Origin of the sequence: Belliella kenyensis (genome assembly GCF_022549675.1) — a bacterium.
Lineage (GTDB): Bacteria > Bacteroidota > Bacteroidia > Cytophagales > Cyclobacteriaceae > Belliella > Belliella kenyensis.
The window spans coordinates 1-57,671 of sequence record NZ_JAKZGR010000013.1; the positions used below are offsets into that span (position 1 = coordinate 1).

Annotated in this window: 49 protein-coding genes; 25 read left to right on the forward strand and 24 right to left on the reverse strand. The window is 36.2% G+C overall.

The window, feature by feature from the left end; translation table 11 throughout:
* A partial coding sequence (locus MM214_RS13820) for a hypothetical protein (RefSeq protein ID WP_241296228.1) occupies positions 1-733 on the forward strand: 733 nt, incomplete at its 5' end.
* 645 nt (positions 734-1,378) lie between these two features.
* On the opposite strand, the gene MM214_RS13825 is transcribed toward MM214_RS13820, so the two are convergent.
* Positions 1,379-2,965 carry a glycoside hydrolase family 99-like domain-containing protein gene (locus tag MM214_RS13825; protein WP_241296229.1) on the reverse strand — a complete coding sequence of 529 codons (1,587 nt, stop codon included), beginning with the start codon at positions 2,963-2,965 and terminating at the stop codon, positions 1,379-1,381.
* Between the two features lie 409 nt (positions 2,966-3,374).
* Between MM214_RS13825 and pfkA the strand changes: the two genes are divergently transcribed.
* Positions 3,375-4,349, forward strand: a complete 975-nt coding sequence (gene pfkA, locus MM214_RS13830; RefSeq protein ID WP_241296230.1) for a 6-phosphofructokinase — start codon at positions 3,375-3,377, stop codon at positions 4,347-4,349.
* A gap of 5 nt (positions 4,350-4,354) precedes the next feature.
* Positions 4,355-4,711 (forward strand): hypothetical protein, encoded by a 357-nt coding sequence (locus MM214_RS13835; RefSeq protein WP_241296231.1) that lies wholly within the window; start codon positions 4,355-4,357, stop codon positions 4,709-4,711.
* Here MM214_RS13835 and miaA read toward each other — a convergent pair.
* Positions 4,696-5,613: a tRNA (adenosine(37)-N6)-dimethylallyltransferase MiaA gene (gene miaA / locus MM214_RS13840; RefSeq protein ID WP_376856782.1), complete on the reverse strand. Its 918-nt coding sequence runs from the start codon at positions 5,611-5,613 to the stop codon at positions 4,696-4,698. The two genes, MM214_RS13835 and miaA, sit on opposite strands and share 16 nt — an antisense overlap.
* Positions 5,614-5,660: 47 nt before the next feature.
* Between miaA and MM214_RS13845 the strand changes: the two genes are divergently transcribed.
* The 5 genes from MM214_RS13845 to MM214_RS13865 are packed head-to-tail and all read left to right on the forward strand — an operon-like array spanning position 5,661 to position 9,411.
* Positions 5,661-6,425, forward strand: coding sequence for a response regulator (locus MM214_RS13845; protein ID WP_241296232.1), 765 nt, complete (start codon positions 5,661-5,663; stop codon positions 6,423-6,425).
* Positions 6,412-6,789, forward strand: a complete 378-nt coding sequence (locus MM214_RS13850; protein ID WP_241296233.1) for a response regulator — start codon at positions 6,412-6,414, stop codon at positions 6,787-6,789. The genes MM214_RS13845 and MM214_RS13850 overlap by 14 nt, the downstream gene beginning before the upstream one ends.
* Positions 6,790-6,806: 17 nt before the next feature.
* Positions 6,807-7,085 carry a hypothetical protein gene (locus tag MM214_RS13855; RefSeq protein ID WP_241296234.1) on the forward strand — a complete coding sequence of 93 codons (279 nt, stop codon included), beginning with the start codon at positions 6,807-6,809 and terminating at the stop codon, positions 7,083-7,085.
* A complete protein-coding gene (locus tag MM214_RS13860; RefSeq protein ID WP_241296235.1) occupies positions 7,082-7,849 on the forward strand; it encodes an MBL fold metallo-hydrolase in 768 nt (255 codons plus the stop codon). Before MM214_RS13855 ends, MM214_RS13860 begins: the two co-directional genes overlap by 4 nt.
* On the forward strand, positions 7,849-9,411 hold the full coding sequence (locus tag MM214_RS13865; protein ID WP_241296236.1) for an NFACT RNA binding domain-containing protein: 1,563 nt from the start codon (positions 7,849-7,851) through the stop codon (positions 9,409-9,411). The genes MM214_RS13860 and MM214_RS13865 overlap by 1 nt, the downstream gene beginning before the upstream one ends.
* A 191-nt stretch (positions 9,412-9,602) precedes the next feature.
* Here the strand turns inward: MM214_RS13865 and pyk are convergent, their stop codons facing one another.
* Positions 9,603-11,033: a pyruvate kinase gene (pyk, locus tag MM214_RS13870; RefSeq protein ID WP_241296237.1), complete on the reverse strand. Its 1,431-nt coding sequence runs from the start codon at positions 11,031-11,033 to the stop codon at positions 9,603-9,605.
* 14 nt (positions 11,034-11,047) lie between these two features.
* Entirely contained in the window at positions 11,048-11,476 is a 429-nt protein-coding gene (locus MM214_RS13875) for an IPExxxVDY family protein (RefSeq protein ID WP_241296238.1), read from the reverse strand.
* 149 nt (positions 11,477-11,625) lie between these two features.
* On the opposite strand from MM214_RS13875, the gene MM214_RS13880 reads away from it, so the two are divergent.
* The 5 genes from MM214_RS13880 to MM214_RS13900 all read left to right on the forward strand — a co-directional run bounded on the left by MM214_RS13880 (position 11,626) and on the right by MM214_RS13900 (position 16,951).
* Positions 11,626-11,862, forward strand: a complete 237-nt coding sequence (locus MM214_RS13880) for an acyl carrier protein (RefSeq protein ID WP_008629501.1) — start codon at positions 11,626-11,628, stop codon at positions 11,860-11,862.
* A 21-nt stretch (positions 11,863-11,883) separates the two neighbouring features.
* Positions 11,884-13,137, forward strand: coding sequence for a beta-ketoacyl-ACP synthase II (gene fabF, locus MM214_RS13885; protein WP_241296239.1), 1,254 nt, complete (start codon positions 11,884-11,886; stop codon positions 13,135-13,137).
* A 2-nt stretch (positions 13,138-13,139) separates the two neighbouring features.
* Entirely contained in the window at positions 13,140-13,880 is a 741-nt protein-coding gene (gene rnc, locus MM214_RS13890; RefSeq protein ID WP_241296240.1) for a ribonuclease III, read from the forward strand.
* 43 nt (positions 13,881-13,923) lie between these two features.
* Positions 13,924-15,774, forward strand: coding sequence for an NAD(+) synthase (gene nadE / locus MM214_RS13895; protein ID WP_241296241.1), 1,851 nt, complete (start codon positions 13,924-13,926; stop codon positions 15,772-15,774).
* 70 nt (positions 15,775-15,844) lie between these two features.
* Positions 15,845-16,951, forward strand: a complete 1,107-nt coding sequence (locus MM214_RS13900) for a prolipoprotein diacylglyceryl transferase (protein ID WP_241296242.1) — start codon at positions 15,845-15,847, stop codon at positions 16,949-16,951.
* Here the strand turns inward: MM214_RS13900 and yidD are convergent, their stop codons facing one another.
* Positions 16,952-17,233, reverse strand: a complete 282-nt coding sequence (yidD, locus tag MM214_RS13905) for a membrane protein insertion efficiency factor YidD (protein WP_394802926.1) — start codon at positions 17,231-17,233, stop codon at positions 16,952-16,954.
* Between the two features lie 114 nt (positions 17,234-17,347).
* Here yidD and MM214_RS13910 point away from each other — a divergent pair, with 114 nt between their 5' ends.
* From MM214_RS13910 to MM214_RS13945, 8 genes are all read left to right on the forward strand, one after another.
* Entirely contained in the window at positions 17,348-18,799 is a 1,452-nt protein-coding gene (locus tag MM214_RS13910; protein WP_241296244.1) for a BamA/TamA family outer membrane protein, read from the forward strand.
* A 262-nt stretch (positions 18,800-19,061) separates the two neighbouring features.
* Complete coding sequence (locus MM214_RS13915) at positions 19,062-19,883, forward strand: PorV/PorQ family protein (protein WP_241296245.1); 822 nt, start codon at positions 19,062-19,064, stop codon at positions 19,881-19,883.
* Positions 19,880-21,979, forward strand: a complete 2,100-nt coding sequence (locus MM214_RS13920) for a ComEA family DNA-binding protein (RefSeq protein WP_241296246.1) — start codon at positions 19,880-19,882, stop codon at positions 21,977-21,979. The genes MM214_RS13915 and MM214_RS13920 overlap by 4 nt, the downstream gene beginning before the upstream one ends.
* Before the next feature lie 68 nt (positions 21,980-22,047).
* Complete coding sequence (locus tag MM214_RS13925; RefSeq protein WP_241296247.1) at positions 22,048-24,489, forward strand: zinc-dependent metalloprotease; 2,442 nt, start codon at positions 22,048-22,050, stop codon at positions 24,487-24,489.
* Between the two features lie 244 nt (positions 24,490-24,733).
* On the forward strand, positions 24,734-27,142 hold the full coding sequence (locus tag MM214_RS13930; RefSeq protein ID WP_241296248.1) for an outer membrane beta-barrel protein: 2,409 nt from the start codon (positions 24,734-24,736) through the stop codon (positions 27,140-27,142).
* Positions 27,143-27,488: 346 nt separating this feature from the next.
* On the forward strand, positions 27,489-28,673 hold the full coding sequence (locus tag MM214_RS13935) for an ATP-binding protein (RefSeq protein WP_241296249.1): 1,185 nt from the start codon (positions 27,489-27,491) through the stop codon (positions 28,671-28,673).
* 475 nt (positions 28,674-29,148) lie between these two features.
* Positions 29,149-30,525 carry a dGTP triphosphohydrolase gene (gene dgt, locus MM214_RS13940; RefSeq protein ID WP_241296250.1) on the forward strand — a complete coding sequence of 459 codons (1,377 nt, stop codon included), beginning with the start codon at positions 29,149-29,151 and terminating at the stop codon, positions 30,523-30,525.
* On the forward strand, positions 30,525-31,334 hold the full coding sequence (locus MM214_RS13945; RefSeq protein ID WP_241296251.1) for a hypothetical protein: 810 nt from the start codon (positions 30,525-30,527) through the stop codon (positions 31,332-31,334). The genes dgt and MM214_RS13945 overlap by 1 nt, the downstream gene beginning before the upstream one ends.
* A gap of 91 nt (positions 31,335-31,425) precedes the next feature.
* Here the strand turns inward: MM214_RS13945 and MM214_RS13950 are convergent, their stop codons facing one another.
* The 15 genes from MM214_RS13950 to MM214_RS14020 form a co-directional block, all read right to left on the reverse strand.
* On the reverse strand, positions 31,426-32,154 hold the full coding sequence (locus MM214_RS13950; RefSeq protein WP_241296252.1) for a DUF5131 family protein: 729 nt from the start codon (positions 32,152-32,154) through the stop codon (positions 31,426-31,428).
* A 2-nt stretch (positions 32,155-32,156) separates the two neighbouring features.
* Positions 32,157-32,996 (reverse strand): three-Cys-motif partner protein TcmP, encoded by an 840-nt coding sequence (tcmP, locus tag MM214_RS13955; protein WP_241296253.1) that lies wholly within the window; start codon positions 32,994-32,996, stop codon positions 32,157-32,159.
* 689 nt (positions 32,997-33,685) lie between these two features.
* On the reverse strand, positions 33,686-34,351 hold the full coding sequence (locus MM214_RS13960) for a hypothetical protein (protein WP_241296254.1): 666 nt from the start codon (positions 34,349-34,351) through the stop codon (positions 33,686-33,688).
* 87 nt (positions 34,352-34,438) lie between these two features.
* Positions 34,439-35,305 carry a LytTR family DNA-binding domain-containing protein gene (locus MM214_RS13965; RefSeq protein ID WP_241296255.1) on the reverse strand — a complete coding sequence of 289 codons (867 nt, stop codon included), beginning with the start codon at positions 35,303-35,305 and terminating at the stop codon, positions 34,439-34,441.
* An 11-nt stretch (positions 35,306-35,316) separates the two neighbouring features.
* The gene (gene hisIE, locus MM214_RS13970) at positions 35,317-35,925 is read right to left on the reverse strand and encodes a bifunctional phosphoribosyl-AMP cyclohydrolase/phosphoribosyl-ATP diphosphatase HisIE (protein ID WP_241296256.1); all 609 of its coding nucleotides are present in this window, start codon (positions 35,923-35,925) and stop codon (positions 35,317-35,319) included.
* A gap of 98 nt (positions 35,926-36,023) precedes the next feature.
* The gene (locus tag MM214_RS13975) at positions 36,024-36,371 is read right to left on the reverse strand and encodes a hypothetical protein (RefSeq protein ID WP_241296257.1); all 348 of its coding nucleotides are present in this window, start codon (positions 36,369-36,371) and stop codon (positions 36,024-36,026) included.
* 7 nt (positions 36,372-36,378) lie between these two features.
* Positions 36,379-37,134 (reverse strand): imidazole glycerol phosphate synthase subunit HisF, encoded by a 756-nt coding sequence (gene hisF / locus MM214_RS13980; RefSeq protein WP_241296258.1) that lies wholly within the window; start codon positions 37,132-37,134, stop codon positions 36,379-36,381.
* Between the two features lie 241 nt (positions 37,135-37,375).
* Entirely contained in the window at positions 37,376-38,089 is a 714-nt protein-coding gene (gene hisA, locus MM214_RS13985) for a 1-(5-phosphoribosyl)-5-[(5-phosphoribosylamino)methylideneamino]imidazole-4-carboxamide isomerase (protein WP_241296259.1), read from the reverse strand.
* A gap of 139 nt (positions 38,090-38,228) precedes the next feature.
* Positions 38,229-38,822 carry an imidazole glycerol phosphate synthase subunit HisH gene (gene hisH, locus MM214_RS13990; protein WP_241296260.1) on the reverse strand — a complete coding sequence of 198 codons (594 nt, stop codon included), beginning with the start codon at positions 38,820-38,822 and terminating at the stop codon, positions 38,229-38,231.
* Between the two features lie 167 nt (positions 38,823-38,989).
* Positions 38,990-40,345: a M24 family metallopeptidase gene (locus tag MM214_RS13995; protein WP_241296261.1), complete on the reverse strand. Its 1,356-nt coding sequence runs from the start codon at positions 40,343-40,345 to the stop codon at positions 38,990-38,992.
* 6 nt (positions 40,346-40,351) lie between these two features.
* A complete protein-coding gene (locus tag MM214_RS14000) occupies positions 40,352-40,900 on the reverse strand; it encodes an acyl-CoA thioesterase (RefSeq protein WP_241296262.1) in 549 nt (182 codons plus the stop codon).
* A gap of 107 nt (positions 40,901-41,007) precedes the next feature.
* Positions 41,008-42,372: an MATE family efflux transporter gene (locus MM214_RS14005; protein ID WP_241296263.1), complete on the reverse strand. Its 1,365-nt coding sequence runs from the start codon at positions 42,370-42,372 to the stop codon at positions 41,008-41,010.
* Positions 42,373-42,401: 29 nt separating this feature from the next.
* Positions 42,402-42,941, reverse strand: a complete 540-nt coding sequence (locus tag MM214_RS14010) for an NUDIX domain-containing protein (RefSeq protein ID WP_241296264.1) — start codon at positions 42,939-42,941, stop codon at positions 42,402-42,404.
* Positions 42,942-43,005: 64 nt separating this feature from the next.
* Positions 43,006-43,488 (reverse strand): Lrp/AsnC family transcriptional regulator, encoded by a 483-nt coding sequence (locus MM214_RS14015; RefSeq protein WP_076502638.1) that lies wholly within the window; start codon positions 43,486-43,488, stop codon positions 43,006-43,008.
* Between the two features lie 212 nt (positions 43,489-43,700).
* Complete coding sequence (locus MM214_RS14020; protein WP_376856783.1) at positions 43,701-44,855, reverse strand: tol-pal system protein YbgF; 1,155 nt, start codon at positions 44,853-44,855, stop codon at positions 43,701-43,703.
* Positions 44,856-44,980: 125 nt separating this feature from the next.
* Here MM214_RS14020 and MM214_RS14025 point away from each other — a divergent pair, with 125 nt between their 5' ends.
* Positions 44,981-45,628, forward strand: coding sequence for a sulfate ABC transporter permease (locus tag MM214_RS14025; RefSeq protein WP_241296266.1), 648 nt, complete (start codon positions 44,981-44,983; stop codon positions 45,626-45,628).
* 182 nt (positions 45,629-45,810) lie between these two features.
* Positions 45,811-47,838 carry a M3 family metallopeptidase gene (locus tag MM214_RS14030; protein WP_241296267.1) on the forward strand — a complete coding sequence of 676 codons (2,028 nt, stop codon included), beginning with the start codon at positions 45,811-45,813 and terminating at the stop codon, positions 47,836-47,838.
* Between the two features lie 284 nt (positions 47,839-48,122).
* On the opposite strand, the gene MM214_RS14035 is transcribed toward MM214_RS14030, so the two are convergent.
* Positions 48,123-49,127 carry a cation diffusion facilitator family transporter gene (locus MM214_RS14035; RefSeq protein WP_241296268.1) on the reverse strand — a complete coding sequence of 335 codons (1,005 nt, stop codon included), beginning with the start codon at positions 49,125-49,127 and terminating at the stop codon, positions 48,123-48,125.
* A gap of 106 nt (positions 49,128-49,233) precedes the next feature.
* Between MM214_RS14035 and MM214_RS14040 the strand changes: the two genes are divergently transcribed.
* Together MM214_RS14040 and MM214_RS14045 are read left to right on the forward strand one after the other, a co-directional pair.
* Positions 49,234-50,319 carry an AI-2E family transporter gene (locus MM214_RS14040; RefSeq protein WP_241296269.1) on the forward strand — a complete coding sequence of 362 codons (1,086 nt, stop codon included), beginning with the start codon at positions 49,234-49,236 and terminating at the stop codon, positions 50,317-50,319.
* Positions 50,300-51,244 (forward strand): tetratricopeptide repeat protein, encoded by a 945-nt coding sequence (locus MM214_RS14045; RefSeq protein ID WP_241296270.1) that lies wholly within the window; start codon positions 50,300-50,302, stop codon positions 51,242-51,244. The genes MM214_RS14040 and MM214_RS14045 overlap by 20 nt, the downstream gene beginning before the upstream one ends.
* On the opposite strand, the gene MM214_RS14050 is transcribed toward MM214_RS14045, so the two are convergent.
* The 3 genes from MM214_RS14050 to MM214_RS14060 form a co-directional block, all read right to left on the reverse strand.
* Positions 51,239-53,437, reverse strand: a complete 2,199-nt coding sequence (locus MM214_RS14050) for an ATP-binding protein (protein WP_241296271.1) — start codon at positions 53,435-53,437, stop codon at positions 51,239-51,241. The genes MM214_RS14045 and MM214_RS14050 overlap by 6 nt on opposite strands.
* 616 nt (positions 53,438-54,053) lie before the next feature.
* Positions 54,054-55,280, reverse strand: coding sequence for a porin (locus tag MM214_RS14055; RefSeq protein ID WP_241296272.1), 1,227 nt, complete (start codon positions 55,278-55,280; stop codon positions 54,054-54,056).
* A 99-nt stretch (positions 55,281-55,379) separates the two neighbouring features.
* Positions 55,380-57,641, reverse strand: coding sequence for an aconitate hydratase (locus MM214_RS14060; RefSeq protein ID WP_241296273.1), 2,262 nt, complete (start codon positions 57,639-57,641; stop codon positions 55,380-55,382).
* Between the last annotated feature and the right edge of the window lie 30 nt (positions 57,642-57,671).

Below are 57,671 nucleotides of genomic sequence, written 5' to 3' on the forward strand. Positions count from 1 at the left end.
TATCATTTTGCTTTTGCTTTTCAGTTTTGAAAGTTTTGGACAGCTATCTTATGAGTACAAGAAGTTTTCCAGAAACCAAAAGTTCTATATTAGCTCTAAACCCTATTCTAATCAAGAGTATGATACCTTAGGACGAACACAGATTTTTGATTCAAATGATAATTTAAAATGGGAAGTGGAAAGATATTTTGCGGGAGAAACGGCATTCTTAAGTGAAAATGGTCAAAAACTCGTGTTTATAGAGCCTTTTTCTGATGGAAACAAATATCCTCTAAGGATTTATTCCCAAAATGGGATTTTAAAAGCATACAGAACAGAAGAACTTGTGGATCCTTTGGAAGGGTCATGCAAGTACAATTGGGTATATAGCACTTTCTATTTAGGAAAACCAAATTATGATTCAGCAACCAATATTCTGCTTTTCGATGAATACCTGCCTAACAAAGTTGAGAAGCTTATGGAGTCAAATAATATTTATTTGACAGGTGAAAGATTAAATATTGTGACATGTGAAAATAAGATACTCTTTATCAACCTGAAAGATGGAACCATTGCTAATATGAAGAATGATGCATATTCCTACTTCGCCAATACTAAAGTCAATAATGAAAAAGTGAAATTCAAAAAATATCCCACAAAATTTAAACTTGAGTTTGGCATTCCCGAACTCAGAAACGGAGAACCGCTGGAAATAGCTCTTGCCAATAACATTACAAAATTCCAATTTATCTAACTTCCGATATAAATTGATATTGGATACTTATGGATATTGAGCATTAACAACTTGTTGAGCCAATGAATTGAAGTTACTGACAAAAAAGTGTATAATCAGAAAAAAAATATAGAAGTACATGTTTTAAGAAGGCTTCATGAGAAAGAATAATATCAAATTAAAATCCTTTGTGCTCGCAGTATTATATTTTACAATAACTAATATTTACTTTTTTAAGAGCACCCATAATCCAATCAGTGGAAGTTTATTACAGCAATCAATTGAGAAAATCGGCACTTTGCCTCCAATTATAATTTGGGGCGTTGGGTTACGCTATGGCCTTGTCTGGATGATTTTTTCTGCTATCATAATTTTCTTAATAATCTGGTCAATAACTACAGGACTGATTTATACATATTATTTGATTAAAAATAAGATTAACAAAAAAAGCCGACCGCACAACATTTAGCCCACTAGCCAAAAACCCTTGTTACCGATTCCTATTGGTAATCTCTGATTGATGAAAAAACCGCTATAACCATACTACAGGCTTGAAATTTCATGGTTTATTACGACCTATTACTTTTATTAAATTACGATTAAGACCTTACTGATTTTGTTTATCGGAATTTGTAGTACGTATTTGATTTCAAATCAATTTTATCACTACCGCTTAAAAACCTCTCGGATTGCTTCCAAATAGTCAAATTGATGACCCTCCGAAGGTTCGATGTGATTTCCTTCTAAGTACTCATTCCAGCAACATATCATAACTGTATTGCCATTTGTAGCTTTATTTTTTTCAGCTACTATCCTAGCCTCTTCTAGCTTTGCTTTGAAAGTTGACTTTGTACTGTGCACTTTATCTTTTCCAGGCTCACTCGGGAATCCTGACTGTTGAGGCCATGTACCGCCCATTGGTCTGCTATCCCATCCCATGGCCACTGGAGGATGATATTCAAAGTCAGGATCATTTTTAAACTCCTCCGTCCATTTTTCCCAATGACTTCGGTAGTTTCTCCTCATGTCATCATAACTCCAATTGGCTTTATTTTCAAAAGTATGGTATACATATGCTGTCATGCCTTCAAATCCCATTCCCTTTAACCTTTTTGCATAATCTTGAAAAAGCATTTTACCAGTATATTGTCCTCCTTTCCAAGGCTCTCTAGGGTTATGAGCTACCCATTTTGTGGGCATAGCATAAGGCAATTCTGCTTGCGTCATCGCACCTGAAGTGGATGCAATAAATTTGATCCCTGGAAACCCAGCCTTTCTAGCTAATGCTTTCGATCTATCTAGCAATTCCTTCATGGAAATACCATAATAAGCTGCTGTAGCTTCCGTATCATGAGGAAAATAAAAATACACAATTGGTCGTCCTGATGCATCTTTCAAATAATCTTTCCTTTTGAAATATTTATCAATCCATAACATAGTAATCTTGTCATGAACTTGTAAATAAGTGGATTTATCAGCTCTCTCTCCAGGAACATTCCTTTTAGTAGCTATACTCTCAGGAGAACCGACGTCTAACCAATGTAACCATTTGGCAGCATCATCATCACACCAATTGATAGCCCACTTCATTTGCTTACCTTCTGGAAGTCTTTCGTTTTCTTTTAGTAATACCGTCAGTTGGTCTTCCCATTGCTCAATTCCAGGTACTGCTACCCTTTTATAATTAGAATGGTCTACTTTCCAACCCTTGGGATAATATGTATTTGCTTGTGGGGCAAAGCCTAAATGGTAGTAATAATGTCTTCCAAAAAACCAATTGTACGCAAAGAAATCGATCCCATAGTTTTTCATGTATTCCAATTGCTTTCTAGCAACCTTCGGATCGTCTCTCTTGAAAAATCCCCCCAAACTGCTATGCGGTTTTCTTTCGAGAAAAGGACCTTCATAAGGATATCTGTTATTGTACACTCTTCCCCTAGGCCCCCATCTTGAAGTACTATTCGTAAAGCCACAATCCTCAGGCTTATAAAGACAAGGCCAAAAGCTATCGATATCCTTGGAAGGATCTGAAGAAGCATTCCAAGAAGGCATAAAGTACACTCCAACTAGAGTTTTATCTAAAGTAGAAATTTTTCTCGCTGTCAGGTTTTGGATATCAATATCTTCTGATGGATTGATCTCTATATCAGGATTTATACCAGAGTCATCCTGTGCTACTGGCTTCACATCACATCCTTCTGATAACCCTCCTACAAAAACTAAAATGTATAAAAATGTCAATAACTGATTCATAATAGATTAAATATTAGGTTGCAAAGCTAGAAAAATTGAAATTAATATAAAAGTCTCGAGACAAGGAGATAAAACATAGAAACAAAAGATTAAGAAAATCATATACATTTATTCGTATTTCAACCAGAATTCTTCTCTTTGTAATAATAAAAAACTACTCCTGATTCAATCGCTTCCAGTTACTTGAGCAGAACAGTTTGAATACCCATTTATTTCTTGATCTCACATAAGTCCAATTTACCAACTGATATCTTTTCAGATTTTCTTAAAACCATAAATTGGAACACGGCTCAAAAAACTTGATTCTCAATTTCCACTCATCTCCCTAGAATCAATTATTATTTTTTCTAAATATTAAAAAAGCCATCCTTTTAGTAGTATTTTTGGAATTCAAAAACCTATTAATACAATGAAAAAAATTGCAGTTTTCACTTCTGGAGGAGATGCCCCTGGGATGAATGCATGTATTAGAGCCGTAGTTCGTACAGCGATATATCACGGAATCGAGGTATATGGTGTTACCTATGGGTATGATGGTCTGATCAATGGAAACATCAAAAGGATGCAATCAAGTTCGGTAAGTAACATCGTTCAAAGAGGTGGTACAATCCTCAAGTCGGCTAGAAGTGAGGATTTCAGAACAAAAGAAGGAAGGCAAAAAGCTTACGAACAATTAAAATCACTAGGAATCGAAGGCCTTGTAGCCATCGGAGGAGATGGGACCTTTACTGGAGCCAAGTTGTTCTTTGAAGAATTCGGAATCCCAACCATAGGTTGTCCTGGTACAATTGACAACGACATCTATGGAACAGACTATACAATCGGATTCGATACAGCTGTAAATACTGCCTTAGAAGCAATAGACAAGATTAGAGATACCGCAGCAGCACACGATAGAATTTTCTTTATCGAAGTCATGGGAAGAGACAGCGGATATATAGCTGTAGAGTGTGGAATAGGTGGCGGAGCTGAATTTGTGATGGTTCCTGAGACAGAGACAGACTTGAAGAAAGTAGTAAAATCTCTGAAAAACCTAAGAAAATCTAGGACATCAAGCATCATAGTAGTAGCGGAGGGAGATGAAGAGGGCAATGCAGAACTCATCATGGAAAAAGTCAAAGTAAAGATCAATGATGAAGATAAAGAGTTCAAAGTGACCACCCTTGGACATATTCAGAGAGGTGGAAATCCGACAGCAAGAGATAGAGTATTGGCTTCAAGATGTGGTATGGCAGCTGTCGAAGGTCTGATGAACGGTCAGTCTAACTGCATGGCAGGCGTGGTAAATGGTGACGTTGCTTACACACCATTCGCAGATTGTATTGGAAAAACGAAGCCTCTAAAAGGGGATCATTTAAGGTTAATTGAAATTTTAAGTATATAAATAAAATGGGGTTTATTCCAGTTATATTGACGATGTCAGGTGCTATCATGCTTTTTATCATGGTAGTAAAGCAGTCAATCACTCAGAAGCGGAACAATGTAGAATTACTTATACGACAAGTAGCTCAAGATTGGAATGCCTTGACCAATCAAGAATTAAAGTTCCCTACTTCTCTTGATAACCTAAGCCTTTTGATAAAGAAAAATAAATCCCAACTGCAAAATGATCAATTGCTGAAATATGACAAGACCATAAAATCTAATTTATTTCAAGCAAAACTTTTGCGAGTGCAGCATAACAAACTGATTTCAACAAGACCTTATAGCTTTGTAGCCAAATTATTTGGCTACAAAGCTATTTGATTGGCTACAAAAGAACTTACTTCTTCAAATTGACTAGGGTCAAACCAAGTGATTTCTTCGTCTCTATTGAACCAAGTCATTTGACGCTTGGCATATCTTCTTGAATTCCTTTTCAAAAGCCTTATTGCCTCTTCTCTATCATAATCCCCTTCCAAATATCGAAAGATTTCAGAATAACCTACAGTATGTAAGGCATTTAAGTGTTTGAATGGAAAAAGGCTAGAAGCTTCTTCGAATAAGCCTTGCTGAATCATGTCATCCATTCTTTGATCGATTCTATCATAGAGCTCTTCTCTATCCCTCCTCAATCCAATCTTAATGATATCAAATGGTCTTTTTACTTTTTTCTTTGACCTAAAACTACTGTAGGGCTTACCCGTACCCTCATAAACTTCGATTGCACGCATGAGTCTTTGAGGATTATTTAGATCTACAGCATCATAGTATATAGGATCTATTTTTTTTAGATTTTCTTGTAGTACCCCAATGCCTTCATTTTCAAAAAGCTGAATCAAAGAAGCTCGTATCGATGGATCTATTTCAGGGATATCATCAAAACCTTTGCAAATCGCATCTACATAAAGTCCAGATCCTCCTGTCATTATCATTAAATTTTTACTTTGAAATTTTTCATTCAACAGATCAAGCACTTCATTTTCAAACATTTTGGCATCATAATCATCAAAAATAGAAAGGCTATCTATAAAATAATGTTTGACTTGATTCAATTCACTTTCAGTTGGCTTGGCAGTACCCAAATTCATTTCTTTGAAAAATTGTCTACTATCACATGAAATAATTTCTGTTTCAAATTTTTTAGCTAACTTTAAACACAAATTAGTTTTACCTACAGCCGTAGGCCCTACGATCACCAGTAAGAATTTTCCAGTACCCTTAATCATCATTTTCAAAGCATCTGTTTAAGTTGCGAATTTACCGATATTTATAGATGAAACATAAAAAGGTATTAATAGTAGAAGATAATGCGCTCAACAGAAAGCTATTTGAACACATCATGGGTCAAGAATATGATGTACAATTTGCAAAAAATGGATTAGAGGCCATAGAATCTTTGAGAAACAATCATTTTGATCTTATACTTTTGGACATTCAGATGCCTATAATGGATGGTATTAGTACTTTGTCCATTATCAAAAGCGAGCAATTGACTACCTCTCCTATTATAGCAACTTCAGCATTTGCCAACCAAGCAGACAAAGATTACTTTACCTCTACAGGTTTCAGTGATTTCATAGCAAAGCCTATCAAGCCACGCTCATTTTTAGAAGTAATCTCAAATTATCTTAATAGAGACGACACAAATTCACGTGATAGAGTAGCCAAAGAATTAGATCAATACGAGATCTTAGATTTAAAAGTCATTGATCAATTGCTCAAATACAATTCCATCGAGAATATTCAATTGGTATACAATGAATTTTTTGAAGAAACGAATTCCCTATTGGAAGAAATTGAAATATTAATAAAAAATGAAGATTTCCCACTCATAGGTGATAAATTACACATCATAAAGGGGAATTCAGGAACTTTAGGTGCAAAAAAAATCTTTAATTGTTCCAAACAGTTTGAAAACGATATAAAAAATAGCATTTTTGATCATGCTTTGGAAGACTACCATCTTTTGAAGGAACAATTCGAGTCATTTAAACTACACGTAAACAACCATAACATTTTGACCCATGGCGGAAAATAAAAAAGTACTTGTCGCAGAAGACAGTTCTGTCATTATTAATTTGACAAAAAATGTTTTGATGTTTGAGAAGTACGTCATTACAGCAGTAAAAAACGGTAAACAAGTGCTAGAGAAGTTGGCCAAGGAAGATTTTGACCTTATTTTGATGGATATCAACATGCCAATCATGGATGGTATAGAATGCACCAAATCCATCCGATCTCTAAGTGACAAAAAAAAGGCCTCTATTCCTGTGATTGCTATCACAGGTAATTACAAAAATTACACTTTGGATGATTTCAAAAAAGCAGGTCTAAACGACTACATCCAAAAGCCTTTGGACTATGATAAGCTTTTGGCAACAGTAAAAAAACACTTATCCTAAAGAAAAAACGATAAGCTATGGCAGTCAAATATACAAAAAGCTATCTCGATAGACTTGAGAACTTATTTGCTTCCTCTGCTTTCATCTTAAGATACGAGAAAGGAAATTTCAAATCAGGCTATTGTATACTCAAAGACAATAAAGTTGTCATTGTAAATAAGTATTATACCCTAGAAGGAAAGATCAACACTTTGATTGATATCATTAAAGAAATTGGTTTCAAACCACAAGATTTTTCAGATAAAAAGAATCAAGATTTCTTAAGTGAACTTCAACAAACCACTTTAGCGCTTTGAAAGTTACGTTTTTGGGAACGGGGACTTCTCAAGGAGTCCCCGTCATAGGTTGTCATTGCCCTGTCTGTAGTTCTTTGGACTTCAGGGATAAGAGGCTTAGGTGTGCTATTCATATCCAATCTGAAGACACTAGTATAGTGATCGATACTGGACCAGATTTTCGAACTCAAATGCTCAGAGAAAGGATTAAAAGTCTCGATGCAGTAATTTTTACACATGAACATAAAGATCACACGGCTGGTCTGGATGACATCCGACCATATAATTTTATGCAAAATCTTGACATGCCTATCTATGCAACTGATCAAGTACTGGATCAAATCAAAAGAGAATTTTCTTATATTTTTGAAGAAGTCAAATACCCTGGTGTACCGCAAGTACAAGCGGTGTCCATATCCAAAAATCATCCTTTCCTGATCAATGACCTCAAAATACAACCCATAGAAGTCATGCATTACAGGCTGCCAGTGTTAGGATTTAGGATTGGAGACTTTACTTATATTACAGACGCCAAGACAATAGAATCCGAGGAGCTTGAAAAAATAAAAGGCACAAAAACATTGGTGATCAATGCACTTCAAAAATCTCACCACATATCTCATTTCACCTTGGATGAAGCGATACAGCTGATCGAAACTTTACAGCCCCAGCGAGCGTTTCTTACACACATCAGCCATAAGCTTGGAACTCACGAAGAAGTAGAAAAAAAACTACCTGATCATATCAAATTGGCTTATGATGGTCTGAAAATTAACGTTTCCTAATGCATCTAAATTACCACTTCTTAAAATTCCTTTGCCCTGCTCTTCAAAGTAAGTTGAAGGGATTTGAAATTTTCACATGCTTTTCTCAAAATAAGGACGAATTGGTCATCGGGTGTAAAGATTCTGACCAAGAATATTTTATAAGAGCCAATTTCCTCCCAAGTATTTCATGTCTATCTTTTCCTGATGAATTCAAAAGAGGAAAGAAAAATACGGTATCTTTATTTCCTGAATTGATTGGCCAATCCATCACGAAGTTTGAGCTAATTCCTTTTGAAAGAGCTTTCACGATCTTACTATCTTCTGGTGACACATTACTTTTCAAGCTTCATGGGGCTCGTTGTAATATGCTATATTTTCCTAGCGGACACACTACACCTTCCAAACTTTCACGAAATGAGCTTCGTGATGACTTTCAAATCACAATTGACTCCCTATCAAAAAATCTCGATCTGAGCTTCGAAAACTTTGAATCACTTGAGGGTAATGCATCCAAATTTATCCCAACTTTAGGTAAAGTACCCCGAGAGTGGCTAAGGTCTAAGGGATATATCGAGGCCAATTTAGAGGAAAAGTGGGCTTTGATTCAGACACTATTAGACATGTTGGAGTCTCCTCTCTTTTCAATTGTGAAGCATCTTGAAGGACATTATCTCACCCTACTTCCAGAAGAAAACCCTATTTATACTTCAGCAGACCCAATAGACGCATGCAATGAGCTTTTCAGATACTTAGTGGTCATTCAAGCCTTTGAGAAAGAAAAAAATCATTGGATAAAATACTTTGAAGACATCAACAAAAAATCAAAAGCATACATACAAAAGACTGAAGAGAAGCTTTTGACTCTTGAGAATGATGCATCTCCTGCACAAATTGCAGATGTAATAATGGCAAATTTGCATCAAATACCAAAAGGGTCAGAAACTATAGAGTTGTTTAATTTTTATACCCAGAAGAACGAAAACATCAAGCTAAAAAGGGGAATCAGTCCTCAAAAAACAGCTGAAAATCTCTATCGTAAATCAAAAAATAGAAAAATAGAACTTGACCAGCTTTATCAAAATCTAAGTGACAAGGAAGCTTTGCTAGAAGACGTGCAACTTAAATTGATGAAAATCAAAGAAATAACAAATTTCAAAGCTCTAAAATCTTTCCTCAAAGATCACAACCTGATCAGTCAACAAAAAGAAAAACTAGAACAGTCTCCATTTAAGCGTTTCGAAATTGAGGGGTTTGAAGTCTTGGTAGGAAAGTCCGCAAAATCAAATGATGAGATGCTTAGATACTTTGCATGGAAAGAAGATTTGTGGCTTCATGCCAAAGATGTATCCGGCTCACATGTGATTGTGAAATTTAAGTCGGGACTGAATTTCCCTAAATCAGTCCTTGAGAGAGCTGCTGAACTTGCAGCCTATTATTCCAAAAATAAAAATGAATCTTTAGCTCCAGTGATATATACCCCTGTGAAGTACGTAAGAAAAGTCAAGGGATCAGCACCAGGTGCTGTAATGGTAGATAGAGAGCAAGTAATCATGGTAAGTCCTTCTGGACCAAGAGATTGAAATCAACCTAAAGACTCGATAGTTTGCAAATTAAAAAAACACTCTAGTATACTCGTGTAAGGCCATAATATGAGCAATTGAGCAAGCGCAGTTTAGAAGATTAGCTAGTTAAGCTTTCAGAGAGGTATTATAAAAAGAACAAAGGTCATTGAAACTAATCAATGACCTTTGTTCTTATTAATTGATAAATATTATTCAACTACATGTACTTTCATCATGTTTGTTTTTCCCTTTACACTCAAAGGCATACTAGCTGTATTGATAATGACATCACCAGTTTTCACATGACCATCATCTTTCAATTGATCTTGAATATCATTGAAAGTAGCATCAGTCGACACATTGCTTTCATAATAGTAAGCCCTGACTCCCCAGACCAAACTTAATTGAGTAAGCAATGGCTTGTTTCTTGTAAAAATAAAAGTATTCGCTTTTGGCCTATGAGAAGCAATTCTAAATGCAGTAAAGCCAGAAGAAGTGATTCCCACTATTGCCTTGGCATTCACATTTCTAGAGATTCTAGAGGCCATCAAAATCAGATTGTTGGACAAAAAAGTCTTATCATCTTCAGGAATTTTATAAAGATTGTGATAGACATCTGAATTTTCTTCAATATAACCAATGATAGAACTCATGGCCTTCACGGCATTGACGGGGAAGTTACCTGAAGCCGTCTCAGCCGATAACATCACCGCATCAGCTCCATCCAAGACAGCAGTTGCGACGTCATTAGTTTCTGCACGAGTAGGGCGAGGGTTGACTATCATACTTTCGAGCATTTGAGTAGCTATAATGACTGGCTTACATGCAAGTTTACATTTTTCAACCATTTTCTTTTGCCAAAGAGGAACCATTTGCATTGGAACTTCTACACCAAGATCCCCTCTAGCTACCATGATAGCATCCGTAGCCTCGATGATGGAGTCTATATTTTCAAGAGCCTCTGGTTTTTCGATTTTAGCTACTATTTTGCAGTGCTTACCTGCCTTTTCGATTCTATTTCTAAGATCATATATATCTTCTGCTGATCTTACAAAAGACAAAGCGATCCAATCTACGTCATTTTCCAATCCAAAAGCCAAATCTTCAATATCCTTTTCAGTAAGCGAAGGGGCAGAGACTTTGGTATTGGGAAGATTGATGCCTTTTCTTGATTTCAAGATACCTCCATGGATTACTGTGCAGTTCACATTCTTTCCATCTGTACTGTTGACTACAAGTTCTAGGTTTCCATCATCTATTAGAATCCTATCACCTGTGACCACGTCATTGGGAAGGTTTTGGTAGACAGTGCTCACCAATTTTGACGTTCCTACTACTGGATCATTCGTGATGGTGATGAGATCACCAGGGTTGATCTCCACTCCATTGTTTTCTACTTCACCTACTCTGATTTTTGGTCCTTGAAGGTCTTGAAGTATTCCTAGAGAAAGGTTATGATCTTTATTGATCTTTCTGATCATGCCAATCACTTTGGCGTGACCTTCATGATTTCCATGAGAAAAATTCAATCTGAACACATTCGCTCCAGCTTGCGCTAGGTTGTATAGTGATTCTTCATTGTTGGAAGCAGGGCCTACGGTAGCCAAAATCTTTGTTTTATTAAAGACAGATGCACTCATTGGTAATTCTCGTTTTAATAGGTTAAAAGGTTTTCTTTCGATTTAATTTTATTAACATCCAATTTGACGACATTTTGGATCAGGTTACTTTTTGATAAGCGCTCAATATACAGATTAATATCCAATTCTTCGGTGTAATCTTGAATTAGTAAGAAGTAGTCCATTATCTTCAATTCAGGTATAAGATACCTTACATTCACATTTTGATTGACTGATCTGTTTTTGAGAAGCTGTACATAACCATGTTCTTTTTCAATCATATATTGAGAAATTATCATGGCTGTATCATCCAAGAACTGAAGTTCAAAATCCTTTGATTTGACAAGGTTCATATCTAAACAATTGTTGATCACCCAAGCCATTTTATAGTCCTTGAGTGGTGCTATGAAGCCCAAAAGTTCAAAATCGTATATGTTGTCTACAAGTAATTTTGTTTTCTTCATTCAGGAAGAATTTAAAAAACAAAGTTAAAAATAATCCTTCAACTTCAAGGTGGTAACGCAATAACTTGAATTTACTTGTCAGTTTTTTTTGGCAATAAGGGGATAAATATATTTCTTTGCGAAGTGTTATAAAATAAACTGATAACAAAATGTCTGAAATTGCACAAAAAGTAAAAGCCATTATCGTTGATAAGTTAGGCGTAGAAGAATCTGAAGTTACTCCTGAGGCTAGCTTCACAAACGATCTAGGTGCTGACTCACTAGATACGGTAGAACTAATTATGGAATTCGAAAAAGAATTCAACATTTCTATTCCAGACGACCAAGCTGAGCAAATCGGCACTGTAGGTCAAGCTATCAGCTATCTGGAAGCAAACGTTAAATAAATAATCACTTAAAATTCATTTATGAATTTAAGAAGAGTTGTAGTAACAGGTATTGGCGCCCTTACACCAATTGGTAACACCGTTCCTGAGTTTTGGGAAGGGCTGACAAGTGGTGTAAGCGGTGCTGCGCCTATTACTAGATTCGATGCTACTTTGTTCAAGACACAGTTTGCTTGTGAGGTCAAAGGCCTCAATGTAGAAGACTTCATTGACAGAAAAGAAGCTCGAAAAATGGATCCATTCACACAATATGCCATGATTGCTGTGGATGAAGCTATGAAAGATTCAGGTTTGGATCTAGAAAAAATCAACCTAAATAGAGCTGGAGTCATTTGGGGATCAGGTATTGGAGGTCTTAAGACTTTCCAAGATGAAGTTGTAGATTTTGCTAATGGAGATGGTACTCCTAGGTTCAATCCATTTTTCATTCCAAAAATGATCGCTGACATTAGCACAGGATTCCTTTCGATAAAATATGGTTTCAAAGGGCCAAATTTTGTCACTGTATCAGCCTGTGCTTCTGGAACGAATGCATTAATAGATGCTTTTAACTACATAAGACTAGGTAAGGCAGATGTTTTTATTTCTGGAGGATCAGAAGCTGCTGTAACAGAAGCAGGTATCGGAGGATTCAATGCGATGAAAGCCTTATCTCAAAGAAATGATGATCCTCAGTCAGCATCTAGACCTTTTGACAAAGATCGAGATGGTTTTGTGCTTGGAGAGGGTGCTGGTGCACTTATCTTAGAAGAGTACGAGCATGCTAAGGCTAGAGGAGCAAAAATCTATGCAGAGTTGGTAGGTGGCGGGATGACCGCAGATGCTCATCACATTACAGCCCCACACCCAGAAGGTGAAGGTGCAGCAAATGTAATGAAATATGCATTAGAAGATGCAGGACTTAGCCCTGAAGACATTGACTATGTCAATGTACATGGTACTTCCACACCATTGGGTGATGTAAGTGAAGTCAAAGCCATTCAAAAAGTATTTGGTGAGCATGCTTATAATATGAATATCAGCAGCACCAAATCAATGACAGGCCACCTTCTTGGTGCAGCGGGTGCTATTGAAGCCATTGCTTCTGTACTATCCGTACAAAACGACATCGTCCCTCCTACTATCAATCATTTTACGGATGACGAAAGTTTTGACAGCAAGTTGAATCTTACTTTCAACAAAGCTCAAAAAAGAGAAGTAAGAGCCGCTTTGAGTAATACTTTTGGATTTGGTGGACACAACTGTTCCATTATTTTCAAAAAAATCACGGTGTAACCTTGAGACTTTCACGATTACTCAGATTACAAGCGCTACTTTATAATAAAAATGAAAAAAGGCTTGCTGCCTCCATCAAACATATGGTGGGCAGTAAGCCTTTTAACTTGGCTCTTTACAAACTAGCTATCAAGCATGCTTCAGTAGCTGATGAAAGCATCAATGGACTCAAGCTATCCAATGAAAGATTGGAATTCTTGGGTGATGCAGTCTTGGGAGCTATTGTAGCAGAATTTTTGTATCTAAAATTCCCCTATAGAGATGAGGGATTTTTGACAGAGACTAGGTCCAGAATCGTCAATAGAGAAGCTCTAAATCAAATCGCTATCAAAATAGGGCTTGCTAAACTCATCAATGAAGAACTGAAAAACAAAAATGTAATTGGTAATAAATCCATCAATGGAGATACACTTGAAGCACTAATTGGTGCTATCTACCTTGATAGAGGTTACAAATTCACAAAGAAATTTATCCTCAAAAGGATAATCATTCACTTCGATGTAGATAACATCATCACAACTACAAGCAATTTCAAAAGCAAACTCATAGAATGGGCTCAAAAAGAATCCAAAGACATAGAGTTCAAGCTTTTGTCTGTCAATGGTACGCAGCGGTTCAAGGAATTTGAAATCGAAGTGATCGTAGAAAATAAAATCATCACTACTGGAAAGGGTGCTACCAAGAAAAAAGCAGAACAAGAAGCTTCGAAAAACGCCTGCGAAAACCTAAATATTCCTATTTAGATACTTATCTTTGGAGTTAACGTTTTAGGGAATATCTCAAATTATGTCATCCAAACTAAAGATTGCACTAGCTACTGTCAACCAAACCCCTTTGGATTGGAAAGGAAATATAAAAAACATTTCTAGAAGCATAGATGAAGCAAAATCTCGAGGGGTAGAACTTTTATGTTTTCCAGAATTAGCCATCACAGGATATGGTAGCGAAGATCTTTTTTTGAGCTACTGGTACCCTCAAAAAGCGCTGGAACAACTTAAGCAAATCATTCCAATGTGTGAGAATATCACCATTGCTGTAGGGCTTCCTGTCAGAATACAAGAAGTGGTTTATAATTGCATAGCTGTGGTAGAAAACAAACAGCTAATGGGATTTGTGGCTAAGCAGTTTATGGCGATTGATGGAGTACATTATGAGTTCAGATGGTTCACTCCATGGAAAGCCAATGAGACCACCTCTTATGAATTTGATGGAGAATGCATACCATTTGGCGACATCATTTTTGAGAAAAATGGATTAAGGTATGGGTTCGAAATCTGTGAAGATGCTTGGAGAGGAAAATTACGTCCGGGCTACAGGTTAAAAGAGAAAAAGATTGATCTTATATTCAACCCCAGCGCAAGTCATTTTGCCATGGGGAAAAGTAAGACTAGAGAAGATCTTGTGTGCTTCTCTTCAAAAGAATTTGATGCCACATACTTTTACATCAACCTCCTAGGGAATGAATCTGGTAAAATGATTTTTGACGGTGAGACCTTGATTTCGAAGGCAGGAAAGCTAATCTTCAAAAATCGGCTACTATCATTTGAGGACTACCAAGTTTCCATTTTTGAATATGATCACCAAAAATCCAATTATCCAGAAATAACAAGTTCTCATGACAAAAATCAGGAATTTGTCCAAGCAGCTTCCTTGGGATTATTTGATTATTTAAGAAAAAGTAGAAGTAGCGGTTTCGTACTTTCTCTGAGCGGAGGAGCTGATTCTTCAAGCATAGCCATCCTCGTAGCAGAAATGGTCAAGAGAGGAGTTGCTGAACTTGGGATTAAAACTTTTCTCAGTAAACTGAATTTAAAAATAGAAAAATTAGGTGATGATCCATCCAAGGATATCATGACTCAAATTCTAACTACGGCATATCAAGGTACTGAAAATTCATCCAAAGAGACATTCGAAAGTGCAAAACTTCTTGCTAAGAGTATAGGTGCTACATTCTATGACTGGGAGATCGGTACAGAAGTGAAATCCTACACTCAAAAAATCGAAAAGGCTATCGGTAGGAAACTAACCTGGGATAAAGATGATTTGGCACTTCAAAATATTCAAGCACGTAGCAGATCTCCCATTATATGGATGCTTGCAAATATAAAGAATGCATTGCTCCTAACTACCTCAAACAGAAGTGAAGGTGATGTAGGATATGCAACTATGGATGGCGATACCTCTGGAAGTATCTCTCCCATCGCTGGTGTGGACAAAGCTTTCATTCTTCAATGGCTCCGATGGGCAGAAAATGAACTTGGTCACCATGGTTTGAAATATGTAAATGCTCTCCAACCGTCCGCAGAACTTAGACCTTTGGACAATCATCAAACTGATGAAGATGATCTCATGCCTTATCCTACCATTTTAGAAATCGAAAAACTTGCTATCAAAGACAAAAGATCTCCCATAGCTATTTATTTGATTTTAAAAGATGAACTAGGCTTAGAGGATGAGTTGCTCAAATCCTATATTAGAAAATTCTTCAGGCTTTGGTCTAGAAATCAATGGAAAAGAGAACGGATAGCCCCCTCCTTTCATCTAGATGAATTTAGTGTAGATCCAAGGTCTTGGTATAGGTTTCCTATTTTGTCAGGTGGTTTTGAAGTCGAGTTAGAAGAATTAGATTCATATTGATCAAAATTTAAAATTATTACTCGCGTTCTTATTTGATATTGCGCATATTTGATTTAGAAAAAATAAAAAAATGGTAAATAACATTTTGAATTATATAGTATGGAGTCCAGATCAAGCAGTTATCCCTGGATTTGATAGGCTCAGATGGTATAGCTTACTTTTTGCTCTTGGTTTCATTATCTCGCAGCAGATCATGGTTTATATTTTCAAAAAAGAAGGCCAAAATCCTCAATTGGTAGACAAGCTTACCATCTACATGGTATTGGCTACGATCATAGGGGCAAGATTAGGTCACGTATTATTTTATGAACCAGAAAAATATTTGAGCAATCCCATCGACATCTTAAAAGTATGGGAAGGTGGACTTGCAAGTCATGGTGCCGCTATCGCTATACTCATTGCCCTATTCATGTATGCCAAGAAGACTCCTGGACAATCTTATCTTTGGGTAGTAGACCGGATAGTGATCGTAGTTGCTATGACAGGTGCTTTGATTAGGATTGGGAATTTGATGAATTCAGAAATTGGAGGTAAAGAAACAAATAATGATTCTGGTTTTGTTTTTGCAAGAGATACGGAAGAAGCATTGGAAACTTTGCGTTTACCACTTCAAAATGTGAATGCTTACAAGCCATCTGACAGACAATCTGAGCTTGTAGGAAATGGAATAGTACCTGTAAATTTCGACATAGAAATAGTAAAAGGAGGCTTTGAAGAAAAAGATTTGCGTACAGCAATTGAAACTGATGTCAAGTATATTTTGACACGATTCAGAAGTTCGCAGAAATATCTGGCGGAAGATCCTAGCAAGGCCTTAGATTACAGCGTCACGGATGAAGGAAGTACTTATTTGGTCACGGTCAAAACCTTTGGCAAGGCGAGATATCCCACTCAAATATATGAATCACTTTCATATTTCTTAATTTTCTTGATCTTGTATCTCATCTGGAACAAATACAAAGAAAGATTACCTGATGGATTATTTTTGGGTATATTTCTTATATCAGTTTTTGGAATGAGATTTATTTGGGAATTTCTCAAAGAAAATCAAGTAGACTTTGAAGAAGGCTTACAATTCAACATGGGTCAAACTTTAAGTGTACCATTGGTGATCGGTGGGGTGGTATTAATCATCATGGCTGCTAAAAAAGGCTTAAAACCACCTCAAAACCAATAGCTAAGGAACTGGGTCATGCCCATGCCCCCCCCATGGATGGCACTTGGAAATGCGCTTAATACCCAGCCAGCCACCTTTGATCACACCATGTTTCATGATAGCTTCTTTCATATAATGACTACACGTAGGTGTATATCTGCAAGATGGCGGAAATAAGGGGGAAATGGCGTATTGATAAAACAATACTGGTAGAATAGCGATTTTACGAAATAGAGTCTTCAATGAGGCAATCTTTGGTGCGTGATTTAAGATCAAACATACGATTTCTATATTAAATTCCATTAAAGTATTCTATCTCAGCTCCGGCTCAATATTATATTCAAATATATCATTAACATGAATTTGCCTTAACTAAGCAACAAAAAATCAATAAATAAACCTTTTGTCATAAAAAAAATGAAATTCAATTTTTCACTTCTTTACTTTATAAGCTTTTGGATCACTGTAATTTATAACAGCTCTATAGCACAAAGTATTCAAGTGGAAGAACAAATTCAAATCAGTACAGAAGCACCTGAAAAAGTTGTGATAAACAACATCTATGTAGTTGGAAATCAAAAGACTAGAAAAAACATCATTCTTAGAGAATTGAATCTTTCCAAAGATATACAGTATGGCTGGGATGAATTGATAGAAATAATACAAGCAGATGAAAGAAAGATTTTTAATCTACAGTTATTCAATACTGTAGAAATCACCCCACTCATCACAGGAGAAGAACAAATCGACCTTCTCGTCAAGGTAGATGAAAGGAGGTACTTCATACCTTCTGTAATCTTCGAACTTGCCGATAGAAATTTTGCAGAATGGTGGACTAATCAAAATCGAAGCTTCAGACGAGTGAATTACGGTGGTAGATTTTACCATAATAACGTTGGTGGTAGAAATGAAAAATTGAGAGTTGTTACTCAATTTGGATTTACACAGGCATTTGATCTACTTTATAGATTCCCCTATATAGATCGTAATCAAAAGCACGGACTTTCGTTCCAAGTTAGGTTTCAGACAAATAAAAATATCGCTGTCAGATCTGAAAATAACAGACAGGTTTTTTTCGCAAATGATGATGAAAATGTATTAAGAAGAAATATTCAATCAGCGATAAGCTATAGCTATAGAGGGAGTTTTTATAATTTCCACTTTGTCACTTTAGGCTACAATAACATTCGAGCACATGAAGATGTATTCATCGAAAACCCAAACTACTTTCTTCATGGGGATAATGTTTTAAGGAATTTTTCAGCTTCTTATAATTATCGTCATGATCGCCGGAATTACAACTCATACCCTACTAGAGGAGCACTTTTAGATTTGGAATTAACGAGGTATGGCTTATTTGGCTTTGATGATTTTCAAGATTGGGAATTCTCTGGAACTGCAAATAGATACATGGAGTTTAGCAACAGCTTACATATGGCTACTGGTCTCTCTGTCAACACCTTTTTTGGACAAAGGCAACCCTTTACTTCCGTCAGGGGAATTGGATACAGACCTTATTTTATTCGAGGATATGAGTTCAATGTAATCGATGGACAGCAGACTATTGTACACAAAAATAGTCTAAGATTCAAGTTGCTAGACCTCAATTATGACATATCCAATTTAGTCCCAATAGATGGATTTACGACTTTCCCGCTGAGATTGTATTTAAGTGGCAATTTTGACCATGGGTATGTCAATGACAGAAATAATATCCCTGAAAACAGAAGATTGACCAATACCTATCTTTTTGGATATGGGCCTGGATTGGACTTAGTTATTTTCTACGATATTGTCTTTAGACTTGAATATTCTATGAATAATTCTAAAGAAGGAGGTTTCTTTTTTAATTTCAATGCACCATTCTAACAGAAGGCTTACATAAAAGATTATATGGATATACGGAACTTTGTCAATAACATTACAAAATCCCGATTTGTCTAACTTCCGATATAAATTGATATTGGATACTTATGGATATTGACCATTAACAACCCGCTAAGCCAATGAATTGAAGTTACTGGTAAAAAAGCGTATAATCAGAAAAGATTAAATCGACTATAATCGATTAAAATACGATTCATGGAATAATGTAGAATAAATTTAATATTATTCAATTAGCATTTTTTTCATGAAGGTATTTGTAGTTTTCTTGATCAATATATGTCTACCTATTTTGTCTCAGGCACAGGGGGGACTTGATATCAAAGCCAAAGGTGCTAGAAGTATGGGGATGGCTAACGCAAGCTCTACCCTATCTGACACTTGGTCTCCATTGAACAATATTGCCTCCATTGCCTATTTACAATCATCAAGTATCGCTGTAGGATACGATCATAGGTTTCAAATGGATGAGCTCACAACTTTGTCCGCATCAGCAGTTTTTTATACTCAAAAATTCAATTTTGGCATCAGTACCTCTTCATACGGAGATGATTATTTCAATCAGCAGCATATTGGAATAGGAATAGCCAATAGATTGGGGATAGCAAGTTTAGGATTGAAAGTAAACCTTCTTCAGACCAACATTGAAGGGTTTGGGAGAGCAATTTCACCTGTTTTCGAATTTGGAGGGTTAGCTGAACTTACACCAATGCTTTGGTTTGCCGGTCATATTTACAATATTACTTATTCCAAATTCAGTAAAGCTTCTGCAGACCATCTTCCTACTGTGGTGAAGTCAAGTCTTTCATACCGCCCTTCGGATAAACTAATGCTAAACATCGAAGCAGAAAAGGATATTTTGCTACCCGCTGATCTTAAACTTGGGCTAGAATATAATTTATTGGATAAAGTTTGGATGAGATCAGGATTTCATATTATTCCTGGCAACCTGTTCTTTGGTTTGGGATTCAAACCTAAACGCTTTGTAATCGATTATGCTCTTGGTCAACAAAAATATCTGGGTCCAACTCATCATTTTTCAGTTGGCTATAATTTTTCAGATCCATGAAAAGCTGTTTATCAATCTTGCTGCTAATCTTGTGTACAGCATATAGCTCCGCTCAAACTTACAGAAAGGGAGAAATCAACATAGAAACATTCATCGAAGACCTATTTGGAGTACAGCAAGGTGAGGATGAATATGAAGAAATATATGAAGGACTTTTGCAACTTTTCCTCAATCCAATCCATCTCAATAAAACAAATCCAGAAGAACTTAAATCCATCTTCATCCTCAATCCTTACCAAATCAATTCATTTTTTAAGTATAGAGATAATTTTGGAAACTTAATTTCATTATACGAATTACAAGCAATTCCTGGTTTTGATTTGGAGACTATCTATAGAATACTACCTTTCGTCACCCTATCCGATTATCAACGGTCTTCGGGTGTTTCTTTATGGAAAAGAATAGCTTCGGAAAGAGATGGATATTTTATATTGAGGCATCAGCGTGTCTGGGAGATGAGAAGGGGATTTACACCAGCAGATACTTCAAGCACTGGTAGAATTTCAAGTCGATATCTAGGAGACCCTCATAATATATATGGCCGATTTAGGATTCAGCACAGTAAAGACTTTAGTCTTGGGTTCACAGTAGACAAAGACGCTGGGGAGCAATTTATATGGGATCCCCAAACGAAAAGATATGGCTTTAATTTTTTGTCCTATCACTTTACTCTTTACAATCAAGGAAGATGGAAAGTGTTGACAATTGGTGACTTTCAAGCACAATTTGGACAGGGTTTGGTTTACGGTGCGGGGTTTTCTGTAGGAAAAGGTGCAGAAACCATCACTACCGTCAGACGTAGCAGCACTGGTCTCAAACCCTATACAGGAGCTATGGAGTTTGGTTTTTTTAGAGGTATTGGAACTTCATTTCAAGCTGGACAGCTTACCACTACTATCATTGCTTCACATGCACCAAGAGATGGAAGAGTTGAAGCTATTATTGACACATTAGATCGTCAAGAATTAATTATCAGTTCATTACAGCTATCTGGCCTTCACCGTACACCTACAGAAATCGCTTACAAAGATCAAGTTCGAGAAAGTAATTTTGGTACAAATTTCCAGTATGATCACCCAAACAAGCGCTTGCAAATAGGTTTAAACACACTATACACCAGATTTAGCCAATCATTCGTAAGGAATCCACAAGTATATAATCAATTCGAATTTTCGGGTCAAACGAATTTTATTGGAAGCGCATATTATTCTTACAATTTCAGAAATTACTTTTTCTTTGGAGAACAGGCCTTGTCAAAGAGCAGAGGGATGGGTTATGTTATAGGAATGATGAGCAGTTTGAGCAAAAACATAGACCTGTCCATATTAAGGAGGAAATTTGATCGTAATTTTCACACATTTTATGGGAATGCATTTTCCGAAAACACTCGCCCTATCAATGAAGAAGGCATATACATTGGTATAAACTTCAGGCCTTCGATCAAATACAATTGGTCTATATATTATGATCAATTTAAGTTTCCTTGGCTAAAGTTCAGAACCTATGCACCATCAGAAGGACACGAATGGATGAGTAGATTTACCTATAAGCCTAGCAAGGCTGTTTTACTATTTGCTCAATTCCGAGAAGAATCTAAAGCTAGAAACATCAGTGAAATGCTTGGACCACAAACTACTTACCAACTTTCGCAGGGCAAAAAGTGGAACTATACCGTCAATCTCGACTATAAAATCAACGATAAATTTAGCTTCAAGTCACGAATCAATGGTAGCAGATTTGATTTTTCTAATAACATAACAAAAGGATATGCCATTAGCCAAGATCTTAATGTTGATTACCAAAAGTGGAGAATTTCCTCACGGTTTGTTCTTTTTGATACCGACAACTTTGATAATCGACAATACATCTATGAGAGAAATGTACTTTGGGCTTTTTCCATACCGGCACTTCACGGACAAGGTTACAGATACTACCTCTTAGGTCAATACAAACTCAATCAAAAGCTCACTTTTTGGGCTAGATTTGCTAGAACAACATATACAGATAGAGAACAAATTGGATCTGGACTGCAAACGATTCAAGGTTCGGTTCAAACAGAGACCATTTTTCAACTTAGATATCAATTTAACAGATAAATTCCACCATCGGTAAAGCCGAATAACAAGCATTTTGTAATTTAATACTCTCAAAAATCCATCATTACATGAGAAAATTTTATACCATAGCTTTATTCATGCTCGTCTCGATGGGCAATGTGATTTCCCAAAACATAGATTTCAGCAAACTTCAAAAAAAAGAAGGTTTTGTGGATTTTTATCTAGATGAGGAAAAAGGGAAAATCTATCTTGAGATTTCCAAATTGGAAAGCGAATTCCTTTATGTCAACTCTCTAGCAGCAGGTGTCGGGTCAAATGATATTGGTCTAGATCGCGGTCAGCTTGGAAAAATCAGGGTTGTAGAGTTTAGAAAAGCCGGGAATAGGATTTTTTTAGTGCACAAAAACTATGACTTCAGAGCATACAGTGACAATCCCTATGAAATAAAATCTGTAAAGGATGCTTTTGCTGAATCTATCCTTTGGGGATTTGAGATCAACAAAGCAGAAGATGGTAAATACCTAGTAGATGCAACAAATTTTTACTTACAAGATGCTCATCAGGTAGCTGAAAAATTAGGCTCTTCACGTCAAGGAGCTTATAAAGTAGATAACTCTCGTAGTGCAATCTATGAGTCTATGACAAAAAATTTCCCTCAAAACACGGAAGTGGAAGCAACCATTACAGTCACAGGAACCCCTTCTGGAAGCTACATTCGCTCAGTAACACCAAGTCCCGAAGCTGTGAGCGTAAGACAACGGCACTCGTTTATTCAGCTACCAGATGATAAGTATGAGCCGAGGGAATTTGATACTCGTGCTGGTTATTTCCATATCAGTTACCTCGATTTCACCAGTCCTATAGGTGAGCCCATGGAGAAGAAATACATAGCAAGGCACAGGTTGGAGAAAAAAGATCCTAGTGCAGCAATGTCAGAACCAGTAAAACCAATCATCTATTACCTTGACAGAGGTACTCCAGAGCCAATAAGGTCAGCCCTACTTGAAGAGGGCAATTGGTGGAATCAAGCTTTTGAAGCTGCTGGGTTCAAAAATGCTTTCAGGGTAGAGCTTATGCCAGAAGGTGCAGACCCCATGGACGTCAGGTACAATGTGATACAATGGGTACACAGGTCTACAAGAGGTTGGTCCTATGGAGCCACAATAAGAGATCCAAGAACAGGCGAAATTCTAAAAGGTCATGTAAGTTTAGGCTCACTTAGGGTAAGGCAAGATTACTTGATTGCGCAAGGATTGCTTCAGCCTTTCGAGGATGGCAAGCCCAAAAGCACAGCTATGCTAGAAATGGCCTTGGCGAGATTGAGACAGCTTTCTGCACATGAAATAGGTCATACTCTCGGTCTAGCACATGCCTATGCATCCTCTCCTACTTCGCGTGGCTCTGTCATGGACTATCCTTATCCATATATCACCATGGACAAAGATGGAAACCTTGACTTATCCAAAGCATACGATGATAAAATAGGAGACTGGGACAAATGGGCCATACGGTATGGCTATGATATCATTCCGAAGGGAATTGATGAAAATTTATATTTAAACAAACTTTTAGAAGATACTTATTCAGCAGGACATACTTTTATTTCAGATTCAGATTCCAGAAATTCTAGCGGTAGCCACCCACAAGCACATCTTTGGGATAATGGTGACTCAGCCACCGAAGAATTAAAAAGAATGATGAAAATCAGGAAGCAAAAGCTAAACACATTTGGACTAAATTCAATCCCGAACAATACACCAGAAGCACTTATGGAAGAGGTATTGGTTCCATTGTATATGATGCATCGCTATCAAATCGAAGCCACTGCTAAGCTTATCGGAGGCGTTGACTATACCTACAAGGTGAAAGGTGATAACCAAAGAAAACAAAACAGACTCGATGCAAGATCACAAAAAGAAGCTCTAGAAACTTTGCTCAATACCATCCATCCTGAAAACTTAGCTTTGCCAAATCATATCGTTGAACTTATTCCACCTAGACCCATGGGTTATGGAAGAAATCGAGAAACTTTCCCCTCTAGGACAGGACCGAACTTTGATCCAATTGCTCCAGCTGAAAATATTGTGGATATGACATTTAGCTTTTTGTTTGATCCCGCACGAGCCAATAGAATTGCTCAGCAGCAAGCATTTGATAACAAACTCCCCTCTTTGTCAGAAATTTTAAATCCGATCAAGTCTAAGGTATTCTCATCTTTTTCAGCAAACGAATACCAAAATCAAATTCAAATTATGACTCAAAACAAATTGATAGATCACTTGATCAATTTATCCAAAGACACTAGAGCAAGTTCTATTGTGAAAGCAGAATCACGAGCCATGCTAAAAGAAATAACTTCAAAAGAATTAATCCTTGATAAAAAGATCAAAAATAGAAACTCGGTAGTAGAGAGTCATCTTAACTATCTTGCTGACAAAATATCAGCATTTTTAAGATTACCAGAAGAGCTCAGTACACCAGTTCAAATGACCGTACCTGATGGAGCTCCGATTGGTACAGATGACATGAGTTGTGATTTTGAGTTTTGAATTCCTAATTTTCTCGATTAAATCAACTGGCAATTTACAAATGATAACTCATTCTATATTAACAAATTACTTATTGACATTAGATACTTCTTGATGTTGATCTTAAGTAGAAAATAATTTAATGTTATTGTAAAATAGCAATTATCCAAGAAAAGCAAAATTTCAAAAGGCTCAAATAAATTTTCTTGATCTAATTTTCTTCAGAATCTTCATCTATGTTTGTTGAAATACCTTAAGAAAATAAATGAAACACTATTTTACTACTTTCGCATTGACTTTTATGCTCGCAACAACATATCTAAGTGCGCAGCAGGTAACGATATCTGGAACAGTCAAAGAGGCTAAAAACAAAACTACACTCCCCTATGTGAACGTATTGGTGAATGCCCTACCCGACAGCACATTTGTTTCAGGTACGGTTACTGATGAAAAAGGTCTATTCAAACTTGCCCCGATAAAACCTGGCAGATATTTAATTTCATTTTCTTATATGGGATACAAGCCTGAATCAGAATCAATTGAGGTGGGTAGATTGAATAATTTTTTAGATCTAGGATCGATTCTATTAATAGAAAATTCTGAAGAGCTAGGTGAAGTGATCGTAGCAGCAAATAGAGAGGAAATAGCAACTGCATTAGATAAAAAGACTTTTACCCTAGATGAAAATATCAGTCAGCTAGGTGGCTCTGTACTTCAAGCCTTACAAAATTTACCTGGAATCACCATAGATCAGAGTGGAACGGTATTCTTGAGAGGTAGTGATAAAGTGGCGATACTTCTTGATGGCAAGCAAACCGCAATCACAGGTATAGGTGCCCAATCTGGACTAGAAAATTTCCCAGCATCCTCTATAGAAAAAATAGAAATCATCAACAACCCATCTTCTAAATATGATGCAACTGGAAATGCGGGAATCATCAATATCATTTTCAAAAAAGAAAAAGAAGCTGGCTGGAATGGCAAAGCAGGAATGATCGCTGGTGTCGGTAATGTATTGGAGAAGAGAGAAAGCTTTCCTGGGCTTAGAGATCAATATAGATTTACCCCAAAATTGAACCCATCCCTTTCTTTGAATTATAAAAAAGAAAAAATCAACTTCTTCTTCCAAGGTGACGTGCTATGGCACAAGCAAATGATGAAAAATGAATTTACGGATAGGGTTTTTGAAGATGGGACAGCCATCAGTCAGCAATATATTGAAAACAGAACACAACCTATTTACAACTTAAGGACAGGCCTTGATTGGAATCCAAATGAGAATAATTCATTTACATTTTCTGGATTATTTAATTATCGGGCATATACTGACTTAGGTGATATCCGCTATCAAAATGCAATCACTGAACAGCAGCAGAGACTTTGGCAATATTTCGAAAATGAAATAAATCAGACCATTTTTACCACAATCTCACATACCTATAAATTTAGACAACCTGGTCACAAGCTGACCTCTTCTTTCAATTACTCCTTCAGAAGAAAAGATGAAATATTCTATTTCACAAATCAGGAAATCAATTTCACTGGAACAGATACTACCGCATTGATTGCAGATGAAAATATATTTGACTTGACTTTAGATTACATAAAACCCCTTCGCTCAGGAAGAATGGAATTTGGCACCAAACAAAGGGCAAGGGTTTTTCCCAATTTGATTACTTTCTCCCCCGGAGAAAACTCCATCTTGGACCCTGGTCTTGCTGGTAGTGCAACGTATCAAGAATGGCTTTCAGCAGTTTACGGCAATTACATCTACGAAAAAAACAAATGGGAACTAGAAGCAGGATTGAGGTTAGAATATGTCAAAGTTGACTATTTGGTTGATCCAAACCATGCGGTGTTTGAGAGTGCAGGCTTTGATTATTTTGAACCTTTTCCAAGTCTTAGGGCTTCTTATATCATCAACGATTTGAGCAATATCACCATATTCTACAATCGCAGAGTAGATCGACCTGAAGAAAAAAATCTAAGAGCATTCCCTACTTATGCAGACCCTGAAATCCTCAGTATTGGAAATCCAACATTGGTGCCTCAATTCACTCAAAGTATAGAGGCCGGATACAAAGTATCAAATGATCTTGGCTACTTTTATACGGCTATCTATCACCGAGCATCTACTAACCTCTTGACACGGATCACAACTGAAATACCAAATTCATCCAGATTGGTCACCATAGATCAAAATGCTGGTAGAGGCTGGAATACTGGATTGGAATTAGTCTTATCTCAAAAATTGGGAGATAAATTCACATTAAATACCAATGCAAATGTCTATCAAAACAAAATAGATGCATTCACACTAAGCAATGCTTATCCTTCCAACATCAATTTCAGTAGGTCTACAGAAAGTAATTTTACAGGAAATATTAAAATCAATGGCCTACTTAAGCTGCCAAAAAGCTTAAACATTCAACTCACTGCTATCTATCTAGCACCAGATATTGTGCCCCAAGGAAGAATTCTTGCGCGATACCATATGGATGGAGGTGTAACCAAAAAAATCCAAGAAGGCAAAGGAGAACTATTCTTCAATGCAGCTGATATTTTCAACACACTTGTAATCAGGTATAGGTTAGAAGGAAATGATTTTACTTTAAACTCAAATGATTACTTTGAAACACAAGTATTTAGATTAGGGTACAGCTACAGGTTTTGATGGCACTAAGTACAAAAAGAAATATGCTCATACATTCAGATAGCAAAGGCACATGATATGAAGATTAGACATCTCTTCTAAAAAAACATAAATGCAGATTTCTTAATTGGTGCCAAAGCAGCGATCGCATACTCCGTCATATTTGCCAATGGATTTGACAATATTCAGAACTATTCAGGTGGCTGGGCTGACTACAGTGCCTAAATTTTAGATTTTAGTATTGGTTAACTGATTTGACTAAACCCACCTTGTTTCCAAGGTGGGTTTTTGTTTTCCACAGAAAACATATCTTCATTTTGTTTTTTATAGAAAACATTTTTTATATTTGTTTTTCATAGAAAACAAAATGGAAAGGTTAATTAAGACTTCTGAAAAAACAATTAAAGGCTTTAAACAAGGCTTCAAACGCTACTTAATTGATCAGGTAGATTGGGATCAGAGGTTGATTTTGATCCTAGGACATAGAGGTGTGGGCAAGACTACACTACTCCTCCAACAGATGCAAAAGCGCCAAGCTAAGGCAATTTATCTTATCTTGGATGACTTTCATTTTGAAAGTAACAGGCTAGTCTTAGTAATTGAAGCGCTCTATGATTTAGGTTACAGGTCATTTTATTTGGATGAAGTACACCGCTACATTCATTGGTCTGTAGACCTCAAAAACCTATATGATAATTTCCCTGATGTACATTTTATAGTCTCAGGTTCATCCATATTAGAAATTCAAAAAGGTAAAGGAGATTTATCAAGAAGGGCTGCTGTCTATCACTTGGCTGGTCTATCTTTTAGAGAATACTTGATGCTAGAAAATCAAATAGACCATCCACCCATTAGCCTAAATGAAATTTTAGCTAATCACCAAGCCTTGAGCGAATCGATCACAGATCAAGCTGATATCACAAAGCTTTTCAAAGAGTATTTAGAATTTGGCTACTACCCATTCTACCTTGAAAGTAAAAACTTATATAAATCAAGGCTGCTAGAAACAACTCAAGTAGTACTAGAAATGGACCTCAGTCCATGGGAAGATTTGACTCACAAGACCATCCGAAAAATGAAAAGGCTTATCTTCATCATCAGTGAATCAGTCCCATTTATCCCAAATATCAGCAAGCTTGCCGAAAAATTGGAAGTCTCAAGAAACACCATATTAAAAACACTCGATCTCCTTGAACAAGCTCAGATTCTCAACCTACTCAGAATGTCAACCCGAGGTGTTTCTTTCTTGCAAAAGCCAGAGAAAATCTATCTTCAAAATACCAATTTGGCTTTTGCCTTATCTACTTATGCCTCCAATCAGGAGAATCTAAGAGAGACTTTCTTTCTCAATCAGGTTCGGCAATCCCATGAAGTCACTTTACCAAAGTATGGAGATTTTATGGTAGATGATACCTATGTATTTGAGATCGGTGGCGCAGGCAAAACAGCCGCTCAAATCCAAGGCGTACCCAATGCCTACATCGCAGCAGACGACATCAAAATCGGGTCTGGCAACAAAATTCCCTTATGGATTTTTGGCTTTTTGTATTGATGGAGGGAAAAGGGAAATGAAGTTTTTTTGAAAATGTGAATTTGAAATCTTAAAAGTAGCGATAGAAAATATCGAATAAATTTAGCTTTGATATTGATAGATATTTAGACATTGATTGATAACCTGTTCCGATCTTTCGGAATTGGCATTTAAGAACCTAATGATTCTAGGAATTGATATTACTGGCAAAGAAACCTTTTACCAAATTTGTGAACAAAAAGGAGCTATTTGGGAAGAGTTATTACGAATTTTATTTCCTTTTAAACTTCAAACTAATATCTTTATATTTAACTGTTATTTTTTACCTATTACAATGAGGAAAAAGAATAAGGTCATTAAAAAAAGTATATAGGCTTGATGGCTTTATACGATAAACTAGAACAAGAGATAGAAACCCATCAAACTACCCAAGAGGATTGGATGCAGAGTTGTTTGAGGGGGGGGGAGAATTAAAATAAATAAGATATTAATTATTATGAAAAGAACAGAAATAAAAAACAGATGGGAAGAATTACTAAACCCTAAAAGGTTTAGACCTGAAACAAGTAAACAGATTAGCGATAGAAGAAATCCTTTTGAGGATGACTATTCTAGGCTCCTTTTCAGTAGTTCATTTAGAAGATTACAAGATAAAACTCAGGTTTTTCTTCTTGATAAAAGTGACTTTTTAAGAACAAGGCTAACACATTTGCTTGAGGTAAGTACAATAGCAAGAAGTATTGGTTCAAGTATAGAGTCATATTTAATAGATGAAAGCTATTTAGATGAATGTTTTAGAGGGCATTTACCTGCATTACTAGCAGCTGCATCCTTAGTACACGACCTTGGAAACCCTCCATTTGGTCATTTTGGTGAAGAGGCCATAAAGTCTTTTTACAAAGAAAAATTAAAAGATAATAAATCTATTGAATATAATGACCTTGTAAATTTTGATGGGAATGTTCAGACTTTTAGAATTTTGACAAGGCTAAGTTATTTAAAAGATGAATTCAGCTACAATTTATCATACCCTACTCTTGCGACGATAGTAAAATACCCTAGTAATTCTTTGGTGGGAAACCAGCCTGAGGAGAAACGAAGCAGTATAAGTAGGAAGAAGTATGGATATTTTTTTACAGAAGAGGATAAATTTAACGAGATAAACCAAACCCTTAAATTAAATTATGAGAGGCATCCTGCTGTTTTCCTAATGGAAAGCGCTGATGATATTGCATACTCAGCTGCTGACATTGAAGATGGCGTTAAATTTGGAGCATTAAACTTTAATAATATTTATGAGATATTAAAAGAGGCAGACACCGAATTGGCAGATAAATTTAAAGAATACTACAATACAGAATATAAAGATAGTGGGCATTCAGAAAAAGATAGGTTAAATCTTTCAATCCAAAGAATAAGAATTGATTCGCAGTCAATAATGATACCCGCAGTAATACAAAGATTTAAAGAAGTTCAAGGAGAGATATTAACAGGGACATATGGAAAGGAGTTAATTGAAGATTCGACCGCATCTAAAATTAGAAAGGCATTTAAAAAAATGTCATATATAGTTTTTGATCACCCTGTAGTAGTAGAAAGGGAAATTGCGAGTTATAAAATCATACAAGGATTATTAAATGAATTTTACAATGTTGCTGATTCGATAGATTTTAGCAAAAAAGGTGAGCCAAAATCGCTTCCCAAAAAATTGTATATGACGATTTCATCTAATTATAGATTTATATTTGAAAAATACTCGACAAATACTGATGACATATTTTTAAGATATCAGCTAATAAATGATTTTATAAGTGGAATGACTGATACTTATGCGATGAAGCTTTATCAAAAAATCAAAGGAATAAGACTTTAATGGAGTTATTACCAATCCAAAATATCGAAAATTTTAAATTTAAAGTTAAAACTACAATTTCAACTTTAAGAGCTAAAGAGCCTAGTTTTCATGCTCTTTATCCTCAATTAATCTCAAATGATCAGTTATTTGTAGTTGGTGGTTTTTTAAGAAATATAGCAAATGAGAATTATACGTTTAGAGATATTGATTTGATTAGTTCGATGAAAAAAGAAGAGCTATTGAATTGTTTGAAAAATATTGATACTAATATAAAAGTAAATCGTCTAGGGGGAATAAAACTTTCTTTAAAAAGTTTTGATGTAGATATTTGGTCAATTCATGACAATTGGGCATTTGGTGAGGAAAGGATCAAATTTGATTTTAACTCAGATTTAGATGATAAAATAGTTATTGAAAAAATTGCAGAGGGATCATTTTTCAATTATGATTCATTAGTCATGAATCTGAACACCAATAGATTTTCAGTTAAGCACTATAATGACCTTTTAAAAAGTAAGAAACTAGATATACTAAGGAAAAATAAAAGTTATGTATATAGAAATCCAACTAGGGAAGGGAATATAATTAGAGCCTATTTTTTACAAAAAAAATATAATTTTTCTCTATCGGATAATGTCAAAGCATATTTTATAGAGGAACTCAAAATTATTGGGGCATTAAAAGATTCTAAGGGTCTTGATTTGGTTTTAATAAAAAGTCTTGACTACGAAAAAAAATACCAAGCATCTATTAATCGGAATGATTTTGAAGAATTTCTGAATTCAATTATTAAAAGTCACGGACCCTTATTTAATGAAAAAGATTAGGATAATTTTTATTATTGAATAAAATTTAAAACCATTTAAACGAACCAAATCAAGATTTCTGAGACTTCTCCATAATAATCAATTTTCTTTATTAAATATACTTCTCCAACTCCACATCAGGCATCTCATCATATGTTTGCCCATTAAGTTCTCGTCCAGCTTTTTTCTTGTTCTTACCTCCCCATTGTTTGAAGAAGAAAGCAACTTTAGCTGTTTGGCATTGCTCCTGAATATCCAATACCCAATCTGGATTCATAGGTCTTGCTTTGTGTCCACTTTCCCCTCCGACTATGACCCAGTCGATTCCGTTTAGGTTCATATTTGATAGTGCACCGATCAAGGGTTCGCAGGATAGGAATTTTACTCTAGCACCCGTTTGACGGAGAAAGTCTATTCTGTCGAGAACTCTTTCGTCTTCGACAGAAACACCCATCCAGATATTGTGTGACCAAGGTAAAAGGTGATTGATTTCAGCAAGACGATCAGCCCGCTTGGTGAGAACTTGGAAAACATGTTGTCCATTATCTTTCATAACTTGAAACACTTTCTGAATAAATTCCAAAGGTACATCTTTGTGAAATAAGTCAGACATTGAGTTCACAAACACCACCTTTGATTTTTTCCAAGTATATGGGATGCCCAAGGCATCTTCATGAATCCTTACGTTTTTAAATCCATCCTTGTATTTTTCTACTCCCATGGCTTTCAGCCTCTTCGTCATGACTTCCGCATAGCAAAATTTACAACCAGCTGAAATTTTAGTGCAACCTGTGACAGGATTCCATGTTAGTTCTGTCCATTCTATTGAAGTTTGTGCCATAATTAAAATATTTCGTATTGATTGTTATTTCCTTTTCTTACTTTTTCAAAAAACTCCAATCCTCTTTCATGCTTAGAGTAAAAAGAAAGGTAATATATACCACTCCCTTGATTATTAGTAATCCTTTCCTTTATAATAGCTGTTTTATAACCTAATTTCCTGATACTGTTATCGAATTCGTCGGATAAAAACTTCACAAATTGCCCTTTTGCTACCTTCTCTTCGGTTAATCTATATCTCCAATCCGAATTGCCAAAAAACAGATTTAACCTTGGGTTATTTTCTTTAATGTAATGGCCCATATTTCTAATCCCATCCATTTGAAGAGCATGCAGTACTAAAATATCAACTTGTTGAGCAGAAAGTTTCTTAATTGTATCAAAATGAAGATTTAATGAAAAAGGATCGATAAATGCAAAAAACAAAGGCTTTCCAATTTTTAAGTATGTTGGTAGATCATCAAAAATCCTATCAACAACCAAATTTGCATCTTGATTGTAAATTTTAAATGATTTGTCAGAATAAAGTCTTTCTACTCTTTCTTCAAGTGAAGAAACAGCACTTTTTGAAAAATCATTTAACACATAATGATTAAAGGAATTAGGCAAGGACATTGCAATCAAAGCTGAATTTTTAATGCAAGATTTTGTTTCTTTTATCTTCACAAATCCAGGACCAGAGAAAAGATCTAAGTAAACCAAATCCCACTTATTTTTCATACCTGAAGTGAAAATATCGCAATATTTTCCTACTAATTTATATTTAAGTTGAGCCCAATTTCCAACTTCCATAATTTCCAAACCATCATCTTCAATAGTTTGGATAGGATTAAACTTTTTCATATTTAATATTGACAAGGAAATTAACTAATCTCAACTTATTACAAATAAAGGTAATAAACAACCGTTTTAGAAGTAAATCAATCATTTATGTTAATTTTTTGCTTCAATCTTGTCCATATTCTGAAATGAAAAATTAAATAGGCTTAGTTATTCATCAATTAACTTTATCGTTCTAACCTATCTTATTTTTTTAACTGTTTTTTCTCAAGAAAAATCTTGCATTTTGTTTTATACAAAAAACATTTTGTGCTTTTGTTTTATCGGGAAATCAAAATAGAAAGGTTAATTGAAATTTTTAAGAGGAAACTGATAGCCACACCTCCAAAATTCAAAAGATATTTAAGTGACAAGATTGATTGGACACAAAGACTGATTGTGATAATAGGTCATAGAGGGACTGGGAAAACTACACTTATGCTGCAGCATAAGCATGAAAGCCCTTTCAAATCACATCCCTTAAGTTTTGAGATTTGATATTGGATAGCAATTACGTTTTCGAAGTAGGTGCCCGTAAAACGGGCAAATACCAAATCGAAGGAATTCCAAACGCTTTTATTATTAAAAATGGCATTAATAAAATTCCGTTTCAGTTATTCGGATTTTATTTTAGGGGAAAATCTCAGGATTTTTGATTCTTAAAATTCCAATTCTCACCTCTGAGAGCTTCAGTCCAATTAATTATTTTATATTCAAGATACTGAAACAGTTTTACTTTTTGTCACAAACTTCCTCTGAAAATAAATAATCAAAGGAGTAAAAACTACAGTAGGTAATAGCCACGCTATAAATACGGGATCTGTATGTAAGTTGATAACAAGGAAAGCGGTAAAGGTTGCTATAAATGCACCCATCATCCTACTGATATGCATACTAAGGAACCACTTCTTTGGCAAGGTCTCTAGCTTAGAGGATGCACGCATATCTACCCAAACCATCGATAACAGAAAGCTTCCAAATACTGCAAAAACAACTGTAAATCCTCCTAAATTTGACCAAGATTGTAGTGAAAAATAGACAATCGGAATAAAAACAGTCACAAGTGCTATACCTTGAAAAAGCCTATCCACAATAGAAAATTTTGGCTTAAGATGCTTTCTTAACTGGAGATACCTTCTACCCGTCAGGGTCATGTATGTACTAAAGCCACCGATCATAAGCAAAAACATATTTCCTTTTGGAATAGCAATCAGGAATGCTGTGATTCCAATCCCTATCATGCACCAATAGTATAGCATACCAGAAAGATTATGTTTCTTACTTCCTTTCGTAAAAAGGATAGCCAAAATCCCCGAGAGCAAGGCTGTAAACCCAAATGCAATGTGAAAGTAAAGTGTGATTTTTAGTAGATTTTCCATTTGACTTTTTTATTTCAAATGTAAATCAAATCTACCTTCATTGCTTCAAATAGGGATTTATGGCAAGATTAGGGACAAATAACAAAGCTATTGACTCAAATACTCTTTGACTTTTCCAGCGAATTTACGAGATACAGGTACTACCAAATTTCCTTCACCCAAAAACAGCTTGTATCCTTGAGCATTTCCAGTGATGCGTTTGACTTGATGGATATTTACTAGATAGGACCTGTGACACTGAATGATCCCTACATGCTCCCATTGTCCTGCAATCTCTGTCAAGGTGTTTCTGATCAATTGCTTTTTAACGCCTTTATCACCAAGAAAAACAACCTCTACATAGTTGTCTGCGGATTGCAAATAATACAGCTGAGACAATTCAACCACCAAATCTTCCTGTGCATATTGAGATTGTAAAGTTATGGTAATAATATTTTGTTGGTATGGTTCAGAAGTGGTGTTAGAAATATGGCTTTCCATATGAGTTGCGGTTGTAGTATATTTTCTCAGCAACTTATTGTACCTATAGATCACCAAAAAAAACACAGGAAAGACCCCTACTGCAAAAGTAAAAACTATAGAAAGCATCAAAGAATAAAAAGACCAACTAACTCCTCCAATCCAAACGGTATAAAGAAAATTACCAATTGAGATCAACCCTAAAATGCTTAAATTTTGGATGATCTCTTTCCCTGTCGTCCAAGTAGATTCATCAAAGTAACCTGAAAAAAGCCCTTTAACTCCACCTTGAAAAAATATCATGCATAGAAAGGTCACAAGTCCATAACCAGAGATCATCATCAACTTATATTCATCTGGAATACGATGAAGACCAAAAGGCTGGAAAACCAATAAAAAAGTAGCCACAAAAAAACCAATCAGAAAAGCTAAACGGATTATGCTTTTCCAACTGGCATTTTCGCATGGATAAGGCTGTTTCAAAAAATGTAACATCGCCTTATAATTTATTTCTTTTGATGTCTTTCGATCAATACATCCATTACCTCATCAAGTTCATAACCTTTTGCCTCTAACAAAACCAAGTAATGATAAAGCAAATCTGCTGCCTCTCCCATAAACAAATCTTTGTTGTCGTCCTTGGCCTCAATTACGATTTCCACAGCTTCTTCACCTACCTTTTGGGCAACTTTATTAATCCCTTTGGCAAACAATGAAGCTGTGTAAGATTGATCATTTGGATTAACCTTTCTATCCTTGATGATAGATCTCAAAGTGTCTATGAAAAAGGTTTTGCTTTTGTTCTCTTCTGCAAAACAAGTATCATCACCTGTGTGACATACTGGCCCTTCTGGTCTGGATTTGATCAAAATGGTGTCTTGATCACAATCCACTGTCAAAGAAACCACATGTAAGAAATTACCAGACGTCTCCCCTTTTGTCCAAAGTCTATTCTTTGTCCTTGAAAAAAAAGTCACCTTTTTAGTTTCCAAAGTAATATCGATAGCCTCTTGATTCATGTAGCCAAGCATCAATACCTTACCAGTAGCAACATCTTGTATCACGGCAGGCACTAAGCCACCCACCTTTTCAAAATCTATATTCAGTTTGTTCATTTTTATCTAGAATTCGACCCCTTTAGAGTCGTGGGTTTAATGGTTTTTGAATTTATTTACCACCGTGTTACACACGGGGCTCCTCCACGGCGGACAAGTTACACATGGTTAAACCCTGCCTTCGTCAGGCAGACCCATTCGGGGTTGACTGCATCGTGTCTCATTTCCAGCTTCTCGCCTCTCTCTGCCTCCGCCCCTCTGTCTTGCATCGTTGCTCTCGCCTCTCTGTCTCGCCTCTCTTGGTTCTTGGATCTTGGTTCTTGGATCTTGGATCTTGGTTCTTGGTTCTTGGCTCTTGGCTCTTGGCTCTTGGTTCTTGGTTCTTGGTTCTTGGCTCTTGGTTCTTGGTTCTTGGCTCTTGGCTCTTGGCTCTTGGATCTTGGCTCTTGGCTCTTGGATCTTGGTTCTTGGCTCTTAAGTCTAAACTCTCGCTTCTCGCCTCTCACCAGCCTCTCATTTCCTAATTGAGATATCTTCCCTGCTAAGATACTGCTTCAATTCGGGAATTGGAATTTCTTTGAAGTGGAATATACTTGCAGCCAATGCTGCATCTGCTTTTCCAAAGGTAAAGACATCCTTGAAATGCTCCATATTTCCAGCACCTCCTGAAGCAATGACTGGAATAGAAAGCATGGAAGAAATCTCGGCGGTAATTTCATTTGCAAATCCACCCTTGGTACCATCATGATCCATGGAGGTCAAAAGAATCTCTCCAGCACCTCGTTCACAGACTTCTTTTGCCCACTCTTGAGTATTGAGAATTGTAGGCTTTCTTCCACCATGTGTATGTACGAAATCAACTCCGTCTACATTCCTGGTATCTATAGCCACCACAATACATTGACTTCCAAACTCCAAAGCCATTTCATTGATTACTCCCGGATTGTGAACAGCTGCGGAATTGATTGAAATCTTATCTGCACCAGCATTGAGAAGCAACTTCACATCCTCTACTGTACTAATTCCACCACCTACTGTGAATGGTATATTGATTGCCTTGGCAACCTTGGTTACTAATTCTGCTAATGTTTTACGCTTATCAACGGTGGCTGTTATATCTAAAAACACCAGTTCATCTGCACCTTCATCAGAATATATCTTGGCTAACTCAACAGGGTCTCCAGCATCTCTAAGCTGGACAAAGTTGACACCTTTGACCGTACGTCCATCCTTGATATCTAAGCAAGGAATAATTCTTTTTGTTAACATTTTGTATTAAGGGATTTGTCCCGATACTTTTCGGGATGAAAGATTTTAAAACTGGTGGAAGGATTTAAGATTCTAAAGTTTTAAGAGTCAACCCGATATAGTGAATTAGTAGACACAAAGACTTGAAATTATCTGATTTTTACATGTTTTGAAAATAACACATCCTTGATTTAAAATTATTCCCTCTTTGTCTTGATTCTTGACTCTTGTTTCTAGTGTCTCATGTCTCATATCTAGTGTCTTAAAATGCTGCCAATTCTTCCAAACTAATCCTACCTTCATAAAAAGCTTTACCAACAATAGCTCCATATACCCCTGTTTTTTGAAGTTCTTCTAGGTCTTTTACCTTTGAAACACCTCCACTAGCTATTAATTTAATACCTGGGATCTCTTGCATGATTTCTTTATAAAGCGCTACAGAAGGACCTTGAAGTAAGCCATCCTTTGCTACATCCGTGCAAATCACATAACTAATCCCTTTGGCATGATAAGATTTGATAAAATCAATCAAATCAACTTCCGTTGTCTCTTCCCATCCGGAAATGGCAATTTTCTTATCCTTTGCATCTGCACCAAGGATAATTTTTTCTCCTCCATAAGTACTGATCCATGATTCGAACATCGCTGGGTTTTTGACTGCAATACTTCCTCCAGTCAACTGTTTGGCTCCAAGTTCAAATGCTAGCGCTATATCTTCATCAGATTGTACTCCACCTCCGAAATCAACTTCAAGTGAAGTCCCTGAAGCAATGCTTTGAAGGACTTGCTTATTGATAATTTTCTTTGCCTTAGCACCATCCAAATCTACCAAATGCAACTTGCTGATTCCTGCATCCTCGAATCGCTTGGCCATTTCAAGTGGACTATCATGATATTCCTTTTTCTGATTGTAATCACCTTGTGTAAGCCTTACGCACTTACCTCCGATGATGTCTATTGCTGGTATGATATACATTTTGATTTTAGATTTTAGTCCCGATAGCTATCGGGATTAGATTGAGGGGATTTCTCTAATCTTCTCTTGTTTCTTGTTTCTTGTCTCTAATCTCTCGCTTCTCGCTTCTTAATTCATTGTACTTAATACTTAGTACAATCTATAAGCTCAAGAAATTCTTCAATATCTGCTCTCCTACCAAGCCACTTTTTTCGGGGTGAGCTTGCATGGCGTAGAAGTTATCTCTATGCATCAAACCTGCAAAGTCCAATACATAGTCTGTCGTAGCTATGGTGTATTCACTGAGCTCACAATAGTAGCTATGAACATAATAAACGAAGGATTCATCCGACAAACCTTTCAATAATGGAGTTTTGAGGTCTGTGAGATTATTCCATCCAACATGTGGCACTTTGAAATCTGCCTGAAATTCTGGGGTAAACTTTTTAACTTTTACCGGAAACACTCCTAAACAGGTTGTATCATTTTCCTCAGAATGTTCACAAAGTAATTGCTGACCAAGACAAACCCCAAAAAAGGGTTGTTTTAATGTAGGGATCAATTGATCTAATTGCTTTTCTTTGAGGTATTTCATTGCTGTGCTTGCCTCTCCTTGACCTGGAAATATCACTTTATCAGCTTTGGAAATCTCCTCAACATCATCAGTCAACATTGCTTGCACACCCAATCTCTCCAAGGCATAAAGCACAGATTGTACATTGCCGGCATTGTATTTTATTATGGCTACTTGCATTCGGATTTTAGTTTTCAGTCCCGATAGCTTTCGGGGTTAGCGTTAAGGTTTAGATTTAGGTATTCTAAAATCTTAACGCTGATTATAAGTGTGCAAAGTTAGAAATTATCGATTCTAGCCATTCATGTTTTCAAAAACTTCTATACAAGTTTAGCAGATTTAAGAGATTATTTTCTCAAATAGGGTCTAACTCTTGGGATTGCCATGATTTCCTTTTGTCTTCCGTCAAAATAAATCACCTTTTCTCCATCAAAATAAGCTCCCTCCTCTAATTGGAAAACAACGTCTTTTCCCCACTCCTCCACATGAACGGTTGCGCTTAATTCAATAGCGTAGGCAGTATTGGGGTATAAAGGGTAGTCGCCAGCACCTTTGGTATCACCTTGATTGTCCCACATGCCAATAGTCGGCCCAGATGCGTGACCATGATAGCCCAATGGATGAGAGTATATACTACCTTTAATATTTTCTTTAGCCATTACAGCCCTAGTTTCTTTGAGGATCTCATTCCCTGTTCTGCCTGCTACAAATTGAGAAGTCAAGATATCTTGCAGCCTATTACCTACTTTGAGTCCTGCTTGCAAATAGGCTGGCACTTCCATTTCGTCTTGCTTGAGTACATAAGCTAGCTGCTGTGTATCGGTATTCAACCTTAAGTAGGTGATCCCGAAATCTATATGTAGCAAATCACCTGGTTGAATCACATTTTCCTTGACATGCATCTTTCCTTGTTTGGAGTTTGATGAGGAACTTTTTTCTGATCGCTGTAAATCAACAGTTGGTTGAAACCAAGTATCAAGTTTTCGTTCTTTTATTCTTTCTCTGTACCACCATACTACATCCTCTGTAGTAGTTACCCCTGGGGTAATCACATCTTCTGAAAGTCCTTCTGCAATGATTTCATTCGCAATAGTTTGCATATGTCGATAGGTAGCCATTTCACTTGGTGTCCTCGTCTCAAGCCAACCCACTGCAAGTTTTTCCCCTGATACTATTCTTTGATTGAGTTCTTTAGAAAGATTCGACTTCAACAATTCAAAATCACTCACCGAAATCCCATCTGCATGTCCATAAGTATCCGAAAAATTGACGGCTATTGCTTTTGGGTTTCTTTCTTCAATCACTTTGCTAAGTGCTTTCCACTGATCAGGCTCTACCTCAGGATCCCAAGCTTTCTTAAATGCTTTGCCTACATCATATCTCGCCACTGCAATTGCTTCTACCTTATCTTGATTGTCAGCCTTATGGATTACGAGCATAGTCCTCCTCCTAGCGGCAAACCATGTAGCTGGCAAAAATGTCCTGATTACAGGATCCTCATTGTATTCCCTAGAAATCAGCACCCACATATCTACACCTGCCCTATCCATGAGTTCTGGCAATAAATACTCAATTCTTTCTTCAAGTCTTTGCTCCACCACATCAGCTTGAGCACGTTGGGAGAGAACTGCGGGGTGTTGTGCCAATAGGTCCAAATGAACCAACACCAGTAGGGTAACTAGCAAGTAAATTTTTCTCATCATATTTATTTAAAATTCAATAATACATCTCTCATTGGCTAGCAAAGACTTTATCTCTTGCTTATCCCACGATTTTTTTATCTCATGAAGATTTGCTTCATATTCTTTTTTAAAGCCTTTTCTATAGATGGCCTCAACAAACCTCCTTACATCTGTCTTATTCTCTAAAATCAATTTGGGAACTGTGGTGGGCTTATCATCATCCCCTTTGGCTACCATGGTAAAATAGCAAGTATTGGTGTGCTTGACTTCTCCTGTTTTTACATTTTCAGAAATCACCTTAATACCAATAATCATCGAGCTATTACCGACGTAATTCACAGAAGCTTTGAGAGATACTAACTCTCCCACCTCTACAGGTTGCAAAAAATCTACTGTATCCACAGATACAGTGACACAATAAGCTCCGCTATGCTTAGAAGCTGTAGCATAAGCAACCTTATCCATGAGAGACAATAAAATACCTCCATGTATTTTCCCTCCGAAGTTAGCATAAGAAGGGATCATTAACTCTGTAATAGTGACACGGGAAAAACTTGCTTTTCTAGCCTCAATCATATTTTTTTTGAATGAAAATAGACAGTATTCAATAGAACACCAAAAGTGATTGTAAAAAAACTTGCTATACTTTCTAAAAACCAAAAAATATGGATCCAAAAGCTACTTTAGATCACTCCTTGATAATTTTTCCTATGGAGCAGTCCTCTGCTCAAAGTATGAAATCTTACTAATAACATCACTCCAGTAATTGACAATCCAATCAATAGACCATACCAAACCCCTAACTCCCTCAAATCCAAAACAAAAGCAAAGAAATACCCTAAAGGCAATCCGATGACCCAGTAAGCTATCAAAGTAATTATAGTAGGAACTTTGACATCAGCCATTCCTCTTAGTGCTCCCAAACCCACCACTTGGATGCCATCTGATAATTGAAAAATTCCTGCGATGACTAGCAGACTAGCACTCATTCTAATAACTGTAGGATCATCAATGTATAAAGATGGAAGAAACTCTCTAAAAACTATAAAGATAAATGCAGATACAAGCATGAATAAGGCAACCATAGTAAATACAGTGAATCCTGCTTCCCTGAGTGATTTGATATCATTTCGTCCTAACTGATTACCAACTCGGACCATTGCAGCAGCCGATAAACCTGAAGCCATCATATAACTCACAGATGCCAGATTGATAGCGATCTGATGAGCAGCCAGTGCAGTCACTCCTATCCAACCCATCATTATAGCCGCAGTACTGAATGCACCTACCTCAAAGATATACTGAAAGCCTGTCGGAACTCCGATTCTGATCATTTTGGAAACCATAGGGAAAGAAAACTTCTTTATCTTAAAGCCTAGATCAAACCTTTTGTATCTATTGGATTTGAATACATAGTAGGCAATGATAATTCCCATAAGTACTCTTGATATAAGGGTGGCCCAACCTGCTCCATTCAATCCCAATGGTGGAAAACCTAAATTCCCATAAATCATTACCCAGTTCAAAAACACATTCAAGCCATTACATACCAAAGTAATATACATGGCTTGTTTGGTCTGTGAAAGACCTTCTGCAAATTGCTTGAAAGTCTGAAAAAACATAAATGGTAGTATTGAAATCGTGATAATAATCAAGTACGGTATAGCCTGTGTAACGACTTCCTCCGGCTGATTCATGTATTTCAGCATTGGTGTGAATAAGGTTATCAGTACAAAAAGTATAAATGCTGTGGCAGAATTGATAACAAATCCATGTCTGAACAATCTCCCTATTTTATTATCTTTCTTCTTTCCGTCGGCCATAGCTACCAATGGCGTGATTGCCATAGACACCCCTATTCCAAACATGAGCACCACAAAGAATATACTATTAGCCAGTGAAGCTGCGGCCAAAGGAATGGCTCCAAGCCTACCCACCATCATAGAATCAGCCACACCGACCAGAACTTGACCTAATTGGCTAAGCATCACAGGATAGGCTAGTGTAAAAGTTTTTGAAAAATGATCTTTGAAATTAATGCTATTCATGAATGGAGGGCAGGGTTTTATTTGAAGGGTCAAATATCGAACAATTTGGCCACTTTGAGTAATCCAGCGATAGATATTGCATCAGTAATTTCGCCTTTCATCACTTTTTCCACGGCCTCCTTGAGCGGTAACTTAATGATTTCCAACTGCTCAGTCTCTTCAAATTCTGTTTCTCCTTGAGTCAATCCTTCAGCCAAATATATCACTCCTGACTCATCAGTGACAGAGTTGGAAGTATGTATCTTCATAATCTCCGTCCACCTCTCAGCGATAAGTCCTGTTTCTTCCTTAAGCTCTCTCTGAGCATTGATCAAGTCATCTTCTTCAAGTATCCCTCCACCCATTGGGATTTCCCAAGAGTATTCATTTAAAGTGTATCTGAACTGACCTACTAGCCAAGTATTGCCTTCCTCATCTACTGGTATGATGCCAAGAGCTTTATTTTTAAAATGGACCATTCCATATGTACCAGGTTTTCCTGATGGAATGATCACATCCCTATGCGTGACTTCGATCCAGGGATTTTCAAATACTGTTTGGATTGATAGCGTTTTCCAAGGGTTTTCCATGATTTTTTGATATAAAAAAAGGAGACTATCACTAGCCTCCTATGATTGAGATAGTAATATTAAATTATGCAGGGATAGGAAGAACTTTACTATCCTTGAAAGTAGACAAGATAACCATAGATTGCATAGAATCTACTTCTTTGATCTCACTCACTTTCTCAAGCATGAGCTTTTGATATGCAGTGATATCCTTAGCTATGATTTTCAAGATAAAGTCACCAGTACCAGTGATGTGATGACATTCTATTACCTCTTGGATATCATTGATTTCCTTCATAAAAGCATCAATGTTGCCTTTATTGTGACCTATCAAGCTGACCAAAACAAAAGTACTTACCCCTAAACCAATCCTTTCTGGATCTAGTTTTGCGTGATAGCTTTTGATTATACCTGATTGCTCTAGTTTCTTAACTCTTTCTAAAGTAGGTGCAGGTGATAAGCCTATATCTTTTGAAAGTTGGGCATTGGTGATTTTAGCGTTAGCTTGAAGGATTTCTAATATCTTCCGGTCTATTTTATCGAATTTTACTCTTACGCTGTTATCCATATTATTTAAAATTTTTCAAAATTTTATGTGGCACAAAGTTAATATAATTTAAATTTATTTTATAATCATTTCCAACAAAAAACGACTGGTTTTACAAAATATTGTTGTCAATTAACGTAATTTAATAGAACAAATCAATCGAAATCATGTAAGTATTTGTAAATATTCAAATTATCTCTTGAGAAACTGAGAAGAAATACGATTTTATCAGCTTAAAGTTTATTCTTTTTGATGTAATCCCTTGCTTCCTTATGAGCTGGGTGCTTTCGTTTTGCGTATTTTTTGACTTTGTTGAAATAATCTTTTGCTTTTTTCTTATCCTTATCCTCATTGGCCATTTTTCCCAAAGCCATCAAAGAGTAAAGGTAATACCCGCTTTCTTGACTCTCTGACTCTTCGCCATAAGACAAAGTCTTTAGGTAATATTTCTTGGCTTCTTTCTTATTTCCAATCCTGTCATTGTATTGTGCTACAAAAAATGCCGCATACCTTCCTGAGTTTGATTCATATCCCGTCCAAGATTCATCTATACGCTTAAGAATTTCCAAAGATGTTTCATTCGCTTCTACCATTCTTCCTACAGAATAGAGATGCCTTGCATGAGACCTATGAAAATAAGGGTTATTTGGGTACTTGCTATGTAAATAATCTGTGATCTCTAAAGCTTTGAATGGCTGCTTTTCTTCTGATGCATAGAGCCTGAACAAAAAGTATTGAGCCTCAATCCTTGCATAAAATGCATTTTGTGCAACATCTTCAAGTTGTTTCAGCCCAAGTTTTTTGTCTCCTTTAGGAAAAAAGGCTAGCACTGGCTTCAGTAAAGGATAGTTCTCAGGAATCCACACTGAGAAGTAATTGAAAAGTGCATCTCCTAACAAAAGCTCAGGATTAAGTTCTTCATCACCTTTGCTAAGATTGAGGTATTTCATAGCACTCTTCCCAGCAAATGTCGCTTTGGTCCAGCTCTTTCTTTCGCTGTATAATCTTCCTTGGAATCCATATGCACCCGAAAGGAAAAAAGCTGCCTCTTTGTTTTCTGGATTCTTTTTATAAATTTTTTCTGCCTTTGCGATCGCCTTATCCATTTGGCTGATAAAGGTCGCGTCATATTTTTTGTTTTCTATATCTACAGCTATTTTCCACCAAGTACTTAAGCCTAATAGAAAATCTGGTAGTGGATGATCTGGATATTGTAATCCCATGACCCTAAAACCACGCTCTGCAGTTGCAAAATCAAAATTGTAAAGGCTATTTACAGCATCTGTAATCCTAAATTGCAAACTTTTATCTAATAGTAAATATTCAGAACCTGGTGTCGTAGAAACATCAACCTCATTTCCTTCTTGAGCAGATACTGAACTGAACATTAATAACCCTATCAGCATCGACATGAAGATTTTGTATCTCATTATTTTTTTTTATTTTTTTTTCTGCAAAACTATCAGGTATTAGAAACAAAAAATTACTTTTATCTAAAATTAATTTTTGCTCTATGAGTAAACCTGACTCCCAAGTTGCACAACGAATATTAGATACAATTAATTTCGACAAAAGAATATTTTTTATCATTTTATGTTTCTTATTCATTACCATAAGATTTGTCACCAATGACATAATTCTTGATACAATTTATGCTGGTCGCGAATTGTCAGAAAATGGTTCATTGTCATTTTTCCATCTATTCAATGCGCTGCATTATATTTGGACACCATTTTCTATTCTTTGGAAAGTCACTTTGATTACTTTCTTTCTCTGGACTGGGGCATTTGCTCTGGGATACAAGATCAATTTTAAGCCTCTATGGACATTTGTACTTGTAGCTGAGACAGTTTTTATCTTACCTGAACTTATTAAAATGATTATTTTCATCAGTCCATCATCCGATACTTCTTTCCAGGATATTCAAAATTTCAGTGCTTTTTCCCTTGCTTCTTTGTTCGATCTTGATGGCATTAGTTCAAAATACCACTACCCATTAAAAGCACTTAATCTATTTGAGGTCCTTTATGCTTTCATTTTGACCCTTGGTGTGCATACTTATAGCAAAAGGAACCTTAAGGAATCGTTTTTGATTGTATTGGTAGGCTATGTATTTGTTTACCTAGTATGGCTTATGTTCTATATTTTGGTATATAAATAATCTTACTCCATAGAGAGGCCGTGCATTCGATTTGATCACCGCATGCTCATTCATTTAGAATGAGTGAATTTAAATTTTGAAAAATTGCTAAAATAAACAGTCGGAAATTCGTATCTACACCTATAGGAAAATATCCCCGGACGAAACTGATTGTAATTCATAAATTAAACTTAAAAAGATATATGAATCCTTTATTGGAAAAATTCCATACCCCATTTGAGACCCCTCCTTTTAAAAAAATAAATACTGAGCATTTCCTTCCTGCAATTCAGGATGGAATCCAACAAGCAAAAGCTGATATCGAACGTATAAAAGCGGAGTCTAATCCAGATTTCGAAAATACGATAGTGGCATTAGATAATGCTGGTGAACGACTGTCTTTGGTTTCATCCATATTTTTCAACCTCAATTCAGCAGAGACAAATGATGCTTTACAGGCACTTGCAAGGGAAATCTCCCCACTATTGACTTCACATAGCAATGATGTATTGTTGGATAAGAAGCTTTTTGAAAATGTAGAAATAGTTTTCAAAAAGAAAGAAAATTTAAATCTGACAATAGAACAACTTTCGCTTCTTGAAAAAACTTACAAGAGTTTTGTTAGAAATGGAGCCAAACTTGATCTAGACGAGCAAGAAAAGCTTAGAAGTATTGACCAAAAACTTTCTCAACTTGGTCTGAAATTCGGTGAGAATGTATTGGCCGAAACGAACAAATATAAGCTAATTGTAGAAGAAGAATCGGATCTTGAAGGACTTCCAGAGGCAGTTATTGAAGCGGCATCACAGGAAGCTGAAAATTCAGGAGAAGTTGGGAAATGGATTTTTACACTTGCCTTTCCAAGCTATATCCCCTTTATGACTTATGCTAAAAACAGGTCCCTCAGAAAGGAGTTATTTATAGCATATAATACCAAGGCTAGCAAAGGTGATCAGCTTGATAATCAAGAGTTCATCAAAGAAATGCTTCATTTGAAAAACGAGAGGGCTTCTCTACTTGGGTATAAAAACTACGCGGCATTTGTATTAGAAGAGCGTATGGCAAAAAGCAGTGAAGCAGTGCTTGATTTTTTGGAAAACCTATTGGAGAAAGGTAAACCAAAAGCAATTGAAGAAATCAATGAACTTGAAGCTTTTGCAAAAAACTTGGACCAAATTGATCGATTAGAGAAGTGGGACTTTGCTTACTATGCAGAAAAACTCAAAAAGCAAAAATATGATGTAGATGACGAACTCCTAAGACCTTATTTTCAGCTCGAGAAGGTTACTCAGGGCGTTTTTGAAACTGCCAGAAAATTATTTGGAATTACCTTCAAAAAGAGTGATGAGATTCAAGTATACCATGATGATGTTACAGCATATGAAGTTTTAGATGAAAATGATAACCATTTGGCCGTATTTTATGCTGACTTTTTCCCTAGACCAGGCAAAAGAAATGGAGCATGGATGACAAGTTATAGAGGTCAAAAAATCAGAAATGAGATAGATCAAAGGCCACATGTCTCTATAGTTTGTAATTTCACCAAACCAACCAAGTCTAAGCCTTCACTACTTACATTTAATGAAGTCACCACATTGTTCCATGAGTTTGGACATGCTCTCCATGGTATGTTAGCGAAAGGAACCTATGAATCTCTCACTGGAACACATGTATATTGGGATTTTGTTGAGCTTCCATCTCAAATTTTTGAAAATTGGTGCTATGAGAAAGAATGTCTAGATCTTTTTGCTAGTCATTATGCTACTGGTGAAAAAATATCACCAGAATTGATAGATAAAATCAAAAATGCATCTAATTTCCATCAAGGCTATCAGACAGTAAGACAAATCAGCTTTGGATTACTTGACATGGCATATCATAGTACTGATCCAGGCTTGATAGATAGCATACCTGTATTCGAAAAGGAGCAGATGAAAGGAACTTCTTTACTTCCAGAGGTAGAAGGCACACTCATGAGCACTTCTTTCTCTCATATCTTCCAAGGTGGTTATGCAGCAGGTTACTATAGTTACAAATGGGCAGAAGTTTTGGATGCTGATGCGTTTGAGCTGTTTTTAGAAAATGGTATTTTTGATCAAAACACTGCTAAATCCTTCCAAGAACACATACTTTCAAGTGGGTCTAAAGAACACCCTGAGGTACTTTATAAAAGATTTAGAGGAAGAGATCCAAAACCAGAAGCTTTGCTAAAGAGAGCTGGATTGATATAAATTGAAAAAGGATGCACTTAAATGCATCCTTTTTTTTATCTAAACTGCCAACCAGCAGACCAAACGCTATTAGTCTTTACAGCACCATCATGAACCCTATCAAGACTAACCAAACCACTGACGATATAGTCAATAGTAACCGGAATTGCTTATCCTCGTTCATATTTGTATTTTTGCTGAATATACCATATTAAATGCTGAAAAACAATACCTATAACCATATTTCTTATACAAAAGACAATATAGACACAATATTAATGGGTGCATCAAAGCACATGTGGGTATCAGTCTGTAATACGATCAGTCAGTTCATGATAATGCTTTTGATTTTTAGCCATATTTTCAGCAGTCCATTCGATTTTTGTACTTGCTTTATATTTTCGAACTGAACAAGTTGAGAGTTGACAATATTTGCAACACTTTTCTGGAATGCATGGATCAGAATGAATAAAAACTTCCATTCCACCATGGAAAGTATTTTCAAGAGCCTCTTCTACTTTTTCAACCTCTTCATGAACCCTTTTGAGCTCAAAATAATATGGAAGCGTCAAGTGCAAATCGATATGCCTGTCGCTTCCATACTGTTGGACACGCATATTATGTATATCTATCCACTCTGGTTTTCTTTCACTGTTGAGCACTGATACAGTATGACTGATCGCCAAAGGATTAGCTTCATCCATCAGCCCGCCTACAGACTTTCTCACGAGTATATAACCTGAATATACTATGTACAGTGAAAACAGAATAGATAGGATAGCGTCTAAAATCTCGATGCCTGTCAAGTAAATTACAACTACTCCTCCCACCAAGATTAGACTACTTACGGTGTCTGTGAGTAGGTGCTTCCCATTAGCTTCAAGCGTTATGCTATTCATCTTTCTACCGACATTTTTCAACTTTAGACCAAGCAGCCCGTTTATCAAACCAGTGATCCCAATCAGAAAAACACCTTCAAGAAGCATTTCAAGTTCATTTGGAACAAAGAAATTGTATATTGCCTGATAAATAATGAACAAACCAGCTAGTATAATGAGCACACCTTCAATACCAGCACTAAAAAACTCTATTTTGCCATGACCATATGGATGATTTTCATCCTTCGGCTGAGAACTTAAGTATATACTATACGAAGCAAATCCAGCAGCAACTACATTCACTATACTCTCCAATGCGTCAGTTAGAATTGCAAGTGAATTGGTAATGTAAAAGGAATAAAATTTAATTATCAACAAGATCACACTTACGATAAAAGAAATTCTAATCCACTTTGTTTTTTGCTGATTCACGAGTTGCGGTATAATATTTGGACTCCAAAATTAGAATATATTTATTGAAAATTGCCGATTTTTAATAATATTGAATAGAAAACTGAAAATCTAAATCAAACATTTTATGGAATCAACACCAATCAAACTTCCTTCTTACATCAAAGCACTATTAGTCATCTGCTTGACAGCTGCCATAGTTTTTATATTGATAGTAGGAAAAGGAATTTTTATCCCACTATTTTTGGGAGGATTTATCTCAATTCTACTTACACCTCTTGGAAATTGGCTAGAGGGTAAAAAATTTTCTAGGATATTCAGTGCTATCATATCCTTGATTTCAGCAATTTTGGTAACGGCAGGATTCATCACATTCGTTATTCTTCAAGTTGCCAGCTTTTCTCGCGATTTAGATAATGTAGGAGATAGATTAAACAATTATCTAAGTGATATTGACTCTTGGGTTTATGACAATTTTGCTGTGGAAACAGGCATTGGGGATGGTATTGACAAAAGTCATTGGGTAGATTTGCTACAGTCTAACAGTTCGAGCTTAGCCGAATTTGTACTCAATACCATCGGATCAATGTCTGGGCTTATTTTACTCCCTGTTTTCATCTTCTTTTTCCTGATCTATAGAGATCATCTTACAGATTTTATTGTCAATATGTTCAAAGAACATGACCAAGATGAAATTAAAAGCAAAATTAGAGAACTCAGAAAACTTGTTCAAAGATACATTGTGGGAATTGTGAAAGTAATGGCAATTTTAGCTGTTTTAAACTCAGCTGTTTTGTTTGGACTAGGCATCAAGCATGCGATCTTCTTTGCTGTATTTGCAGCGATTTTGAATATAATACCATACTTAGGGCCATTCCTAGGGGCTATATTACCGATGATTTTTGCATTTTTGACAAAAGACAGTCTATTTTACCCGCTTGGTGTGATTGCAGCATTTACAATCATCCAGCTCATAGAAAGTAATTTCTTAACGCCTAAAATTGTCGGAAGTAATGTTAATTTGAACGCTTTCATCACATTTATTGGATTACTTATAGGAGCTTCTATATGGGGAGTAATAGGAATGATAATGATAATACCGACCTTGGCTGTCTTGAGAAAAATATTTGAACTTGATGAATCAACAAGACCTTTTGCTTTGTTGTTAGGAGAGGAAAAAGAAAAGATACAAAATGATAAATCAAAAAATTAGCAATATTTTATTTATCCTTTTTGCAGCGGTATTATTATTGGCTTGTGCTACACAAGAAGACAAAAAGGGTCGCTTTTTACTAAAAGGAAATGAAAAACTAAAAGAAAATGATCTTAAAGGGGCTTTAGATTTTTATACTGAAGCCCTAAAGATCGACCCTAACTTTGCCGACGCTTTGTTGAATAGAGGTATCGTCCAAAGCAGATTGAATAATTTCGAAGCAGCCATCGATGATTTTAGTAATATCCTTTCCATTGGATCTTCGATTGATAGTACTGCCTATTTTCAAAGAGGTTTGTCTTATCTGGATAACGGCGAAAATTATAAAGCCCTCAATGATGCAGAAAACCTGCTAAAAGAAAGTCCAGAAAGTTGGAAATCATATTTTTTACTTGGACTTACGAAAGAAAGACTAAAGGATTATGATGCTGCACTTAAGGCATTTGAAAAGGGATTATCATACAATCCTACCAATGCTGACTTGATAGTAAATATGGCCACCATTCTTTATTATCAAAAAGACTATAATAGAGCTATAGAATTGTTAGAAAATGCTGAAAAATCTAACCCAGAAGAGGCAAACATTTACAATCTAAGGTCTATGATTGCATTTGATAATGATCGTTATCAAGAGGCTCTATCCTGGGTAGAAAAAGCAATAAGTATCAATCCTAGAGTTTCATTTTATCACAATAACAGGGGACTTTATTACCTATTTTTGGGTGAGTTGGATAAAGGCATCACGGATATAAATTTCAGTATCAAGCAAAACTCTAAAAATCCATATGCTTGGCGAAACAAAGGAATATATTACTTTCTCACAGGAGATAAAGTTTCAGCTCAAAAATATTTGGAGGATGCTAAAAACTATGATCCCAAAATGGACCTTGTGGATGAATACTTGTCCAAAATTAGGGCACTATAAATTCGTCACTACCAATAGATCGTTGATCTTTTGGTGAAGTTCGTCTGCATCAATGGGTTTTGAAACATATTCATCAAATCCCACAGCTTCTAATGCTTTTATCACTTCTTGCTCTATCGCTGCTGTAAGTGCTATCACTGGTGTATTAGAAATCTCCTTGATCTTTGAAGTACACTCAAGACCGTCCATCAAAGGCATTTGAATATCCATAAGAATTATATCGTACTCCTTTTTCCCAATAGCTTCCAATGCTTCAACACCATTTGTGACTCTATCAAATTCATAACCCCATTTTTTAAGAATTTTTCCAAGAACTAGTGCGTTTACATCATTATCTTCTGCCATTAATACACTTACTTGACTGAGTTTTACTTCTTCAGGTTTTGAATAGCTATTTGGTCTTAGCATTTCTTTGTTTACATTTTCAAATGCTATCTCGAAGAAAAAGATTGAGCCCACTCCTAATTGGGATGTTACTTCTATCCTACTATCCATCTGTTCAAGCAATTTCTTTGAAATTGACAATCCTAATCCTGTTCCACCATATTTCTTACTAAATGTCTGCTGTAATTGATCAAAATCTTGAAAAATCTTCTCCATATCTTCCTCCGCTATACCAATACCAGTATCTTTCACTTCAAAATATATGATAGAGTAGTCTGATTTGTTAGATTTCAGCTGAACTTTCAATTCAACTTGTCCATTTTTGGTAAACTTAAGGGCATTGGAAATCAAGTTATTCAATACTTGTGTTAACCTAACTTTGTCACCTAGCACAACTAGATTTGCTGCATCATCAAAGTGAAGTCTTAGGGTATTTCGCGACTCTAATGCATGGGATTCGAAGCTATTAATTACTTGTTTGACAACCCCTGCTAATTCCATGGGCTGTAGATCCAAGCTCAGTTTTCCTGCTTCTATTTTCTGAAAATCGAGCAGATCATTGATCATGATGATGAGATTGTCTACAGAAAAATTGATGGTATCAAAAGCCGCTTTTTGTGCTGGAGTATGAACATCTTGCAGCAAAGTATAGATAGAACCCGTAATAGCATTCAAAGGAGTTCGTAGATCATGGCTGATCGTAGATAAGAACTCGGACTTTATTCTTGACGAGTTTTCAGCAATTTCTTTCTGTAAATGTAGGGTTTGCTCAGACATTTTAGAGCTAGTAACATCACTCAAATATCCATACCATACCAATTTCATATGCCTCACCTCTGCTAACTGTGCATGAACTCTAATCCACTTTATTGAACCCTCATCTTTACCTTTTATTCTAAAGTCGCATTCCCATGGTTTGGTAGATTTAGAAGACATCATCGCCGTAGAAATTACATTGGCAGTATCCTCATGATGAATCTTAGATACAATCACCCCTAAATCTATAGATTCATTATTGGTATCATTTATCCCAAAAAGTTCAAAAACACTAGGACTAAAATATGGGAAAGTGATTTCTCCTGTATTGTTTATGAGGAGTTTAAAAAAAGCACCAGGTACATAATTCGTGAAATTCTTAAATAATTGAAAATCTCTCCTTCTTTCAGTTACGTCTCTACCACTTGCATAAAAACTTCCATCAACAAATTTCACATTCCATGATATTAATCTATATCCATGATTTTTCGACAAAATCCTTACCGACAAATCATCGTAGCCAGAATTTTCTGAATTCAATCCAGCAATTGTGAGGCGAAAATCAGACAAATCTTCAGGATGAAAAAATTGACATAAATCTACATTTACTAATTCCTCTTGTGTATATCCTAGCACCTTAAGTGTTTTAGAATTAACCCATGTGAGAAAATTATTCTTTCCTATCGCAATCATATCAAGACCTGAATCGAAAAATAAATGACTATCTTGAGAAGAAGGAAATCCATGTTTTTTTATTTCCTTGCCGTTATAAAACAAAAAATAGTTTTCTCCATTTTGATTAGGAAGCTCAATTTGAAACTTATAATCACTTGACTGAAAACTAATCAACAACTCTTCTTTAAAGATATAGCTGTTCACATCCAAACCCAACCCCACCAGACTTTTGTCCAATAGGTAGTCACCTATGGAGTTGTCAAATGCAAGATTGCTATAGAAAATATTATACGGATAGGTATCATCAGCTAAAAACACCATATCCGAAGATTCATAAATTACTTTCTTGAAAGTATTATTAATTCCCCTATCCTTCATAGATTTTACTTGAGATCAACTATCGTCAATTGACTTAACTTCAGATAGCAAAACTCTCTAAACTGACGTAAACATACACTTTTTTGCTTTTTACAGCAAATTTTTTATATTTAAATTTTAATATTAAGAATCAATTTTTCCAATTTGCCTTCCAACTCAAGGGTTGACTGAGCACATTTTTTTATGTAACTTTAATTATTAATTAGCTGGATTTCAACTTGGATTTATCGAAATGGTCAATTACGTGTTTTAAGACACATTTGGATTGATTAAACATTTATTTTTTTCAATTAACCACTCCACAACAAACTAACTTATAAATAGTTGGAAATATTTTACAAATAGTCTGATAACCATTCAATTCCGACAGAAATTTAATGCTTTTCTATATAAACTCAACATTTAAAAATATGATTTAGCTCAACAACCTAAAAATTTAAGATTTTTTTTAAATTTTTTGAGCAAAATTTAGTGGAGAACTTATGATTTGAGTGAAGGTTGAATTGACCTGACAAGATCTTACATACTAGCAGCATCCTTGAACTAAATCAATAACTGGATTTTTTTATAACTAATATGATTTGTTTATCGGATTCTATGCGTATATCCACACGCATCAAATACCAAACTCTACTTGGAACATTCCCGTCCAAGAGTTACCTGAGTTAGCTAATTGATATAAGCCTTCCAACCACCGGTAGCCAAGATTTCCTTGAACTTTTATCCTATGTCCATTCAAATAATGTGTATATCCTAAAAGCACTTCATCTACTCTATTTTGATATACCTCTATAGATTCATTGGGAATGACATAAGCATATCTTACTGCCATCTCCGACTTTCGAGAGATCATTCTAGAGATTTGTGTATTGACACCATGACCTACTACAACATACCGTACATCGCCAAGATTATTTCTTGTGATTGGGTCATCTGTCGATCTCCTCATATACTCACTCATGACTCCCCAACCTCTATACTTAAACATACCATCTACTATAAAACTACTTAAATTCCTGGGTGCATAAAGCTCAGCACCAAGTTGACCCGCAGTTCTTACTGCTTTATGATTTTCTGATAAAGTAACTCCTAGAGATAGCTTTGGGCTTACTTCAAATTCCAAATCTCCCTCAGAATAATCCCCACTATTTTTGAATGTTCCAAATGGCAATGCTTCTAATCTACCAGTATAAGCCAATCCATTGTTAATGGCTGATGCATTTCTCCCATCACCTGAGGATAAAGCCCCTTTGATTAAAAACAAACTACTGCCATTTGTACGCAAAGTATAATAGCCAAAAATACCAAAGTCCCTATCTAATGTAAAGAGACTATTCACTATCGATCTGTCTGCAAACTGTAAATTACCTGAGCTGATCACTCTTTCTCTATTTCCAGGAAGTTTGGACTGTCCAAATCCAATATAGAAATTGTCATTTAAAGTATAATACAAGATGGCATCACGTACTGGCTGGGCAATGTTACCAGTTTCCAAATCCATATCTGCTTTCGAAAATGCCAGCTGAATATAATATTGAAACTTTGGATTCAATACATACCCATCTAATCTCAACCTTAGCCTTCTCACCCGCATTTCAAATTGCTCTATCCCTAAGTCAGTTCCTGAATACACTGAATTAAACCCTGCTCTATTTTGCATCCTGAACCTTAAATTCATTAAAAACAGAGAGTCCTTTGAGAACTTGATACCTTCTTTCACTTCAATCAATGCCCGTTCATCAGACTCTACAGTCTGTGAATATGCAAATGAAGAAATCATAAGAAAACAAAAAACAGCAACTTTGGGAAAGTTTAAAGACTTACACTTTTTAAAATATGACATAGTTATCATTGATTTAGAATTTGCAAATCTAAAACTATAACAAATAAAAAAGCTGTGGTCACCCACAGCTTTTTTATAAAAATTTATTAAAATCACAAGTTATACACCTGCCTTGATCAAGTTAAGAGCTGAACCAGCTTTGAACCATTCAATCTGACCAGCATTGTAAGTGTGATTTACTTTGATCTCATTGGTACTTCCGTCAGCATGATTCAGTACCACTGTAAGCTGCTGACCTGGAGCAAAAGACTCAAGACCTAAGATATCTATGCTATCATTTTCCTGTACCAGATCATAATCTGCTGGATTTGCGAAAGTCAAAGCAAGCATTCCCTGCTTTTTCAAGTTGGTCTCGTGAATTCTAGCAAAAGACTTTACCAGGATAGCTCTTACACCAAGGAATCTTGGCTCCATAGCTGCATGCTCTCTTGAGGATCCTTCTCCATAGTTTTCATCACCTACTACGACAGAGCCTACATTATGAAGTTTATATTGTCTTTGGACAGCTGGAACTTCTCCATACTCTCCATTGAGTTGATTCTTCACTTTATTGGTCTCTTCGTTGAAATAGTTGACCGCTCCTATAAGCATGTTATTGGAGATATTATCCAAGTGACCTCTGAATCTCAACCATGGCCCTGCCATAGAAATGTGGTCAGTAGTACATTTACCTTTTGCCTTGATAAGTAGCTTAAGTCCTTTCAGATCCACTCCCTCCCATGGAGCAAATGGCTCAAGTAATTGAAGTCTTTCTGATTTTGGGTCCACTATGACATTTACAGAAGATCCATCCTCAGCTGGAGCTTGATAACCTGCGTCCTCCACAGCAAACCCTTGAGTAGGAAGTTCTAGACCTCTTGGTTCGTCTAGTTTTACCTGCTGACCATCTTCATTTGTCAAAGAGTCAGTCATTGGGTTGAATGTAAGATCACCTGCTATGGCTAGCGCTGTTACGATCTCTGGAGAGGCCACAAATGAGTGCGTATTTGGATTTCCATCAGCTCTCTTTGCAAAATTTCTATTGAATGATGTGATGATTGAGTTCTTTTCTTGCTTTTCAGCACCATGTCTAGCCCACTGACCAATACATGGACCACAAGCATTGGCTAAGACTACTCCACCCATTTTATCAAACACATTCAAAAAGCCATCTCGCTCTACAGTGAACCTTACTTGCTCAGAACCTGGTGTGATTGTATATTCAGATTTTGCTACCAATTTCTTATCAACAGCTTGTTGCGCCAATGAGGCTGCTCTTGAGATATCTTCATACGATGAGTTGGTACAAGAACCGATCAATCCAACTTCCAACTTAGCCGGCCATCCATTTTCTTTTACTGCCGCAGCAAATTTAGACAAAGGCCAAGCCAAATCCGGTGTGAAAGGACCATTTACATGTGGCTCAAGCTCAGAAAGATTGATTTCAATCACCTGATCAAAATATTTCTCTGGACTTTCATACACTTCTGCATCTGCATTGAGGTGCTCTCTAATTTGATCAGCTAAGTCAGCAATATCTGAACGATCTGTTCCTCTCAAATATGCTCCCGACTTTTCATCATATCCAAAAATTGAAGTTGTAGCTCCAATTTCAGCACCCATGTTACAGATAGTACCTTTTCCAGTTGCTGATAGTGCATTAGCTCCTTCTCCGAAATATTCCACTACAGCACCGGTCCCCCCCTTCACAGTTAAGATTCCAGCTACTTTTAAGATCACGTCTTTGGCAGATGTCCAGCCAGATAGCTTACCTGTAAGTTTTACACCGATCAACTTTGGAAACTTTAGCTCCCAAGGAAGTCCAGCCATTACATCACATGCATCTGCCCCACCTACACCAATCGCGATCATACCAAGTCCACCAGCATTTGGCGTATGAGAATCAGTCCCGATCATCATTCCACCTGGGAAAGCATAGTTTTCAAGCACAACTTGGTGTATAATACCAGCACCTGGTTTCCAAAAACCAATTCCATACTTATTAGATACTGATGCTAAGAAATCGTATACTTCTTTATTCTTATCTTTGGCTTTATTTAAGTCTTCAGAAGCTCCAACTTCTGCTTGGATCAAGTGATCACAATGTACAGTGGAAGGAACAGCAACTTGATTCCTCCCTGCTTGCATAAATTGTAAAAGTGCCATTTGTGCAGTTGCATCTTGCATGGCTACCCTATCTGGCTGAAAATCTACATATGAAACACCTCTCTCATAAGCCTTACTAGCTTCACCTTCTGAAAGATGTGCGTACAAAATCTTCTCTGTCAATGTAAGTGGTCTACCTACCGCTGCTCTAGCTGCAGCTATCCTAGAAGGATACTTTTCATAGACAGCCTTTATCATTTCTATATCAAATGCCATTGGAAATGTATGGTTTATAATGTTACAAAG

Coding starts and splice junctions, on each gene's coding strand:
- yidD (WP_394802926.1), bottom strand. CDS start 17,233: ATGGAATTTAATATAGAAATCGTATGTTTGATCTTAAATCACGCACCA.
- MM214_RS13920 (WP_241296246.1), top strand. CDS start 19,880: ATGAAAAGCTGTTTATCAATCTTGCTGCTAATCTTGTGTACAGCATAT.
- fabF (WP_241296239.1), top strand. CDS start 11,884: ATGAATTTAAGAAGAGTTGTAGTAACAGGTATTGGCGCCCTTACACCA.
- MM214_RS14040 (WP_241296269.1), top strand. CDS start 49,234: ATGGAATCAACACCAATCAAACTTCCTTCTTACATCAAAGCACTATTA.
- MM214_RS13850 (WP_241296233.1), top strand. CDS start 6,412: ATGGCGGAAAATAAAAAAGTACTTGTCGCAGAAGACAGTTCTGTCATT.
- hisH (WP_241296260.1), bottom strand. CDS start 38,822: ATGCAAGTAGCCATAATAAAATACAATGCCGGCAATGTACAATCTGTG.
- MM214_RS13875 (WP_241296238.1), bottom strand. CDS start 11,476: ATGAAGAAAACAAAATTACTTGTAGACAACATATACGATTTTGAACTT.
- MM214_RS14050 (WP_241296271.1), bottom strand. CDS start 53,437: ATGAAGGATAGGGGAATTAATAATACTTTCAAGAAAGTAATTTATGAA.
- MM214_RS14015 (WP_076502638.1), bottom strand. CDS start 43,488: ATGGATAACAGCGTAAGAGTAAAATTCGATAAAATAGACCGGAAGATA.
- MM214_RS13995 (WP_241296261.1), bottom strand. CDS start 40,345: ATGATGAGAAAAATTTACTTGCTAGTTACCCTACTGGTGTTGGTTCAT.
- MM214_RS14000 (WP_241296262.1), bottom strand. CDS start 40,900: ATGATTGAGGCTAGAAAAGCAAGTTTTTCCCGTGTCACTATTACAGAG.
- MM214_RS13855 (WP_241296234.1), top strand. CDS start 6,807: ATGGCAGTCAAATATACAAAAAGCTATCTCGATAGACTTGAGAACTTA.
- MM214_RS13950 (WP_241296252.1), bottom strand. CDS start 32,154: ATGGCACAAACTTCAATAGAATGGACAGAACTAACATGGAATCCTGTC.
- MM214_RS14020 (WP_376856783.1), bottom strand. CDS start 44,855: ATGTTCAGTTCAGTATCTGCTCAAGAAGGAAATGAGGTTGATGTTTCT.
- tcmP (WP_241296253.1), bottom strand. CDS start 32,996: ATGAAAAAGTTTAATCCTATCCAAACTATTGAAGATGATGGTTTGGAA.
- hisA (WP_241296259.1), bottom strand. CDS start 38,089: ATGTATATCATACCAGCAATAGACATCATCGGAGGTAAGTGCGTAAGG.
- pfkA (WP_241296230.1), top strand. CDS start 3,375: ATGAAAAAAATTGCAGTTTTCACTTCTGGAGGAGATGCCCCTGGGATG.
- pyk (WP_241296237.1), bottom strand. CDS start 11,033: ATGAGTGCATCTGTCTTTAATAAAACAAAGATTTTGGCTACCGTAGGC.
- MM214_RS13945 (WP_241296251.1), top strand. CDS start 30,525: ATGGAGTTATTACCAATCCAAAATATCGAAAATTTTAAATTTAAAGTT.
- MM214_RS13930 (WP_241296248.1), top strand. CDS start 24,734: ATGAAACACTATTTTACTACTTTCGCATTGACTTTTATGCTCGCAACA.
- MM214_RS14030 (WP_241296267.1), top strand. CDS start 45,811: ATGAATCCTTTATTGGAAAAATTCCATACCCCATTTGAGACCCCTCCT.
- MM214_RS13845 (WP_241296232.1), top strand. CDS start 5,661: ATGAAACATAAAAAGGTATTAATAGTAGAAGATAATGCGCTCAACAGA.
- MM214_RS13910 (WP_241296244.1), top strand. CDS start 17,348: ATGAAATTCAATTTTTCACTTCTTTACTTTATAAGCTTTTGGATCACT.
- MM214_RS13835 (WP_241296231.1), top strand. CDS start 4,355: ATGGGGTTTATTCCAGTTATATTGACGATGTCAGGTGCTATCATGCTT.
- MM214_RS14025 (WP_241296266.1), top strand. CDS start 44,981: ATGAGTAAACCTGACTCCCAAGTTGCACAACGAATATTAGATACAATT.
- hisF (WP_241296258.1), bottom strand. CDS start 37,134: ATGTTAACAAAAAGAATTATTCCTTGCTTAGATATCAAGGATGGACGT.
- MM214_RS13965 (WP_241296255.1), bottom strand. CDS start 35,305: ATGTTACATTTTTTGAAACAGCCTTATCCATGCGAAAATGCCAGTTGG.
- nadE (WP_241296241.1), top strand. CDS start 13,924: ATGTCATCCAAACTAAAGATTGCACTAGCTACTGTCAACCAAACCCCT.
- MM214_RS14010 (WP_241296264.1), bottom strand. CDS start 42,941: ATGGAAAACCCTTGGAAAACGCTATCAATCCAAACAGTATTTGAAAAT.
- MM214_RS13880 (WP_008629501.1), top strand. CDS start 11,626: ATGTCTGAAATTGCACAAAAAGTAAAAGCCATTATCGTTGATAAGTTA.
- MM214_RS13825 (WP_241296229.1), bottom strand. CDS start 2,965: ATGAATCAGTTATTGACATTTTTATACATTTTAGTTTTTGTAGGAGGG.
- MM214_RS13915 (WP_241296245.1), top strand. CDS start 19,062: ATGAAGGTATTTGTAGTTTTCTTGATCAATATATGTCTACCTATTTTG.
- MM214_RS14060 (WP_241296273.1), bottom strand. CDS start 57,641: ATGGCATTTGATATAGAAATGATAAAGGCTGTCTATGAAAAGTATCCT.
- dgt (WP_241296250.1), top strand. CDS start 29,149: ATGAAAAGAACAGAAATAAAAAACAGATGGGAAGAATTACTAAACCCT.
- MM214_RS13960 (WP_241296254.1), bottom strand. CDS start 34,351: ATGGAAAATCTACTAAAAATCACACTTTACTTTCACATTGCATTTGGG.
- MM214_RS14045 (WP_241296270.1), top strand. CDS start 50,300: ATGATAAATCAAAAAATTAGCAATATTTTATTTATCCTTTTTGCAGCG.
- hisIE (WP_241296256.1), bottom strand. CDS start 35,925: ATGAACAAACTGAATATAGATTTTGAAAAGGTGGGTGGCTTAGTGCCT.
- MM214_RS14005 (WP_241296263.1), bottom strand. CDS start 42,372: ATGAATAGCATTAATTTCAAAGATCATTTTTCAAAAACTTTTACACTA.
- MM214_RS13935 (WP_241296249.1), top strand. CDS start 27,489: ATGGAAAGGTTAATTAAGACTTCTGAAAAAACAATTAAAGGCTTTAAA.
- MM214_RS13865 (WP_241296236.1), top strand. CDS start 7,849: ATGCATCTAAATTACCACTTCTTAAAATTCCTTTGCCCTGCTCTTCAA.
- MM214_RS13925 (WP_241296247.1), top strand. CDS start 22,048: ATGAGAAAATTTTATACCATAGCTTTATTCATGCTCGTCTCGATGGGC.
- MM214_RS13900 (WP_241296242.1), top strand. CDS start 15,845: ATGGTAAATAACATTTTGAATTATATAGTATGGAGTCCAGATCAAGCA.
- MM214_RS14055 (WP_241296272.1), bottom strand. CDS start 55,280: ATGTCATATTTTAAAAAGTGTAAGTCTTTAAACTTTCCCAAAGTTGCT.
- miaA (WP_376856782.1), bottom strand. CDS start 5,613: ATGATTAAGGGTACTGGAAAATTCTTACTGGTGATCGTAGGGCCTACG.